We start from the raw sequence: 57,671 nt of genomic DNA, 5'->3' as shown, positions 1-57,671 counted from the left end.
AAGAATGATGAGGAAGACAATTTGTGTTTACGCTGAACACGATGCTGAGCTTTACAATGGAAGAATCCAACGCCTTGATGTGTCGCGGAAACCATCTTGGCCAGCGTTCATGTGCGAACGCAACAACAGGCCGGACATATGGACGCAAGCGATCAGATCAAATTATCTTGAAATATCTTGCGAGTCGGGGGCCGTCCACATATGGGATTCGAACCAACGGCCATCCTGTTTTGGATGGGCTAACGCCTTGAATATGCAGCAAGGCTTGATAATTGAATGCCGAGCCGCAAGACACTACTTCGCGAACTCACGATACAGCTCGACCTTCGGTGCGTGCGTATCGATCGTGTCGGTGACCTTGGCGGCCATCGGCAGGTTTTTCTTTTCCGCCTCCCATACCGCCCTAAAACGTTCAACCGTCTCGCGCGCGGTGTCGATCACCAGCTTCTCGGAAAGCTCCGCTTTCGCAGCCAGATGCGTCAGCTCATCCTTCGATAGCGCCGCCATCTTTTTTGTGCGGGAGAAATTGAGCGCCGCCGTATCTTCCCCCTCGATGTAAGGGATAGTCGACAACAAGTCATACGCTGGCGAGAGCGCAGGGGTGCGGCGATCAGGATAGATGAGCGACCAGTTCTTCAGGTGCATGTCGCCATTGCCGATTAGCGTGCTGAAGACTAGACGCCGGATGAATTCCGCCACGTCGGCCGTGCTGGTTTCGATCCCCAGCACGCGGCCGATTATCCGGTAATTGCCCTTATCGTATTTGTGGTCGGGAAAGACGCCGAAGACTTGCGCAAAGTCCTCGATATGCACCGCTCCCTCCGGCGTGCGGTCAAAACGCTTGATCGCCAGCGCCTGCCCATGCAGTTCGGCAACCCCTTGAGGCAGGCCGCTCACGGCGTCGAGATCAACCAGCTGGAGCTCAGGCACGTCCATACCCATCATGCGGGCGACGGTCATCATCGCGAACTCATTCTCGGGCACGCCACTATATTGTTGAGACGGCAGCTTCACGATCCACGAGCCGCCCGTGCCCTCGGCCGGAATGGTCAAGCCGCCGCCCTTTTTGTCGTTTTTAAAGGCCGAGAACTTCAGCTGCACACCCGCCAGCGAAAAGCGCAGCGCGTTCGGCCGCGCTTCGACGATAGCCTGCTCGTCATCCGGAGGCGCGTCATCCCCTTCGGAGGGATGCACCGTCACAGCCCCAGGCAGGTCGCGGCCGAGCATCCAGAGCAGGAAGAATTCCCGCGACGGCTTCACACCCGCACGATCAGCGAGGTATTTGCGCAGCGGTCCTTCCGGCAGTAGGTTCGAGAAGAAGGGCGGGACCACCATGTTGTACGGCCTGAACTTCGTGATGAGCGCCCCGAACGGGTCTTTCAGGGACAGGCTAAGCGTCGGCCGCTTTTCGTCTTCGATATATGCATCGTTGAACGCGAAGATGGTGCGCCCGTCCTGCAGATTCGTCAGGGTCGCAACCGGTTCCCCATACAGCCTGACATCGAGTACCGTGACCTTAGGCATTATCATCTTCCTCATCCAGCGCATAGGCCGAGCGAGGGACCGCGTCGTCACGGTCGCGGTGCACCGCGGCGTTGCGTAGGCGTCTTACGGCATGTGCGATCCTGCTCAGTTCCTGACGAGACGGCGGATCAGCCTGCCACCGGTCGAGGCGTGCAGTCGCCTCATTGAATGTGTCCATCTCCTCGGCCGACAGAGGAAGATGCCGTAAGAGCGCGAGGCTATCTTTGAATGTATCTGCCTCGGAAGCACTACCGAACCCGCCCCTGTGCTGGGCAAACCACCGCTCAAGGCGCCCCACCAGCTTGCGCTGGTCGGATGTTAGGACATCACTCGATGCCGATGCGCTATCGAGGATATTGCGGATTGCCGGCATCAGTTTTTTCGGGGCAAGGACGATCTCGAGGTCGAGCGCGCGCGCCACATCCACCAAGCTGCCAAGTCCGGGCTCCATGGTGCCCCGTTCTATCTGAGAAATATGGCTTTGCGTCAGGCCCGATCGTGCGCTCAGCTCGCGCTGGCTCATTTTCTGCGCTTCGCGCGCAGCGCGCAGCTGCTGCGTTATATGCTCCGTTTTATATGCCATATCATTATCCTGTATCGCTCGATGCGAAACATACAGGATAATATATAGAGGATTCTCAGGAGCGATGCAACGTCAATATACAAAACTGTATCAAAGCGCTGACTTATATAGAATAATGTATCGTCTTGCAGTCTTAGGGCTCACAGTTACCCATCAGCTCCTATTGGCCACCCATCAGCGCGCGCAGCAGATCAACCTGTGCAGGCCCAGCAGGTATAGTCGGGCTACGGTGGGTCGCATAAGTTCTCAATCCGTTCGCCCTTAGCGTACGATTTTGCACTCATCTTGTTCCCGCCCCTGTTAGCGATCGTAAATCTCTTCGCGGCTCTTCTGCCTGTTGGTTGGTAACACCAGATGCGACCGTTCTTCCCATCGCCTCAGGACGGCAAATTTTCTGCGAAAACAGGAGCGAGAACCGCAACAATCTGCTTGCAACGGGTTCGCATACGACTGGAAATAGTGCTCTGACCGGTGATGATTAAAAAATAAATATCACACACGCCCATAGCTCCGGCGGTCGCGAACGAACTGAGGTCAGCGATGCAGACGCTTCTACTTAACAAGAATCAAGTGAGGCGGCTCATCGCCATGAAAGATGTCATCCCCGCTGTCGAAGACGCCTATAAAGCCTATAGCAGTAATCAGGTCGAGCAGCCCGACTACATCGGGATTAGTCTTCCTGCCAGACCGGGAGAGGTAGATTTCAAGCTGGGCTATCACAAGCAGGCTGAAATCATTTCGATGAAAGCACACTCCGGAGGATTTACCCGAAACCCCGAAGAGCATGGCGTGCCGAACAGCATGGGTACCATCCTCCTTTTCGATGCCAGGAGCTGCGCGTTGATTTGCGTTATGGACGGAAGCCTGATCACGGGGCTCCGCACCGGGGCCGCCGGAGCTGTGTCCGTCAAAGCGCTTGCAAGACCGAACGGCGGTATACTCGCTTCAATCGGCACAGGCAGTCAGGCCAGAATGCAGATCCGGGCGATCAGCGAGGTCATACGGATTCAGGAAATCCACGCCTGGAGCCGTACCCCTTCGGCTTTGTCCGATTACAAGAATGACATCGAACGCGAATTCGCGATCCCCGTCATCATCGCCCCCTCAAAGCAGGAGGCTGTTGAGAAAGCCGATATCGTGATCACGACGACGCGGGGCAAGGGCGATGTCGTGCAGGCAGATTGGGTAAGGCCCGGCACGCACATTGTCGCGATCGGTACGGATCAGCGGGGCAAACAGGAGCTGGACCCCGAACTGTTCAGACATGCCAAGATCGTTGTTGATTCCGTCCAGCAATGCACACGAAAGGGTGAAACTTGGCATCCGCTGCAGAAAAACATCATCACACCGGACAATATCCACGGGGAAATCGGAGAAATCCTCCTCGGAGTGAAGTCCGGCCGGACAAACGATGACGAAATCACCATCTTCGATTCCACGGGCATGGCGATACAGGACAACACAACTGCCCGAACAATATACGAAAACGCCATTGCCGCCAACATCGGCACATTCTTTTCATTTTTTGAGTAACAGCTATGAATAGGTTTCCGACTATACAGGATATTCATGACGCTCGTGCCCGACTGGAACCCCATATCAGGCACACGCCACTGCTACGGGCGGACAAGATGGAGAAAGCCGTTGGCTGCAAGCTCTATCTCAAGCCTGAAACACTGCAGATTACCGGCGCCTTCAAAATCAGGGGAGCGCTGAACAAAGCCCTTTCGCTTCCCCGGGAAGAAATCGTAAACGGCATAATTGCGACATCGTCGGGCAATCACGCACAGGGACTTGCCTATGCTGCCAGGATGCTGGGTGTGAGGGCCATACTGGTGCTACCGGTTGGCACACCCAAAATCAAGATTGAGAACACAAAGGCCCTTGGCGCGGAAGTCATCCTGTTCGACGGCGACACCGCAGCCAGATGGAAGCGCGTCTACGAAATCGCTGCAGAAAGCCACTATGCCCCGGTTCACGCGTTTGAAGATCCGATCGTGATGGCCGGGCAAGGAACCATCGGCTGTGAGATCCTCGATGATCTTGGCGACGTGGATACTGTCATTGTGCCGGTCGGCGGCGGCGGACTGATTTCAGGGATCGCCACGGCCATAAAGGAGAGCAAACCGAACGTGCGCGTGATCGGCGCAGAACCCGCACTGACACCGAAGTACTTCCATAGCCGGATAAACAAGAGGCGCACCTCGCTCCCCTTGCAGAACACAATAGCAGATGGTTTGAGAATCAGCGTTCCCGGCCAGAACCCTTATCCCATCATCGAAAAGTATGTCGACGATATCGTCCTCGTTGAAGACGCATATATTGTCGAGGGCATGCGCGCCCTCGCAAAGGACGCAAAACTCATTGCCGAACCTGCAGCCGCTATCACCGTTGGTGCTTTACTGGCGCGTGCATTCAACGTCAGGCCTGACGAAAACGTTTGTGCAGTCCTGTCTGGCGGCAACTGGGATCTGGGCGACCTGGCCAGAATCTACGGCGACGGGTAACTCCGCGACACTTTTGGCCAATTCCCTTGTGGGCAGGACAACGAGCCATGTACGACCTCATTCTGGTCGCTAGTTGGCGTCCTAGCCAGTCGCGGGAGGTTCTATATCCAGCCTGCGGGATCATTCGTCGGCAATCTTGCAGGCTTTACGAAATCTGTGCCGGTGCGGACGCCTTGCTCCCGAAAAAGGGGGTGTGCATGCGCCTGCTACCCACCCGCTTGATATTTGCACCAGACCCGCCGCTTGACATGATCGAACTCTGCAGATATGTCAGAAATAGATCTGATATCTCAGTTATGGATTTGATATGTCTGAAACTCACGAGTTTCCATCGCTTCCCCTGTCTCAGCTCGTCACGCCTGAAGAGCTGCCGCAGGGCGGTAACATGACCAACCGGATCCATGCGCTGCTCCGCAAGCTAATCGTGGAGGTCAAGTTGCTTCCAGGGCGGGCCCTGTCCGAAAAAGAGATTGCCGCTCTCCTGAATGTAAGCAAAACGCCGGTACGCGAAGCGATCATTCGCCTGTCGGAAGAGGGCTTCGTCACCGTTGTCCCGCAGGGTGGTACCTACATCTCTCCGATCGACGTGCAGCGGTATATGGAAGCCTGCTTCATCCGGTTCAAGCTTGAAGAGGGGGCGGTCATAGAGGCTGCCAAACGTCATTCGCTCGAAGACATTGCGCGCCTCAAGACCTGCCTTTCAAATCAGCGCATTGCTGCAAAAGACGAAGAATTCACGAACTTCTTCCTGCTTGATGAGGAGTTCCACAAGAACATCTTTGCAGCCGCCCGTCTCCCGGGAGCTTGGAGTGTTGTCAACCAGGCCAAGGGGGAAATGGACCGTATGCGGCATCTGAAACGCGTGTTTGCAGTCAGACGTACAGAAAAGGTTATCGAAGAGCACGAGGCAATCGTGAATGGAATCGAGTCAGGCGATGTGGAGGCAGCCAGGGAGGCCGTCCAGCACCATCTCGGATCACTCGAGACCAAGATCGCAGAACTCTCCAGAAACCCGAAAATCTGGACCTTCATTGAGCAGGTCAACACGCGCGTCACGAGGAAGCGCGCTTCACGGGGGTCGAGGACGCCTGCCTGAACATTCAAGGCTTTTGAGGAGGGGCCTTTCATGTCTGCAGTTCAAATCAACGATGTCGTCAAGCGCTACGGCGCTCTCGAAGTCGTCCACAGTATCAATCTTTCCATACAGCCGCAGGAATTCGTTGTCCTCGTCGGTCCGTCAGGATGCGGAAAATCCACGACGCTGCGCATGCTTGCGGGGCTGGAAGACATTTCGGACGGCACGGTTTCGATGGACGGGCGGGTGGTCAACAAGGTCGCCCCAAAAGACCGCGACGTCGCCATGGTATTCCAGAACTACGCGCTTTACCCCCATCTGAGTGTGGCGGAAAATATCGCGTTTGGGCTGCGCGTCAGGGGCGAGAAGCGAGCCGTCGTCGACAAGGCGGTTACCGAAGCTGCGCAGATATTGGGACTTACCGAATATCTGGCCCGCAAACCGGCCGACCTTTCCGGGGGCCAGCGTCAGCGTGTGGCCATGGGCCGCGCCATTGTACGCAGGCCGAAAATCTTCCTGTTCGATGAGCCGCTCTCGAACCTCGATGCCAAGCTGCGCACCCATATGCGCGCCGAGATCAAGCTGCTGCATAAGCGGATGCAGGCTACCAGCATCTATGTCACCCACGACCAGGTGGAGGCAATGACGCTCGCAGACCGGATCGTCATCATGAATGGCGGTCATATCGAACAGGTTGGCTCTCCAATGGAAGTTTTCCTCGAGCCGGCTAACACCTTCGTTGCAGGCTTCATCGGCTCGCCACCAATGAACCTTCTCGACGGGACCATCGAAAAGCAGGATGGCGCCGTAAAAGTCAAACTCACGGGTGGTCTAGGGCAATATTTCAGCATTCCCGATACCTTTGCGAAGAACGCAACGCAGGGGCAGGCCGTCAAACTGGGCCTGCGCCCGGAAATCATGTCGGTGGAAAATGGCGAGGGCCGCGAGGTTCTCGATTGCAGCATCGACCTCGTGGAGCCTCTGGGCGCTGAGGCACTTCTGCATGGAAAGGCTGATGGTCAGCCATTTATCGCAAAAGCTGAAACGCTTTATGGCGACCATGCGCTCGGCGGCGTCAGCAAGCTTTGCATCGATACCGCCCACGTCCACGTCTTTGATGCCGCGACCGGAAGATCGCTCAAAATCTCGGGTGGAGCCCAGCCATGAAACAGAATTTTCGAGGGCGCCTGCACGACCTTCAGGAGGACATGCGCCGTGACTGGCAGCTCTACCTGCTGCTGGCGCCAATGCTCATCTGGTTTGCGGTCTTCCTCTACAAACCGATGTACGGGTTGGTGATCGCATTCCAGGATTTCTCGATCTTCCGCGGCATTGAAAAGAGCCCCTGGGTCGGTTTTGCCAATTTCGTGGAACTTTTCCACAACGACATGTTCGTGCGCTCCTTCTGGAACACCATCACCATCAGCGGCCTCGGCCTGATCTTCGCCTTTCCGGTGCCGATCATTCTGGCCCTGATGTTCAACGAGGTTCAGAACAGCGTTGCCCGCAGCTGGGCGCAGACCGTCGTTTACCTGCCCCATTTCATCTCTGTGGTGATCGTCGCCGGCATCGTCATCAATTTCCTCTCTCCCTCGATCGGCATCGTCAATCTCATGTTGAAAGGCCTCGGGTTTGAGCCGCTCTATTTCCTGACCCAGCCGGAATGGTTCCGTCCTATTTATATCGGCTCATCGGTCTGGAAAGAGGCCGGTTTCGAATCCATCGTCTATCTCGCCGCCATCGCCGGCGTGAGCCCGACACTTTACGAATCCGCCCGGGTGGATGGCGCGTCGCGCTGGCAGATGATGTGGCGTATCACCCTGCCCTGCATCCTGCCGACGATCGTGATCATGCTGATCATCCGCATCGGCAATCTGGTCGAAGTCGGGTTCGAATATATCATCCTGCTCTATCGCCCATCCACCTATGAGACGGCGGACGTCGTTTCCACCTTCATCTACCGCACCGGCCTGCAGGGCACCCAATACGATCTTGCGACCGCCGCCGGCCTGTTCAACGCGGTCATCGCCTTCGTCCTCGTCTATTCGGCAAATCGCATCAGCCGAAAAGTCTCGTCGACATCGCTGTGGTGAGGAGCTGAAACATGGCAAACTTCAATCTCTTTTCCCGTGGCGACAGGATTTTCGGCTGGGCAAACGCCATTCTTCTCGGCCTGTTCGTCCTGTCGACGCTCTATCCCTTCATCTATGTGCTGTCGGTCTCGCTCTCTTCGGGCGCCGCCGTCACCGCAGGCCGCGTCACGCTCTGGCCGGTCGATGTCACGCTTGCCGCCTACGATCGGGTCTTGTCCGACAGGATGTTCTGGGTCGCCTATGGCAACACCTTCATCTATACCTTCGGCGGCACGCTCATGAGCCTGCTGATCATGATCCCCGGCGCCTATGCCCTGTCGCGCAAACGCCTGCGTGGCCGCACCTTCTTCAACATCGCCATCGCGTTCACCCTCTGGTTCAACGCCGGCATGATCCCGTTCTTCCTGAACATGCGCGATCTCGGGCTTCTCGACAGCCGCTTCGGCATCATCCTCGGTTTCGCGGCCAATGCCTTCAACGTCATCCTGCTGCGCAATTTTTTCGAAGCGGTGCCGAAATCCTTCGAAGAGGCCGCCAAGATGGATGGCGCGAGCGAATTGCAGCTGCTTTGGAAGGTGTTCATTCCGCTGTCGAAGCCCGCAATCGTCACGGTCGCGCTATTCTGCATCGTATCGCGCTGGAACGGTTATTTCTGGGCCATGGTGCTGCTGCGCGGTGAGGAGAAAATCCCGCTTCAGGTCTATCTGAAGCGCGTCATCGTCGATCTCAATTCCAATGACGAATTCGCCTCGAGCCTGCTCACCGCCCACTATTCGTTCGAGACGGTGACATCAGCGATCATGATCGCTTCCATCATTCCCGTCCTCATCATTTACCCCTACGCGCAGAAGTATTTCACCAAAGGGATTCTGCTGGGCGGAGTTAAAGAGTAGCAGCACAAGGGAGGAGAACCTGTGAGAGCACTACGAAAAGGCGCGCCCCTACTGGCGTTGATGACAGCCGCAACCCTGGCCTTGCCGGTATCGGCGCAGGATTCAGGCAGGATCACCGAAGACCCGCTGGAACTGACCATCCATTTTCACTTCCGCGACAAATACGTCTATTCGGAAAAGTGGCCGGTGGAGCAGAAGGCTGCGGAAATCACCAATATCCATGTCCGCAACGTGGCATCCCTGGCAACCACCAGCAGCCGTGATGCCTTTAATCTTCTGATCGCCTCGGGCAACCTCCCAGACATCGTTGGCGGCGACGCAACCGGCGGCTTGAAGGAAGACTTCATCCGATACGGGCTGGAGGGCGCGTTCATTCCGCTCGATGAGCTGATTGAAGAAAACGCCCCCAACCTCAAGGCATTCTTCGACAGCCACAAGGAGATCCGCAATGCGATTTCCGGACCGGACGGCAAGCTTTATTTTATTCCCTATGTTCCTGACGGCAAGTTCTCGCGCGGCTGGTTCATCCGCCAGGACTGGCTCGACAAGCTTGGCCTGAAGCAGCCGGAGACACCCGAAGAGGTCTATGAGGTTCTGAAAGCCTTCCGCGACAGGGACCCGAACGGCAATGGCCTCAAGGATGAAGTGCCTTATTTTGCCCGTGAGGAAATTGATGCTGTGCGCCTGATTAACCTGTGGGACGCCCGTGTGTCGGGATCAGAACGTTATGGCGACTTTGCCGTTTATGATGGGCAGCTGCGTCACCCATGGGCAGAGGAAAACTACAAGACCGGCATCTCCAATGTCGCCAGGTGGTACAAGGAAGGCCTGATCGACAAGGAGATCTTCACCCGCGGCGCCCGTTCGCGCGAATATCTCCTTGGCAACAATCTCGGCGGCATGACGCATGACTGGTTCGCCAGCACATCAACCTACAATGACGCCCTGTCGCCCAAGATTGAAGGCTTTGCGCTGAAGCCGATGCTTCCGCCCAAGACCGTCTCGGGCCAACGCTTCGAGGATTCGCGGCGCCTGCGTGTCCAGCCTGTCGGCTGGGCGATCTCTGCGACCAATGAACACCCGGTCGAAACCATCAAATATTTCGACTTCTGGTTCTCGCAGCAGGGCCGCATCCTTTCGAATTTCGGTGTCGAAGGCCTCACGTATGAAATGGTCGATGGCAAGCCGCAGTTCAAAAAGGAAATCCTCGACAACAAGGATCCGGTCAACGCCCAGCTTTGGGCTGTCGGAGCTGCGATCCCGCGCGGATACTGGATGGATTACGAGTATGAGCGCCAGTGGACGAACAAGATCGCGCTTGAAGGCATCGACCTCTACGAAAAGTGCAACTGCCTCAAGGACGAGTTCATGGGCGTTTCCCTGAACGCCGAGGAAAAAGCGACCTTTGACCGCTACTGGCCAAGCATCCTCACCTACATGACCGAGATGCAGCAGACCTGGATTCTCGGCGCGCAGGACGTCGATTCCGGCTGGGATGCCTACAAGAAGCGCCTCACTGCTCTTGGTTACGACGAGGTCATCAAGATGATGCAGTCGGCCTATGACCGCCAGTACAAGGCGGCGCAATAAACCCTGCGACCATGATGGCGGTCTTGTCGCCGCCATCCTTTCCCTTCTGTTTTCATAGGAGTTAGAGCGCAATGCGTCCCTCTGCCCCGGCCATCTCCATACAGACACTTCTCGATGAACCCCGCCCGGGCTCATTGACCATTGGCTACGAGCCGAGCGAAGAAGCACAACCGACGGAGAACCCTCCGCGCTTTTCATGGCTACCCGATATCGACGATGGCGCGCGTTACGTGCTGCGCATTTCGACCGATCCCACCTTTGCAGACAAAAAAACGCTCGTCTTCGAAGATCTCGCCTGGAATTTCTTCACCCCGGACGAAGAACTGCCGGACGGCCATTATCACTGGTGTTATGCTCTGTGGGATCAAAAATCCGCAATTCCGAATTCCAACTGGAGCACCGTACGCAGTTTCCAGATCAGCGCCTCGTTGCCGAAGACGCCGCTGCCGGGCAGAAAGGCCCGCCACGCCGCCGCCCATGCCAGCCACCCGCGGCTCTGGCTCAATTCCGAGCAGCTGAATTCCTTCGCTGACGCTGTAGCAAAGGACCCGAATCATTGCGGCTGGTCCGAATTCTACGAAAAATCGGTCGAACCATGGCTGGAGCGACCGGTGATGCCGGAACCTCAGCCCTATCCCAACAACACGCGTGTCGCCACGCTCTGGCGGCAGATGTATATAGACTGCCAGGAAGTGATTTATGCGATCCGGCACCTGGCCATCGCCGGCGGCGTGCTTGGACGCGATGACCTCCTCGATGCGTCCCGTAAATGGCTGTTGGCCGTCGCCGCCTGGGACACGAAAGGTGCGACCTCGCGCGCCTATAATGACGAGGCGGGGTTCCGTGTCGTCGTCGCACTCGCCTGGGGTTATGACTGGCTGTACGATTATCTGAGCGAAGAGGACCGCAGGACCGTGCGGTCTGTTCTTCTCGATCGGACGCGTGAAGTTGCCGATCATGTCATCGCACACGCCCGCATCCACGTGTTTCCCTATGACAGCCACGCGGTGCGTTCGCTTTCGGCTGTATTGACACCGGCATGTATCGCCCTTCAGGGCGAAAGCGACGAGGCTGGCGAATGGCTCGACTATACCGTCGAATTCCTAGCGACGCTCTATTCTCCCTGGGCGGGAACCGATGGTGGTTGGGCGGAAGGTCCGCACTATTGGATGACCGGCATGGCCTATCTTATTGAGGCCGCCAATCTTATCCGTTCCTATATCGGTTTCGACCTTTATCAGCGGCCGTTTTTCCAGAACACCGGGCGCTTCCCGCTTTACACCAAGGCGCCTGGAACCCGTCGCGCCAACTTCGGCGACGACTCCACCCTTGGCGACCTTCCCGGCCTGAAGCTGGGTTACAATGTCCGGCAATTTGCCGGCGTGACCGGCAATGGCCATTACCAATGGTATTTCGATCACATCAAGGCTGATGCGACAGGGACCGAAATGGCCTTTTACAATTATGGCTGGTGGGACCTGAACTTCGACGATCTCGTCTATCGTCACGATTACCCGCAGGTGGAAGCCGTACCGCCCGCCGACCTGCCGTCACTCGCCGTTTTCGACGATATCGGTTGGACAACCATCCAGAAACATATGGAAGATCCGGAACGGCATCTGCAATTCGTCTTCAAATCCAGCCCTTACGGCTCGTTAAGCCATAGCCACGGAGACCAGAACGCTTTTGTACTCTATGCCTACGGCGAGGATTTGGCGATCCAGTCGGGTTACTATGTGGCGTTCAATTCGCAGATGCATCTGAACTGGCGGCGTCAGACACGGTCGAAAAACGCCGTTCTGATCGGCGGAAAAGGCCAATATGCGGAAAAGGACAAGGCCCTTGCGCGCCGCGCCGCAGGCCGCATCGTCACTGTCGAGGAAAAAACCGGACATGTTCGTATCGTCGGCGATGCGACCGCCGCCTATCAGGTTGCAAACCCGCTGGTTCAAAAAGTGCTGCGCGAGACCCACTTCGTCAATGAAAGCTATTTCGTGATTGTCGACGATGTGGAATGTTCCGAACCGCAGGAACTGCAATGGCTATGCCATACGCTCGGAGCCCCTAAGATTGGCAGGTCAAGCTTCCGTTACAATGGCCAGAAAGCCGGTTTCTACGGGCAATTCGTCTATTCTTCGGCCGGCACGCCGCAAATCAGCGCCGTGGAAGGTTTTCCCGATATCGACCCGAGAGAATTCGACGGGCTCGACATTCACCACCATGTCTGCGCCACGGTTCCGGCCGCCCCACGGCATCGCCTTGTCACGCTTCTTGTGCCTTACAGCCTGAAGGAACCGAAGCGAATTTTCAGCTTCATCGATGATCAGGGTTTTTCCACCGACATCTACTTCAGCGATGTCGAAGACGAGCGTTTCAAGCTCTCCCTTCCCAAGCAGTTCTAACACTACGAGGTTTTCCAATGCAGCGTTTTACCAACAGAACCATCGTTGTCGCCGGGGCCGGTCGGGATATCGGCCGGGCATGCGCCATCCGTTTCGCACAGGAAGGCGCTAATGTCGTTCTTACCTATAACGGTGCGGCAGAGGGTGCGGCCACAGCGGCTGCCGAAATCGAAAAACTTGGCCGCTCTGCTCTGGCGATAAAGGCGGATCTCACAAACGCCACCGAAGTCGAGGCTACCATATCTGCGGCTGCGGACAAGTTTGGGGAAATCCACGGCCTCGTCCATGTTGCTGGCGGCCTGATCGCCCGCAAGACAATTACAGAGATGGATGAAGCCTTCTGGCATCAGGTTCTCGACGTCAATCTGACATCGCTGTTCCTGACGACGAAGGCCGCATTGCCCAAAATGGCAAAGGGCGGAGCAATCGTCACCTTCTCGTCGCAGGCCGGCCGGGACGGCGGCGGTCCAGGAGCCCTCGCCTATGCCACCTCCAAAGGTGCCGTGATGACCTTTACCCGCGGACTTGCCAAGGAGGTCGGGCCTGATATCCGCGTCAACGCCGTTTGCCCCGGCATGATCTCGACCACCTTCCACGACACCTTCACCAAACCCGAAGTGCGTGAAAGGGTGGCAGGCGCCACATCGATGAAGCGGGAAGGCTCGAGCGAAGACGTCGCCGGTCTGGTTGCCTTCCTCGCATCTGACGATGCCGCCTATGTCACCGGCGCCTGCTACGACATCAATGGCGGCGTCCTGTTCTCCTGATGATCCGGATCGCCTCATGTCGATAACGCTCCCCCGGGCTGGCCGAATTGCCATTCTCGGCACCTCGCTCGTCCAGCAGAACCATATTGGTGACGCCCGCTCGCTTGCCACATCGGCACGCGGCTGGATGAGCTGGGCCGAGGTTCTGTCGCACGGCAGGCTTTGCTGCCCGGTCCATCGCGACCCTTCCGCGCCGCCCGGCTGGGAGCCGAGCAACCGGCCGGGCGTCAGCCGGTTCTTTTCCGGCCTTAATTTCGGAGTTTCCGGCCAAAAGGCGGTCGAGATCGAGCGCCGGCTGCCGCGGTTGCTGCAATCGGATTTCGATCTGATCATTGTCGATGCCGGCACCAACGACATGATGGTGGAAACGCGTCAAACGATTGCAGATACGCGGGCAAGGATCGCCTCAGTCCTGCTCGCCGCCGGCAAGACCGTCATTTTGCTTCCCATTCTGGCGCGAAGCATCGGAAAATGGCCCGCGGGCGGTGCAGAGCGGGCAAAGGCCCACTGGATCAACCGGCAGAGTATCGAATTTGCGGCCAACAACGCCAATTGCCATGTCTTCGACTGGAACTCGGCCTGGGTCGATCCCGAAAGTGAATTCGGCGAGCCCTACCCCGGCTATTCCAACGACGGCACCCATTTTGCGGTGACAGGCGCCTTTGCTGTAGGGAAATTGCTCGCCACCTATCTTGAGACGATCGCGCCACGCGCGCCGGCCCGTATCTGGGCGAAAGACGATCGTTTTGATCCGGTGGACAATCCAGCAGGCAATCTGGCATCGGATTTTTCAGCCCTGACAGTCACGAGAACTGGTGAGCAGAGCCACCGTCTCGGCGGAAGGCTTGTCCACCCGGGCACAGGCGTATGGGTTGAGGCCATATGCGATGTCGAGGTACCAGCGCATGACGAGGTGTTCGGAATCTCGCTCCGTCTTAAAGATATCGCAGCCGATGGACAGGAGGCAGTCTCGCTTGCCCCTTTCCTTTCGGATGACGGCATATTTTTTCCTTTCCCAGCGACCCAATGGTGCGGGGCGCTTAGAACTCCCCCCCTGAAACTCAGGCCAGGGGGAGCCCCTCCCGAACTTTTTTTCGATGTGATCCTGCAGCCCGGTTCTCGTCCGATCGAAATTGATGTCACCCGCATCGAGGTTCGCCCTGTTTCAAGTCCGGTACGCCCATGAGACAATCTCAGGGCAAACCACGGCTGTTGATTGCCATGCGTAACGAACTTCCCGCAGGTTTCTTTGGTTCGCGCGAATGGGCACGGCTGAATTCCATTGCCGACGTCATCCCGGGTTTCCCCTATACGGATTTCGATACGGCCGCGGGTGCAGAAGCTCTGGCCGATGCCGATATTCTGCTCTCCGCCTGGGGCACGCCTTCCCTGACGCGCGAGCGTCTTGCCCGTGCGCCAAAGCTCAGGATGGTTGCCTATGCCGCATCATCGGTTCGCACCCTTGCGCCTGCTGAATTCTGGGAAACATCCGATATCCTCGTCACCACGGCGGCATCCGCCATGGCCGTGCCGGTTGCCGAGTTTACATACGCTGCAATCATCATGTGCGGCAAGGATGTGTTTCGTCTTCGAGACGAACATCGGGCAGAACGCGGCACGGGCGGCTTTGGCAGCAGGCGTGGCATGAGTCTGCCATATCTTGGCAATTATTCGCGCAAAGTCGGCATTGTCGGTGCATCACGGATTGGTCGGCTGGTCATGGAGTTGCTGGCGCGCGGAAAATTCCAGATCGCCGTCTACGACCCTTTTATTTCAGCGGAAGACGCGGCCGCATTTGCTGCTACGAAAATGGAGCTCGACGAGCTTCTCGTCTGGTCCGATGTTGTCTCGCTGCACGCGCCAATCCTGCCCGAAACCCGCCACATGATTGGTGCCCGTGAACTGGCGCTGATGGCCGATCATGCGATCTTTATCAATACGGCACGCGGCTGGCTGGTTGATCACGATGCCTTGCTCGCCGAAGCAGTTTCAGGGCGTTTGCGTATTCTGATCGATACTCCGGAGCCGGAACCCCTGCCGCCGGATAGCCCATTTTACGATTTGCCCAACGTCGTGCTCACCCCGCATATTGCCGGGGCGTTGGGCAATGAATTGCGGGCGCTTTCCGACTTGGCCATCACCGAGATTGAACGTTTCGTTGCGGGACTTGCGCCGCTTCACCCGGTCCATAAGCGGGATATGGAGCGCATGGCATGAGAGCTTTCAATTATTGTTTTTCGACGCTCGGTTGCTCCGAACTCAGTCTGCATGAGACAGCCGATCTGGCAGAGCGCCACGGCATAACCTGCGTGGAATTGCGCGCACTATCCGGCACCATCGACCTTATAGCTGCACTCACTGCCGAATTTGGCACACCTGCCCGATTTGCCACCTTCCTGAGGGAGCGCAACCTCAGGGTTGCCGCTCTCAACACATCCATGCGGTTGTTCGGGAGCGATAGTCTCTCCGAGATCGAGCCCTTCATCGACTGGGCAGAGGCTGCCAACGTCGCCAATCTGCGGATATTCGACGGCGGCAAGAAAATTGGGGCGGAAGATTTGGACCGTTCGGCGACACTGCTGGATAATTGGCAAGCCCTTAGACAGATACGTGGACTGAACGTCGACCTGATGATCGAAACCCATGATGCGCTTTCGGATCTCGAAAAGCTTCTCGCCTTCATCGAGCGAGTGCCGGCCGCCCGGATATTGTGGGACACCCACCACACCTGGGCAAAAGGTGCCGATCTCGACACTATTTGGCGTCGGATCAAAAGAAACGTCGTCCATCTGCACGTCAAGGACAGTATCGCGGATGGCGACGGAGAACGCCGATACGTTTTACCAGGGCAAGGCGAATTTCCCATCGCGGCGTTGCTTTCCATTCTTCAGCCGAACGAACGGCAAATCCCTCTCAGTCTGGAATGGGAACGCCACTGGCACCCCCAGCTGCCACCGCTCGCAGATGCACTCAAGGCCGCGCGCAGCTGGTGGCGACAAGGAGTCTTTTAATGCGCATAGCCGAAATTCAACTCACACCCGTCGCCATCCCCGACAAACCCCTTTTGAACTGCAAAGGTGTCCACCAGCCCCATGCACTGCGCACGGTCATCGAGGTCACATGCGATGACGGCACGGTCGGCCTCGGGGAAAGTTATGGAAGTATCAAAGCACTGGAAGGTCTGCGGCGCGCCGCTCCCGCACTCATCGGACTGGATCCGTTTCATCTGCATGAATTGAAATCACGTGTTTTTGCCGCCTTGCCCGGTGCTGGTGGCATCAATGCCAAGTCGGCTGTCGCTGATCACAAGCTCACGGACGTGGTTGCTTCGGCCTTTGAAGTTCCCTGCCTCGACATTCAAGGCAAGATCCTTGGCCGCCCGGTGTGCGATCTCCTCGGTGGTGCTGTCCGCACGAGTGTTTCTTTCAGTGCCTATCTGTTTTTCAAGTTCGCCTCGCATATCGGCGAAGATCCGGACGAATGGGGGGAAATCCTGACACCTGACCAGATGGTTGGCGAAGCGCGCAGGATGGTTGCAAAATACGGTTTCCAGTCGCTGAAAATAAAAGGAGGCGTGCTCCACCCCGACCTTGAAATAGAAACAGTGCTGAAACTTCGGGAAGCTTTCCCGCGCCATCCTTTGCGCATTGACCCAAACGGCGCCTGGACGGTCGAGACTGCAATCTATGTGGCGCGCAAGCTCGAAAACGTTCTGGAATATCTGGAGGATCCTGTCCTGGGCATGGACCAGATGGCGCAGGTAGCCGCCGCAACCTCAATCCCCCTCGCAACAAACATGATCGTGCTCGAGTTCGATCACATTGCCACTGCCTTCAAGAAAAAGGCAGTGAATATTGTTCTTTCTGACCATCATTACTGGGGTGGACTTCGGGCCTCGTCTCATCTTGCAAAAATCTGCGAAGTGCTGGACCTGGGCCTTTCCATGCATTCGAACTCACATCTGGGGATCACCCTCGCCGCGATGGTCCACGCCGCTGCCGCGACACCAAACCTTACCTTCGAGTGCGATACGCACTACCCATGGACCGCTACTGACGTAACCGAGGGGACGCCCTTCACTTTCCGCAACGGGAAACTTGAGTTGCCGGCAACCCCCGGGCTTGGTGTATCGCTGGACAGAGAAAAACTCGCGTCTCTTGCTGCACTTTATGAGAAAAGCAGTTCGAAGGAACGCGACGACACGGCATACATGAAGCTTTTTGATCCGCTATACGAGAGACTTGTGCCACGCTGGTGAGGTTGCCTCTCGGGCTTGCCAGCCTCACACATCGCAACGCGTCGGGACGAGACATGTCTTTGATCGCGAACATACAACCATGCTTTTGTGAAACCTGTTGGTTGATTTGTCGCAGCAATTTTATTCTATGAGAGAGTTGCTCCCGCAGTCCATGGGCCTGCAAGTTGGTTACTTGATCTGGTCGAGAGCTTAGGCGACTGACAATGGTCGTCGCCTTCGCCTTGAAAGAAGTCGAACTTTCGACCCCGCGCCTGGGATTGGCTAGATATTTGCAACACAATTCATTCACACTCGCAAACGCCGCCCTGACTTACTTTGCTGACTAATCGGAAGAATGCGCACCGAAAGGGTAATCAAGCTAACGGCGGTATAGCTAAGTTCGCCAGAAAATTTAAGAAACACGGCAGACGCAGGCATGCAACGGGCGACCAAACCGGCTTATTCCAGTTCTTGTGACAAGAGCAGACGAAGCTGTGGCGTTTTCTTCCCGGCGCATGTCTACCACACCTGCAAGAGGCATTTTGCGGCTCAGAGTCCCGCACGTGCCAGACCATACTCGACGAGCCTGTCGATTACCTCGGGATAGCTGACGCCGCTTGCCGCCATCGCCTTCGCATACATGCTGATATCAGTGAATCCGGGAATGGTGTTCACTTCGTTGATCAAGAAACTCATGTCCTCGGTAAGGAAGAAATCGACGCGCGCCATGCCGTCGCAGCCGAGCGCCCGAAAGGCCAGTGCTGCCGTTTCGCGGATCTTGGCTTCGACCTCGGCCGGAAGCTCGGCCGGAACTTTGAGCGCCGCCCCATCCTCATCGATATATTTCGCATCGTAGCTGTAGAAGCCATGACTTTCGGCCGGGACGATCTCACCCGGGCGGGAGACGAAAAGGCCGCCGTTGGTGTCCTCAAGCACGCTGCACTCAATCTCGCGGCCGCGGATGAACTCTTCGGCAAGCAGCTTGCGATCATGCTTGAAGCCCTCCGCCAGCGCTGGCGGAAATTCTTGGCTGCCGGAAACCTTTCGCACGCCGACTGACGAGCCCTGCCGCGCCGGCTTAATAAACAAGGGCAATCCCAACTCGCTTTCAAGCTCGTCGAAGGACGGCGCCCGATCCGCATGCACAATCACTGCCCGCGCCACTGGCAGCCCCGCCGCCCGCAGCAACTGCTTGGCAGTATCCTTGTCGAGCGCGATCGCCGAACCCAGGATGCCGCAGCCGACCAGTGGGACGCGAGCTACCTCCGCCAGTCCCTGCACGGATCCATCCTCACCGAAAACGCCGTGCAGCACTGGGAAGAGGATATCGATCTTCCCGGCATCGCTCATCTTACCTCTATCTATGGCGATCATCCGTCCGAACCCACCGGGCACCAGTGCGATTTCGGCGCCGTTTGCCGGCCTGGCGAGCACGCCATTTTCGAAATGGCTGAGCAGCCACTCGCCTTCCCGCGTCACGAAGATCGGCACTGCCTCGTATTTCGAGGGCTCCAGTGCCCCTACGACATTCGTCGCCGACATGACGGAGACGTCGTGTTCGGCCGAGCGGCCGCCGAAGAGAACGGCGATGCGTAGCCTGCCCCGGGAAGATGTCATGAAAATCTCCAAACTGATCTGGTGTCGAAATGGATGTCAGAAGCCGATCGCGATGCCGCGATTGGCGAAGAAGCGGTCGAATACGACAAGTGGCAGCGCGACATCCGCCCGGCTCGCGGCATCATGGCCGGATGGATTATGGAAACGGACCGTCTCACCGGAGGCTGCCGTCACCAGAACGAGATGCCCGCCTTTTGAAGGCGGCATGCGTTCCGGGCAGCGAATGTTGCTATTGACGGAGGCAATAAAGAATCGTCGTTCCGCGAGCATGCCGGGGATGTTCTCCGTCGCGACTCCCGTTATTACTTCTGCCGTGAGTCCGAAGCGTTCGCGCACGTAGATCACGAAAGGCGCATAGATCAGCCCCTTGATCGAGGCATCTAATTCGTTGACGACGTAGCCACCATAGGCGGCGCAGCCGCGGGCGAGAGCCAGCGTTGGATGCAGGTCACCGCGCGCCGCCAGGATCATCTTTAGGCAGGCCATGCCGCAGACATTGACCGCCCAGCGCGCGTATTCTTCGATCGTCTCGGCGCCAGACTGCCGCCACAGCGGATCACGTAGCAGCGCCCCAGATCCCTCGGCAAGCACAGCCGATGTCATTTCCGGCGTTTCCCACTGACTGAAATAAGGAACGACGCCCGATGATGATGGCATGGCAACAATCTCCTGCACGTGTATACTCGTATACGAGATTCGCTGACGTAATCAAGATGATTGCTGTTTAAGAAAAGGTCGGGCATGGACGATGTCGTGGCAGTAAATATTGAAGCTATCCGGCCGGAGACCGTGGCGGATCGTATCGCAAGGGTTTTGCGCGAAGCTATTTCCGGTGGTGAGCTTCGCGGTGGCGTCGCGCTGCGGCAAGACGAACTGGCCGCACGATTTGGTTTCAGCCGCATGCCTGTGCGTGATGCGTTGAGGCTTCTGGAAAGCGAGGGCCTCGTAACCATCCATCCGACGAAGGGCGCGTTTGTGGCAAGATTTGATGCCAAGGAGATTGCGGAGATTTATACTATTCGCTCACTACTGGAGACGGAGGCCCTACGCCTGTCATATGCTGGGTTAACGACGGCCGATCTCGACAGGGCTGCAACGCTTCTCGCACAGATCGACGCTGAGACGGATGTGGGGCGTTGGGGGAGGCTGAATAAGCAGTTCCACATGACACTTTACGGTGCCTGCAAAAATGAGCGGCTTATCGGCCTCATTGCTACTCACCATGATGCGGCCGACCGCTATGTGAGGGTGTTACTTTCAAGCCTGGACTATGAGCAGCAATCTCAGGATGAGCACCGTGCTCTGCTAAAAGCTTGCAGAGATCGGAATATCGATGCTGCAATTGCAATCCTGCAGGGTCATCTGCTTGAGGGAGGTCGTAAACTCACGGCATCGGAGATAGCAACATTCTCCGAGCCTGAGTGATCCGACCCGTCACCCGGCAGTTTCGAGGACCAAAGGCGCTACGGGAACAGGGCGTTCTACCCCGCTGTCTCAAAGTCGTTTTGCTCGTGAAGGGATATGAACCTGAGACCCGCTCGTCTAACAATTGTGCCAACATTTACCAATGCAGATTTGATTGGAGGGGAGTGCCGTCGTTCGAGCAATGCTTGCGGCAGTCGGCAGCAATCGCATGTTACACTTCGACTACCCTCCAACCTCTTGTCGTTTTCAACTCGGTAGCTGAACTCCTGCGAGCTTTAGGCAGATCTCGAGAAGTTCTTCCTGTAGCACGACATCATTTGCGAGCGGATTGGGGCTAAGCGGTGCCATATGATAGAAATACTGGCCGCTCACCTTCGCAGCGCGGTCATCGCTTGTCGCAAGCCAAGCTTGGGTGCGATGGGCCTGGTTGAGATCGTCCGGGGCGCCTGCGCCGCCCATGCGGGTCGCGACCCAGCCTGGTTCGAGGGCATTTGACAGCAAGTCGGGATATTTGCGGGCAACGGCAAAGGCGAGAAGGACGTCGTGGAGCTTGCTTTCCGAATAGGCCTCCATGCCGCCCCAACGGCGCTTTCTCCAGAGCACGTCGTCGAGATGGGGCTCGACATGGTGATGCAGGCCGGAACTTAGATAGACGAGGCGTTTCGGGCGCTTGATTAAAGCGGTCAAGATGTAGGGGGCGATGACATTGATCGCGAACACATGCGGTAAGCCGTCTTCGGTCTCGATGCGCCGCGGCTCGCGATAGCCAACTCCTACATTGTGGATCACGGCATCGAAGGTACCAAGTGCATTGGCCTGTTCGGCGACGCTTCGTGCACCAGCGATGGTCGAGACATCGCCCTCGATGACCGCCTCGGCGCCTGGAAGCCCCTTGAGTGCCGTCTTGGCACGTTCAGCGTTGCGGGCGTGTAATGTGACGGTGTGGCCTTCTTCTGCGAGAAGCTGCCCGGCCATCAGGCCAAGGCCCTCGGAGGAGCCGGTGATGAGGATGCGGGACATGATTTTCTCCTTTTGAGATACTGGAGCCGGCGGCTCACCGCCGGCCATCGATTTCATGCGGGGCGGCTGGAGCGCGCGACGAGGATACCGATGACGGCGGCTATAGCGCCGAGCAGGTAGACGCTGGCGTAGCCGAAATGAGCGGCGACGAGGCCTGCGAGCGGGCCGGAGATGCCGTAAGCGATATCAAGAAAGGCGACGAATGCGCCCATGGCGCTGCCACGGTTGGCAGGCGAAACCCGCTTCAGGGCCTCGACGCCAAAGCCTGGAAACACTAGCGCGCAGCCAAGACCAGTGACGAAGGCACCGAAGAATGCGACATAGGGGTTCGGCGCGAGCCAAAGCATGGCCTGGCCGGCGGCCTCGACGGCAAGCGACCAGATCGCGACGCGGTAGCCGCCGATCCTGTCGGGCAGACTGCCAAAGGTAAGGCGGACGAAGATGAAGCCGACGCCGAAGGCGGTCATTACCCAGCCGGCATTGGCCCAACCCTCCGCTGCAAAATAGAGCGAGGCAAATGCCGTCAATCCGGCAAGACCGACGCCCTGCAGCATCAGGCCCAGGCCTTCGCGCCAGATCTGGCCAATGACACGATAGAAGGGCTCACGCACGCCGCCGAGCGAAAACCAGGCGCGCTCGCGAAAGGCGATTGCTGCGGCGACAAGGGGGGCGGCGACGCAAGCTATCATCGCCGCTTCGAGGCCAGTGACCTGATATAGCGCCATGCCGACCGGAGCGCCGATTGCAAGGGCTGCGAACATGGCTATCCCGGTCCAGGACATCGACATGCCGGAGCGTTCAGGCCCAACCGAGGCGATCGACCACGACACGCAGCCGGTGACGAACTGGCTTTCGCCGAAACCCGCTGCAAGCCGGCCAGCGACGACGATGGCGATGCTGACAACCGGCGAAAAGCCGGGCAAAGCGGCAATCAGATACAGCAGGCCGGCAATCGCCAACACGGCGCCGCCGATCAGCGCTGAGCGCTTGCCGCCTTGTTCATCGGTTATCCGACCAGCATAGCCGCGGGTTAGCACGGTAGCGACAAACTGGACGCCGATGACGAGGCCGACCGTAAGGCTGTCGAAACCGAGATGGTCGTGAAGGAAAAGTGGAATAACCGGGAGAGGCATTCCGACACTGAGGTAGCCTATGAACAGCGCGGCTATTACGCCGGGCGCTGGTCTTGAGAGTGTGTCTTGCGCTGGTTCTCGCATGGTGCTGGCTGCTGACAAGACAGCCTCCTTTTTGACGATGACGGAGGGAGAGCGCCGCCATTGGACAGCGCTCGGACGTTTCAAGAAAAGAACGGCGGGCTGTAATTGCCGGCTTCGAAGAGCTGATCGCGCGAGGCGGTGACATCGGCCTTCAGCTTTTCAACATCGACGCCGAGAAGCTTGCCACCCAGCTTGCGCACCTGACCCGCGACCATGACGGTATCGACATCGGCGCGCTCGACGGCTTGAACGACTGTGCCGATCGCGTTGGTGACCGGGAACACGGCGATGCCATCGGTTCGGAGCATGATCAGGTCCGCCTGCTTGCCGGGAGCCAACGTGCCGATTTGGCTATCGAGGCCGGCGGCGCGGGCGCCGTTAATGGTGGCAGCCTCCAATACCGCTTTTGCCGTAATTGCTGCCGGCACATCCGCCTCACCACGGAAGCGACGATTACGCATTGCGAAGCGCTGGCCGGAGAACAGCGCGTGCATTTCGCCAAACATGTCACTGCCGAAGGCGGTGTCGAGGTCAATGCCGATCGCCGGTGTCAGACCGTGATCGACCGCCTGCTGATAGGCAAAGCCGTCGTCATCGAATCCGAACAGGGCGTCGGAGCGCGGGTTGACGGTGACATTCACGCCGGCGTCGGCAAGTCTTTTCCAGGTTTCTTCGGGGAGCCGAGTGCAATGATTGAAGATGTTATCCGCTCCGAGCAGGCCGTCGATTTCCGGTCCGAGTTTGGCGAGATCGCCGATGAACTCGGTAAGGATGCGCATGTCGAGCCGTCGAGCGACCTGCCACCAATCGCGCTGGAGCTGGCCGAACAGGCCGACGCGCACCAGCCCTCCATTATGATTCCAACGCGCGGCGAGCCGTTCGAGATCGTCAGGCAGATGGGCGCTCGACGCTTGCTTGTCCATTGCCGTTCCCACCATATGCAGCGCACGGATGCCGCTGTCATCGAGTGCGTCGAGAGCGGCGTCTGTGTGTTCGGGGCTGCGCGAGGAATGGCAGGCGTCTATGATCGTCGTGATGCCGGCATCAAGAGAGGCAATCGCCGTGAGCTTGGTGCTGATGTGCATATCCTCGGGACGATAGTGTTTACCCATCGTCTCCGCGACGACGTCGATGTAGGCGAACAGGTCATCCACGTCCGGCATCATCCTGCGCATTGCGCCAAGCCACATATGATGATGGGCATCGACGAGACCCGGCATGATGATCTTGCCTGAGGCATCGATGACCTCAGCGTCTTCAACAGAGAGCGAAGAGGCGATATCGGCGATCCGCGTCCCCTCGACCAGCACGTCGCCGCGTTCGAAGTTCGGCACAGCCGAATCCATGGTGATGACGGTCGCGCCTTTGAAAAGCGTGCGTTTGTTTTCTGTGCTCATGTTCAAACTCCTCTTTCAGGCGGTTGATCCGCTGAAGGGAATATGATCCAGCGCGGGACTTGAATTAAGTGCGCTATTGTCAGATCATTGCTGACTAAAAGTCAGGAGTATCTTCATCATGGCATTCGACAGCCGGATGCTCTCCGGCATCAGCGTGCTGGCGGCGGTGGTCGAGGGTGGCAGTTTCGTCAAGGCGGCGGAACTGACCGGGATCACCGATTCCGGTGTCTCGCGCGCGGTGAGCCGGCTGGAGGCGCGGCTCGGCATCAGGCTCCTCGACCGCACCACCCGTTCCGTGTCGCTGACCGATGAGGGCCGTCAGTTCTATGAGACGGTTAAACCGCATTTTGAGGCCATTGAGGATGCCGCCGTCATGGCGGGCGGGGCGTCATCTGCGGTGCGGGGCCGGCTGCGGGTCGATATTGATCCATTCTTCCTGCCGCTGGTCCTGGCGGGCAGGCTCGGGACGTTCTGCGAACTCTATCCCGAACTTTCGATCGAATTCGTCTCCACCCAGCACATCGGGGATCTGGTGTCGGAAGGGGTCGATCTAGCCATCCGCTTCGGCCGCCCTCGGTTTTCCTCGCTGATCGCTCGCAAGCTCATCGAGGCGCCGATCCTTACAGTTGCTGCGCCTGCCTACATCCAACGTCGTGGTCGTCCACGCCACCCCTCCGATCTCGTCAACCATCGTTGCCTGCAGTTCCTGGACCCGCACACCAGCAGGCCATTCGACTGGGAATTTGTGCGCGACGGACAGGTGATCGGGGTTGAGACCAGTGGACCGCTCACCTTCACAGACCCGAAGACCATGCTGGCCGAATGTGTGGCCGGCAGTGGCGTCGGTCAGATCATCGGTTGGGGCGTCGGCGACCTACTGGCGTCCGGTCAACTCGTTGACCTGTTCCCCGACTGGCACGGTGAAAGCTTTCCGCTGTTTGCCTATCACCCCTCGCGCAAGCATCCCCCAGCCAAAGTGCGCGCCTTCATCGATTTTTGCGTAGATGTGGCCGAGCGGCTCTAGCCGCCCTCGCGATACTGCTTGCGCAGCCAGTCCAGGAATACGCGCAGGCGTGGCGACAGCTGCTGAGTGTGCAGATAGAGCGCGTGGACTGGCAAGCGCGGCGGAGGCACCTCCTTGAGGACCTCCACCAGCGTGCCGCGCCGAAGCTCGTCGTCGATACGGTAGCGTGGGGCCTGGAACAGTCCGAGATCGTTGCAGGCAGCGGCGACAGGCGGACGCATCCCGAAACCTCTTGGCAACGGACATCCCAATGTCGTCCCTTATCGCACCTTCGCAGCAGCGGACGGTCACCTAATCGTCGCCATTGGAAATGACGGTCAGTTCCGCGCCTTCTGCCGCCTGCTTGGGCGCGGCGACCTTGCCGAACATCCAGATTACAGCTCGAACGCCGGACGAGTTGCGAACCGCGTTACGCTTGAGGAAGCGCTGGCACTGGAGATCGTGGGCTATCGCAGCGCCGATCTACTGGAAAGGATGAATGCTGCCGGTATTCCGGGCGGACCGATTAACCGGCTGGATCAGGTCTTTTCTGATCCGCAGGTCGAAGCGCGCTGGGTGGTTGAGCATTTCGGGACGGAAACAGGAGACGAGATACGCCTGACGCGGTTTCCGGCTCGCCTTTCGGCCAGCCCGACGTCCATCCGCAGCATGCCGCAACCGCTTGGTGCAGCCAGCGGCGAAATTCTGGCGAGCCTCGGTTTCAATCCGAAGGCTATAGACGATCTGAAGCAGCGAGGCATCGTTGGGATGCCCGAGCGCGTGCCTGCACGGGAGGAGACGTAAGATGGCAATCTATCCCGAGGCAAGACTAATTCTTGGAGGCGAGGAAAGGACTGTAGGATCAAGAGGTACTGCGTCTGTTCGACCCCGCGACCGAAGAAGTGCTGGCTGTGCTGCCGCAGGCAGGAGAGGTTGAGGCACTGGAGGCGGCGCGACTTTCTACACAAGGCTTTGCAGAATGGTCTGCGGTACCGCCCATCGAACGCGCTCAAATCATGCGCCGGGCGGCGGCATTGATGCGCGAAAACGAACAGCTTGCTGGAACGATACTCTCCTTGGAGCAAGGCAAGCCTCTGGCACAGGCGCTGGCGGAATGGCGCGGTTCTGCCGATCTTCTCGACTGGTATGCGGACGAAGGCCGGCGCGCCTATGGGCGTATCGTCCCGGGGCGTGCTCCATGGATGACCCTGTCGGTCCACAAACGTCCAGTCGGTCCGGTCGCCGCCTTCGCGCCATGGAATTTTCCGGCCTGGACGGTGACGCAGAAGGTACCCCCGGCGCTCGCGGCTGGATGCTCGGTGGTGGTGAAACCATCAGAAGAAACCCCGGCAACGGCGTGGTTGATTGCTCGTGCACTTCTCGACGCAGGCCTGCCGCCGAAAGCGATCAGTGTTTTATGGGGCGCTCCCGCGCCGATTGCCTCGGCGCTTGTGACCGCGCCCGAGATCCGCAAGATCACGTTGACCGGTTCGGTGCGTGTCGGCCGAATTCTCGCAGCGGAAGCAGGACATCACCTATCGGTATTCTACCCCGCGCGGGTCATGGCCGTCTTTGCGTTCGCAAGTTTTACTTTTTAGGTTGGCAATCTTTGAAAGGTTAAAACTGAGGCCAGGCTGTGTCAGGTTTGATCGCCAACGACAGTTGGTGACCCATCCAAACGCAAGCCCAACTCGTCCTCTTCCCGTGTTGACAACCGCAATTCCGACTTATATTTTAAGTTTAAAATAAATGTGCTCGCCACGAGGAGAAGGGAACGTACATGCGTATCGTTTGTATCGGTGGAGGCCCCGCAGGGCTCTATTTCAGCCTGCTGATGAAGAAACTTCACCCTGAGCATCACATTCGCGTCGTCGAGCGCAACCGCCCCTATGACACATTCGGCTGGGGCGTCGTCTTCTCCGACCAAACCATGACGTCGATGCAGAAGTGGGACAAGGAAAGCGCTGACGAAATCCAGCAGGCCTTCAACCACTGGGACGATATCGAAGTGCTCTTCAAGGGTACGCGCCAGCGTACCACCGGTCACGGCTTCGTCGGTATCGGTCGCAAAAAGCTTCTCAATATTCTACAGAGCCGATGCGAGGCGCTCGGCGTGGAACTCATTTTCAAAACCGATGCCGGCGGCGACCAGGATTTCCCCGATGCCGATCTGATCATCGCGTCCGATGGCTTCAACTCGAACGTCCGCAACCGTTATCCCGACGTTTTCGAGCCGGACCTCATCAAGCGTCCCAACTGCTACATCTGGCTTGGAACCAACAAGCTGTTCGATGCCTTCACCTTCGACTTCCGCAAGACCGATCACGGCTGGTTCCAGGCGCATATCTACAAGTTCGACGAGAATACCTCGACCTTCATCGTTGAAACCACCGAGAAGGCCTATGAGGCGCACGGTATCGGCCAGATGAGCCAGCAGGAATCAATCGAGTTCTGTCAGAGCCTCTTCGCTGAAACGCTTGAGGGTGCGGAGCTCATGACCAATGCTCGACACTTGGTCGGCTCAGCCTGGCTGAACTTCAACCGGCTGATCTGCGGCAAGTGGAGCCACTTCAACGGTGATTCCCATGTGGTGCTGATGGGCGACGCCGCTCACACCGCTCACTTCGCCATCGGCTCGGGCACGAAGCTTGCCATCGACGATGCGATTGAGCTTGCCAACCAGTTCAACAAGGCTGGCCACGGCAAAGACAGCATCGCGGACGTTCTAAAAATCTATGAAGACATCCGTCGCGTCGACGTGGCACGCATCCAGAACGCCGCCCGCAATGCGATGGAATGGTTCGAAGTTGTTGGCGATCGCTATGCCGACACGCTGCCGCCGGAGCAGTTCATGTACTCGATGCTAACTCGCTCGCAGCGCATCAGCCACGAGAATCTGCGTCTGCGCGACAAGGAATGGCTCGAGGGTTACGAACACTGGTTCGCCCGTCAATCCGGCCTCGACGTCAAGGAAAACGAGCGTTGCCTGCCGCCGATGTTCACGCCCTATACGTCGCGCGGCACGACGCTGCCAAACCGCATTGTTGTCTCTCCCATGGCGATGTATTCGGCGACAGACGGTCTGCTCGGTGATTTCCACGTGGTGCATCTCGGGGCCCGTGCGCTCGGCGGTGCCGGTCTGGTCTTTGCTGAAATGACCTGCGTCTCTCCCGATGCGCGCATCACCCCCGGTTGCCTCGGTCTGTGGAACGACGAGCAGACGAAGGGCTGGAAGCGCTTTGTCGATTTCGTCCACACCAATAGCGCCGCCAAGGTCGGCATCCAGCTCGGTCATGCCGGACGCAAGGGCGCGACCAAACGGGCTTGGGATGGTATCGATCAGCCGCTGGAGGAAGGCGGATGGCCGCTTCTCTCCGCTTCGGCGATCCCCTATCTGAAACACAGCGTCGTTCCCAAAGCGATGGATCGAGCCGATATGGACCGGGTGAAGGCCGATTTCGTGGCAGCTACGAGGCGTGCGGCGGAAGCCGGTGCCGACTGGCTGGAATTCCACGCAGCCCACGGTTATCTGATCTCGTCCTTCCTGTCGCCGCTGACCAATCGGCGCGAAGACGAGTATGGCGGATCTTACGAAAACCGTGCTCGCTATCCGCGTGAAGTCTTCGCCGCCGTGCGCGAGGCATGGCCGGAAGACAAGCCGATCTCGGTTCGCCTTTCCTGCCACGACTGGACGGAAGGCGGCAACACGCCGGAAGATGCCGCGATCTTCGCCAAGATGTTCAAGGATGCAGGCGCAGACCTGATCGACTGCTCATCGGGTCAGGTCTGGAAGGAGGAAAAGCCGGTCTACGGACGCCTGTTCCAGACGCCGTTCTCCGACAAGATCCGCAACGAAATCGGCATTCCAACCATAGCGGTCGGCGCCATTTCCGAGGCAGACCACGCCAATTCGATCATCTCCGCAGGCCGTGCTGACCTCTGTGCCGTGGCGCGGCCTCACCTGGCCGATCCCGCCTGGGTTCTGCACGAAGCAGCGAAGATCGGTCTGAAGAACGTTCCGTGGCCGAAGCAGTACATGTCCGGCAAGTTCCAGTACGGGGCGAACCTCGAACGCGCCGCTGCGGCGAAGTGAAAGAGCCATGCTGAACGCTCTTCCCCTTGAAGGACGGCACGCGCTCGTGACCGGAGCCGGAAGCGGCATCGGTGCTGCTATCGCCCGCACACTGGCGAAGGCTGGAGCGAATGTGACGCTGGCCGGACGCCGCCGCGAGCCCCTGACTGCTGTCGCAGCCGAAATTGGCACACGAGCTTTGGTGCTGGATAGCTTTGACGTGACGAATACGGGCGCAATTGCTGAGGGTTTGGAGAAAGCCCGCAGAACCTTCGGCAGCGTCTCCATTCTCGTCAACAATGCCGGTGAAGCACCAAGCGCGCCTTTTGAAAAGACATCCTCCGAGATGTGGAGCCATGTTCTCTCGGTCGACCTGACGGGTGTCTTCAATGTGACGCAAGCCGTGCTGCCGGATCTTAAGGCCCATGGCGAGCGAGCGCGCATCATCAACGTCGCGTCAACTGCAGGGCTGACGGGTTATGCCTACGTTTCCGCCTACTGTGCCGCCAAGCATGGCGTGGTCGGCCTGACGAGAGCCTTGGCACTGGAGCTGGCGAAGAAGGGTGTAACCGTCAATGCGATATGTCCCGGCTTTACCGATACACCGATCATTCGGCAGTCGCTTGACACCATCATGCAGAAGACCGGGCGCAGCCTTGAGGAAGCGCTGGCGGAATTCACCAAATCCAACCCGCAAGGGCGGCTGATCCAGCCGCAGGAAGTGGCGGACGCCACGCTGTGGCTTGCCTCGCCTTCGGCGGGTTCCGTGACCGGCCAGGCAATCGCGATTGCGGGCGGCGAGGTCATGGCAGGCTAAACGGAGTTAAAAAGAAAATGCCCTTCACCCATTCCAAACCGATGCGCTTCGGCGACTGCGACCTGACGGGGATTGCCTATCATCCGGCCTATCTCTCCATGCTTGTCGATGTCAACGAAGCGATGTTCGCCTCCTTCGGCGTTACCTGGAAAGAACTCATGTTCGAACGCAAGCTCGGCCTGCCAACGGTGACCATGAACCTCGAATTCAAGAAGCCCGCTGTCTATGGCGACACGCTCGATTTCGCCGTGCATGTGCGCTCGATCGGTCGGACCTCGCTCGATCTCGAAACCATCGTCACCGTCCGTGGCGACATCATCTGGTCGGTGAAGCAGAGGATCGTGATGACCTCGCTTGAAGACCACAAATCCCATCCATGGCCTGACGACGTGCGCGCAGGTCTCTCTCGTTATCTGGAGCCAAGACATGATGCATGAAATCATCCAGCCGCACGGCTGGGCAAAGCCTATTGGTTACTCGAACGGTATCAGTGCACGCGGTCGCATCGTACAGGTCGGCGGTCAGATCGGCTGGGACGAGCATTGCCAGTTCCATTCCGACGATTTCGTCGAGCAGGTGCGCCAGACGCTTCTCAACATCGTCAGCGTGCTGAAGGCGGCGGATGCGAAGCCCGAACATCTTATCCAGATGACCTGGTACTTCACCGATCGCGTCTCCTACAAATCGCGTATGAAGGAAATCGGCGCGATCTACCGCGAGATCATCGGCCGTCACTTCCCGCCGATGGCGGCAGTCCAGGTCGTCTCCTTGATGGAAGACCGCGCCAAGATCGAGATCCAGGCGCTGGCCGTCGTTCCCGATTGAAAGAGGCCTGCAGAGGAGGAGAAATTCCATGAGCAATACCGTTAGACCATTCATCACCCGCAAAGGTCAGGAAGACACCGGCACCGGCCAGTCCGGCGGCTGCGTGCGCATTTCGGGCGTCAGCCCGCAGCATACGCCTGCCACCAAGATCTGGTTTGGCAAGGTTTCCAACGAACCTGGCTACCGGTCCTATCCGCATCACCATGGCGAAGCCGAGACCGGCGGCTATGTGCTGAAAGGCAAGGCGCGCATCTACTTCGGCGAGAACTGGAAAGAGTATCTCGACATGGAGGAAGGCGACTTCATCTTCGTGCCGCCGAACTGGCCGCATATCGAAGTCAATATGTCGACAACCGAAGAACTGGTCTGGTTGACCACCCGTACGCCGGACAACATCGTCGTCAACCTGCCGGATGTGGAAGATTCCGTCCTCGAAGGTTTCAGGAGAGCTTGATGAAACTGTTGCGATACGGCCCGGCAGGCGCTGAAAAGCCCGCCATCGTCGCCCAGGATGGAACTGTACGTGACCTTTCCGGCGTCATCGCCGACTTCACCCGCGATGTCTTGTCCGACGACGGGCTTGCGCGGCTTGCGGCCATCGAACCGATGACGCTGCCGCAGGTGTCGGTCGAACGTATAGGCGCATGCGTACCGCGTCCGGGCAAATTCATCTGCGTCGGTCTCAACTATGCAGACCATGCTAAGGAAACCGGCAAGGCCTCACCGGAGGAGCCGATCCTGTTCATGAAGGCGGCCTCTGCCGTCGTCGGTCCGAATGACGATGTAGAAATCCCGCGTGGATCGAAGAAGGCTGACTGGGAGGTCGAGCTTGGCGTCATCATCGGCACGCGGGCGAAATATGTCAGCGAGGCGGATGCTCTAAACCACGTTGCAGGCTATTGCGTGGTCAATGATGTGTCCGAGCGCGCCTTCCAGTCAGAGCGCGGCGGCCAGTGGACCAAGGGCAAGAGCCACGACACGTTCGGCCCCACGGGCCCTTGGCTCGTCACACGCGACGAGGTGCCGGACCCTCAGAAGCTTGCGTTGTGGCTGGATGTCGACGGCGTGCGCCGGCAGACGGGCAATACGAATACGATGATCTTCGGCGTCGCACATCTGGTCAGCTATATCAGCCAGTTCATGACTCTGGAGCCCGGAGACCTGATCGCCACCGGCACGCCGCCCGGCGTCGGCATGGGTATCAAGCCGGAACCTATCTTCCTGAAGCCGGGGCAAATCATGGCGCTCGGTATCGAGGGTCTGGGTGAGCAGCGGCAGCAAACGATAGAAGCGAGGGACTGAGGCATGGCCGATCTTACAGGACGTCTTGCCATCATCACCGGCGGCGCGCGCGGCCAGGGCGAGGCTGAAGCCCGTCTTTTTGCATCCAAGGGTGCCGCCGTCATCATCGCCGACGTGCTGGCCGAAGAAGGTCGTGCGCTCGCGGAAGCCCTGCAAAAGGAAGGGCGCGAGGCCCGCTTCATCTATCTGGATGTCACCGACCCAACAAGTTGGGCAGGCGTCGTGGCGCTTGCCACCGAGTGGAAAGGCCGCATCGATATTCTCGTCAATAATGCCGGCATCATCAACCGCACGATCGTTGAATCCACCAGCCTCGAGGCTTGGGAGCGCGTGCTGAAGGTCAATCTCACGGGTGCCTTTCTTGGCATTCAGGCGGTGATGGAGTTGATGGGCAAGGCCGGCGGCGGCTCGATCGTCAACATCTCCTCCAATAGCGGCTATTCCGGCCACTACGACCCGGCCTACACGGCCAGCAAGTGGGGCCTGCGCGGACTCACGCGCAGCGCTGCCATGGAGCTGACGACAAAAGGGATCCGCGTCAACGCCGTCTGCCCCGGCCTTGTCGTGACCGGTCTGAACGCCAACAGCCCTCACCTGAAGCCGATGATCGACATGACGCCGATGAAGCGCAGCGGCAAGCCGGAAGAGATCGCCGAACTGGTGCTGTTCCTGGCGTCTGACGCATCCAGCTTCATCACCGGTGAAGACTTCGTCATCGACGGCGGCTTCACTGCCGGTGCGGCATACAGACGTGTCGCAACGCAGACAAATATCTTCCCCAATACCTAGGCCAATTTCTCTTCTCTCTTTCGGACGCGGCAGGTCGCGTTGCGTCCGAATAAAAAATATAAATTCCTCACGAGAGGAAGTTTGCTTTCCCGGCAGATAGCAAGGATTGCAATGCGCTGGCATGCCAGATGTTCCTTGAATGTTCAAACATGTTGAGGTAAGTCAGTGTTTGACATTCAACTGCGTGCAAGGGGCGGGACTTTGTCGGCGGTCGATCTCGAAATCATTATCAGCGATACGCAAGAGGGTAAGAAGCAGGAGCTTCGCCTCTGGCTGCGACTCCTGTCCACCACCAAGCTGATCTCGCAGGAAATACGCCGCCGCCTGCGGCGCGAATTCGGAGCCACCCTGCCGCAATTCGATCTACTTTCCCAGCTGTACCGGGAGCCGGAAGGACTGCGTCTCGGCGAATTGTCGAAGCGCACTATGGTGACGAATGGTAACATCACCGGCCTCGTGGAACGGCTGGAACTGGACGGCCTCGTGTTGCGCGAACGGCCAGCCGATGACCGCCGCGTCATCGTCGCACGCCTGACAGACAAGGGCCAGACGATATTCGAGGCTATGGCGGAAGCGCACGGCGGCTGGCTGGAGGATATGATGGCGGATGTGGACCCCATCGTGCTCTCTGGCCTTCTCACCCACGTTGGACAGGTCAAACGCTCGGCGCACAACCATCTTTCTGCCGATGAAGGCGACGACCTTTAGGGCAACGACCCCTGCCACGCCTTGATAACTTTCGGTCCTGAACGCAGTCTTGGCAGGCCTCAGAGAGCGTGCGAGAGACACAAGACCATGTTCAAATCTCAACGCTCTCACCTGGCGTTTGACCACCACCTTTAAAATCAAAAGAACGTGCTTTTAAGCTGCAACGCATATTTCCGTCGGCTGGATATCCAAGGCTCGACTGAGCCGCTTGCTGCGGACCGCCAAAGGTCAATCCTCGTATAAAAAATCTACTAGAAACCGTGCATTTTCAGTGCGCAACAAAAATCTAATTGCCCAGTAAATCGGCGTTTCGGCGATCAAATTTGAATATATTTAAAGCGCCCAAAACCCAACTTCAGGCCTCAGAAAAAAATATTACAAACTTAAACTTTCTCTCTTGCCAGAGCCAATTTCCGGTGTAATTCTGGACAAAAGGCAAAAAGCCACATCGATAAAAATAACTGGGAACATAACTATGCTGGGACCGTCAGGCCATCAGGATACCTTTGCCCGCGACAATCTTCCGCCCTTCGAAGAATGGCCGGAAATCAAGCTCGATGGGCACGACTACCCCGAATGGATGAATGCAGGTGTCGAGCTGACGGACCGAATGGTCAAGCGTGGTTTCGGCGATCATACCGCCCTTATCGGCAATGGCCGCCGTCGCACCTATAAGGAACTTGCTGACTGGACGAATCGCATCGCCCGGGCTCTGATCGAGGATTATGGTGTCAAGCCGGGCAACCGTATTCTGATCCGCTCCGCCAACAACCCTGCCATGGTCGCGTGCTGGCTGGCCGCAATGAAGGCGGGCGCCGTGGTCGTCAACACCATGCCCATGCTTCGTGCTGGCGAGATGACCAAGATCATCGACAAGGCAGAAATCACCATCGCGCTCTGCGACACCCGCCTGATGGATGAACTGGTGATGGCGGCAAAGGAAAACGCCTACCTCACCCAGGTTATCGGTTTCGATGGCACCGCCAATCATGATGCCGAACTGGACCGGGCAGCGCTCAACAAACCGGTTCGGTTCGAAGCAGTCAAAACCGGTCGCGACGACGTCGCTTTGCTTGGCTTCACCTCGGGTTCAACCGGCGTCCCCAAAGCGACGATGCACTTCCATCGCGATATTCTCATAATTGCCGATGCCTACGCAAAGGAAGTGCTGAATGTTCAGCCAGAGGATATCTTCGTCGGCTCGCCACCCTTGGCATTCACCTTCGGCCTTGGCGGTCTTGCGGTTTTCCCTCTCCGCTTTGGCGCAAGTGCAGCCCTTCTGGAAACGGCCACGCCGGCCAAGATGATCGAAATCATCGAGACCTATAAGGCGACCATCTGCTTCACGGCTCCCACCGCTTATCGCGCCATGATGGCCGCGATGGATGCAGGTGCTGATCTATCCTCGCTTAGAATTGCCGTTTCCGCTGGAGAAACGCTGCCCGCGCCTGTCTTCGACGAATGGGTGAAAAAGACCGGAAAGCCGATCCTCGATGGCATCGGCGGTACCGAAATGCTACATATTTTCATCACCAACCGTCAGGACGATTTCAAACCGGGATGCACTGGCAAGCCGCTGACCGGCTATGAAGCGATGGTGGTGGATGCCGACATGAACGAGGTGCCGCGTGGTACGCCCGGCCATCTAGTCGTCAAAGGCCCCATCGGTTGCCGTTACCTTGCCGACGACCGGCAGAGCAAATTCGTTCGCAACGGCTGGAATCTGCCGGGTGATATTTTCGTGCAGGATGAGGACGGTTACTTCCATTTCGCCGCCCGCTCTGACGACATGATCGTTTCCGCCGGTTACAATATTGCCGGTCCGGAAGTCGAGGCGGCGCTTCTCAAACACGCCGCCGTTTCGGAATGTGCGGTCATCGGCGCTGCCGACGACGAGCGCGGCATGATCGTTGAAGCCCATATCGTGCTCGGGCAGGGATACGAACCTAGCGATGCGATGGCCAAGGAGTTGCAGGAGCATGTGAAGGCCGTTATCGCGCCGTATAAATATCCGCGCTCGGTCGCCTTTACCGATGCCTTACCGAAAACCGAGTCGGGCAAGATCCAGCGCTTCCGGCTGAAGCCGGCTCGGACGATGTAATCGGCTTATATCCAGCATTCGTCATGATGTGACATTGCAAGTCTTTCCGTGTTTGTGGAAGGTAACGTTTCCGCCCGACAATCAGCCGGGCACGGCACAAAAACCAAAAAGGGGAATATCTTGATGAGGAAAATGCTCGTAACTGCCACGATGGCGCTCAGCCTTGGCGTTTCCAGCCTGGCCGTAGCCGAACCACTGAAAATCGGCATGATTACAACGCTTTCAGGCGGTGGTGCGGGCCTTGGCGTCGACACACGTGACGGGTTCATGCTGGCCATCAAGCAGTCCGGCAACAAGGACGTGACCGTTGTGACGGAAGACGACGCGCAGAAGCCGGAACTCGCCGTGCAGATCGCCGACAAGATGATCCAGAGCGACAATGTCGACGTGCTGACCGGCATCGTCTGGTCGAACCTGTTGATGGCTGTCGTGCCGGGTGCGGTTGCCCAGGGCAAGTTCTATGTCTCGACCAATGCGGCACCGGCGGCACTGGCTGGCAAGGGCTGCAACAAGCTTTACTTCAACGCCGCCTACCAGAATGACAATCTTCACGAAGCCATGGGCCAATATGCCAACAAGGACTTCAAGAAGATGTTCATCTTGGCGCCGAACTATCCCGCCGGCAAGGATTCGCTCGCTGGCTTCAAGCGGTATTATAAGGGAGAGGTGGTCTCCGAAGTCTATACCAAGGTCGGCCAGACGGATTATGCCGCTGAAATTGCGCAGATGCGCGCATCCGGAGCTGACGGCATCTTCTCATTCCTCCCCGGCGGCATGGGCATTGCCTTCATGAAGCAGTTTGCCCAGTCAGGCGTCAAAATTCCGGTCATGGGTCCCGGCTTCTCCTTCAGCCAGGATGTTTTGCCTGCTATCGGTGATGCGGCCATCGGCGCAAAGGCTTCTGGCCAGTGGGTGCCGGATTTCGATACCGAGGTCAGCAAGAAATTCCTTGCCGATTTCCAGAAAGAATATAACCGTCTGCCGTCCATCTACGCCGTCCAGGCCTATGACGCGGCACAGTTGATCCTGTCCGCTGCCGCAAAAGTCAGCGTCAAGGATACCGATGCCTTCCACGCCGAGCTGTTGAAGGCCGATATCAAATCTCCGCGCGGCAACTTCAAGTTCAACACCAACCAGCACCCCATCCAGGATCTCTACATCACCGAAGTGGTGAAGAAAGACGGCGTGCTGACCAACAAGACGGTCGAGAAAATCTTCTCGGATCACGGTGACGCCTACGCCCAAGACTGCAAGATCTAAGGACGTAGCGTGACTATGGCACTTGCTATCGAACAGTTGCTGAACGGCATCCAGCTCGGCGTCATGTTGTTTCTCATGGCTGCCGGGTTGACGTTGATATTCGGCGTCATGGGGCTGATCAACCTGGCTCATGGCTCGCTCTATATGGTTGGCGCGTTTGCTTGCGCCACCGTTGCCGCGTGGACCGGCTCGTTCTGGCTTGGCCTCGTCGCAAGCCTCATCTGTGCGGCAGCGGCTGGCGCGATTATCGAACTGGCCGTCATCCGTCGGCTCTATGACCGGGACCATCTGGATCAGGTTCTGGCTACCTTTGCGCTCATACTGATTTTTTCGGAAGGCACCCGCTGGATGTTCGGATCCTTCCCGCTCTACCTCGATATACCGCCGCTTCTGGAGGGCGCCGTCACGCTGCCGGGCGATGCCAGCTATCCGGTCTATCGTCTGGCGATCATCGCCGTCGGTGCTCTTGTCGCACTCGGTCTTTACCTGCTCATCGGCAAGACGCGTCTCGGAATGCGCATTCGCGCTGGTGAGAGCGACCGCGAGATGATCGGGGCACTCGGCGTCGATATCCGCACGCTCTACACACTGGTCTTTGCACTCGGTTCAGCTCTGGCTGGTCTTGCCGGGGCATTGGTGGGTGCGTTGCAATCGGTGCAGGTTGGCATGGGTGAACCGGTGCTCATCCTCGCCTTCGTCGTGATCGTTATCGGTGGTATTGGCTCAATCAAGGGTGCGCTTTTGGGTGCGCTTCTGGTCGGCATCACGGATACGCTTGGGCGCCTTTTGCTGCCGCAACTGCTCAGCCTCTTTGTCGATCCGTCGCAAGCAGGCATGATCGGTGGTGCTGCGGCATCCATGCTGATCTATGTCGTCATGGCCGTCATTCTGGCTGTCAAACCGCGCGGGCTCTTTCCGCCAGCTCATGCGTGAGGCCCCATGCTGACCCGTGAAAATACAGTCAATCTGCTACTTGCTGCTTTACTGCTGGCAGCCCCGCTCGTCGCAAACTCTCTCGGCCAACCCTTTTACGTGACACTTGCCACGCGCATTGCCATTCTTGCGCTGGCAGCGCTCGGCCTCAACCTGGCGCTGGGCCTCGGAGGCCTCGTGTCTTTCGGCCATGCGGCTTTCTTCGGCATTGGTGGATATGCCGCTGGCATTCTCGCCAGCCATGGCTTTTCCGGCGAATCGATGATCTTCGGCCTGTCAGGCACGGTTCAGATGCAGGTGATCTGGATCGTTGCGGCCTGCGCATCCGGTCTGGTCGCTATTCTGATCGGCCTCATCAGCCTGCGCACGACCGGCGTCTACTTCATCATGATCACGCTCGCCTTCGCGCAGATGATCTATTATTTCGCGATTTCCTGGCCTGCCTATGGCGGTGAGGATGGCCTCTCCATTCTGGTGCGCAACCAGTTTCCGGGCATCAACACCATGAAGCCTCTGAGCTTCTTCCTCGTCAGTTACGTGGTGCTGATCGCGGCCATTGGCCTCTTTGCGCTGATCCGTGCTTCCCGCTTCGGAGCGGCTTTGCAGGCGGCACGGCAGAACGAGACACGTGTTGCGACGGTTGGCATCCATCCTTACCGCATCCGCCTCGTCGGCTTCGTCATCTCGGCGATGATTACCGCTCTGGCTGGCGCGCTCTATGCCGATCTCAACCGCTTTGTTAGTCCCTCCATGCTGTCCTGGCATATGTCAGGTGAACTGATCGTCCTCATCATTCTCGGCGGAACGGGAAGGCTGTTTGGCCCGCTTGCCGGAGCTGCACTCTTCGTCGCCTTCGAATTCGCATTGGGCGGCCTGACTGAACGCTGGCAATTCTTTCTTGGCCTCATCCTTCTCGGTGTCGTGCTTTTTGCCCGGGGTGGCTTGGTCGGCCTTTTGGCCGGAAAGGCAAAACATGGCTGACGCTGTCCTCCAGATAGACAATCTCGTCAAGAATTTCGGAGCGCTGCGCGCAACGGATGGCGTGACGCTCGATCTTCGCGCGGGCGAAATTCACGCCTTGATTGGCCCGAATGGTGCTGGGAAATCCACGCTCATTCACCAGATTTGTGGCACGCTGAGACAGAATTCCGGCACGATCCGTTTTGCTGGTGAAGACATAGGTGCGCTCAACACCGCCGAGCGCGCACAACGCGGTCTGGGCAGAACGTTTCAGGTGTCGTCGCTCGCACCGGAATTCTCCGCACTGCGCAACGTCATGTTGGCGGCACAGGCGAAACAGGGAACGAGCTTTCGTTTCTTCAAACCGGTCATGCAGGACAAATCGCTTGTCGATCCATCCATGGCGATCCTGGAAAGGGTCGGATTGGCTGACCGCGCGCGCCTGCCGACCGCTGAACTTTCGCATGGCGAACGGCGCCAGTTGGAAATCGCAATGGCGCTGGCGCTTCAGTCGAAAGCCTTCCTGCTCGATGAGCCGATGGCTGGCATGGGGCCGGAGGGCTCGAAAAAACTGACCGGCTTCCTCGATACGTTGCGTCAAGAAGCGCCGATCCTGCTGGTCGAACACGATATGGACGCGGTCTTCGCGCTAGCAGACAGGATTTCCGTTCTCGTCTACGGCAAGCTTATCGCAACCGGTACCGTGGATGAAATCCGCAACAATCCGACCGTTCGCACCGCCTATCTGGGAGATCACGCCTGATGTTGTTGAATGTGGAGGACATCACCACCTATTATGGTGCCAGCCAGGCGCTTTTCGGTGTCGATTTCAACCTGGCCGAGGGCGAGGTCGTTGCGCTGATGGGGCGCAACGGGATGGGCAAATCGACGACCATCAAGTCGATCTGCAACCTCATGCCGCCCAAGACGGGTCGCATCTCATTCAATGGCAAAGGAACAGGCCGCCTCGCGCCCTACAAGGTCGCGCGTCTGGGTGTTGGTCTTGTGCCCGAGGGGCGACGTTGTTTCCCAAACCTCTCAGTCCATGAAAATCTGGTAGCGGCGGCAAGACCCGGCCCTTGGACACTAGAAAAGGTCAATGCGCTTTTTCCACGCCTGAAGGAGCGGTATGCCCAGATGGCCAAATCGCTCTCCGGTGGCGAACAGCAAATGCTGGCCATCGGCCGCGCCTTAATGACCAATCCGCTGCTTCTCATCCTCGATGAAGCAACAGAGGGTCTGGCCCCCGTCATTCGCCAGGATATCTGGCGAGCGATACGCCAACTCAAGGCCGAGGGCCTGTCCATTCTCGTCGTGGATAAGACGCTGAGCGAATTACTCCCGGTCGCCGATAAGTGTATAATCCTTGAGAATGGTAAAAACGTGTGGTGTGGCCCACCACAAGGGCTGACCTCTGTCGTTCAAGATCGTTACCTGGGTATTTAAAAGCCTTTGGCCGAAGACTTTGAGACCAACTGTCTCTTCAGTTTCCGAGTTTCATGAGCACTGCCGTCTTGCCTTAATCGCAATGGAGGCTTGGGGCAAAGCCATCGTTGGGTGGCGTGTGTTAAGGTCCGGCCATGGCGTTCGCCTTCTCCCATCGGTCTAAATATTTGCCAGCCTGAGCGTTCGTTTGCTGTCGGTTCATCGTTTGTAGTCAAAAACTATTGTGTACATGAAGGAGAATGTTTTGCACTATCGGATAACAGATTGGGACAGCGCTTATGCCAATGGTGCCAATATAGCCAAAGGCGAGCGTTGGCCGGACGCGTGGGTAGGACCCGCGCGTGCTTATCGCGAGGAACTCGGGTCATCGGGGCGGGCAAAGTTCGACGTCGTATATGGTCAGAAGCCTAGAAATACCCTGGATATTTTCCACCCGTCCAAACCTGCGCTTGGTTTGGTTGTATTCGTTCACGGTGGGTTTTGGGTAAATCTCGACAAGAGCTACTGGTCGCATTTTGCAAGAGGGGCGATCGAGCGGGGTTATGCAGTGGCGATGCCTTCTTATACTCTTGCTCCAGAAGCTCGAATTGGTCAGATAACAATAGAAGTTGCCCAATCGATCGAGCTGGCGGCGCGAGAGGTGGATGGCTCCATTTATCTCATCGGTCACTCGGCTGGCGGGCATCTGGTAACACGAATGATCACTACTACATCACCTCTGTCAGAGGGTGTGCAAAAGCGGATTGTGAATACCGTCAGCCTTTCGGGTCTTCACGACCTTCGTCCGTTGATGAACCTTTCATCGAACGCGAAAATGAGAATTGATAGAACCGAAGCCTATACAGAAAGCCCGGCGCTACTCGAGCCTTTCGCCAACACCAGACTGGTTTGCTGGGCCGGTGCGGCCGAACGTGCGGAATTCGTGCGTCAAAACGCGCTTCTTGCCAATATATGGAAGGGATTGGGTGCGCAGACGCTTGTCGTGGAAGAACCGGACAAGCACCATTTCTCGATTTTAGACGGGCTTGAAGACCCGTCGCATCCACTAATGGATGCATTGGTGCTCTGAACCCGTTTTTCGAGCCAACTCGGATTGTTTGCGAGCCCTCACGCCCCATTGCCCACAGTCTGGGTGCAAGCAATAATGCGCGATGTGAAGCGGACTACCACGAGGCTGGCGAGGGCCATTTCTTCCAGGCCGGGTAAAGACACTATCTCCAAAACTAGGTGAGCTGTGTTGTTACAAGACCCAGTCGCGACCCGTCTGTGCGATGAAAGTCAGTATTTTTGGCTCTGTTGCAAATATTCCAGATGACTGGCGAGGCCTTATTTAATCCGCTGTCACGCGGGCTGCCCCGCAAGGTTCTGGGTGAGCAAAGCGACAGCTTCCGTTAAGGCGCTCGGTCCGATGCCAAAAGCCCGTTCAACGATGCGAGCTTCGCCATGTACGTCGCCGGTCAGGTTGAAAATCGCAGCCTGTCCCTTGCGCAGAGCCCGCATCACCTCGAATCCCTTGATCGTCGCGTATGCCGTTTTCAGCGTCTTGAATCCTCTCACAGGCCTGATCAGTTGCTTGAGCTTGCCGTGATCGGCCTCGACGACATTATTCAGATACTTGACCTGCCGGTGCACAAGCTCTCCTGGGCACTTACCTTCGGCCTTCAGTTCCGAAATCGCGATCCCGTAGGTCGATGCCTTATCGGTGTTGATGGCCGTTGGCTTTTCCCAATCCTTCAAGCCATTCTAAGCCTTGCCGAGAAATCGCTTTGCTGCTTTGGCATTACGCGTCGGCGACAGATAGAAATCGATCGTTGCCGAACTTGTCGACGGCCCGGTACAGATATGTCCATTTACCGCGAACTTTTACATAGGTTTCATCCACACGCCAACTCGTCGATTGCGGCCGGCGCCAATGCCAGCGTAGTCGTTTTTCAACCTCTGGCGCATATTTCTGAACCCAGCGATAGATCGTGGAATGATCAACAGGCACGCCCCGTTCACCCATCATCTGTTCAAGATCCCGGTAGCTGATCCCATAGCGGCAGTACCAGCGGACCGCCCAAAGGATGAGTTCACCCTGAAAATGACGCCATTTAAAATCGCTCATTAAAAGTCTCGCTGAAATCTTCACCGCTCTTTCGGCGATCAGCCGATTTTTTGCAACAGAGCCCCTGGCGGCACCCGGCCATTTCTCGATACTTTGGCCATCGGCGCGGTTCGTTGCGCCGAGGCTACGCGTCTTCATCGATTTCCTGACTGAGAAGCTGTTTCCGGAAGCTGATTCATGAGGCAGTCGCTATGGTTCCTGTCAGCGGTGTCCTGCCGAGGCTGCTTACGGTTGGCGGCAGGCTTTACTTCCATCTCAGCAGCAGGCTTTAGGTGCGGCCGACGAGGCACGCCAAATTCACAGCTCGTCCAGCGTTTCGTTGAGGGCTTCTATATTGCGCAGGCGGGCGCGGCCGGTTGTCCCCGCCTTTTCAAGGCAACGAGTTATCAGAAGATGGCAGAGAGCCATAACCGCCGTATGATTAAAGAGCGGCCCTGGCGCGAGCGTCTGGCACTGTAAGTGCCACGTCGCATTCGTCTCAAAGGGAGCGCCTTCGTCGGTTACGTAAAGAAGCTGTGCCTTCGAGCGTCTCACCTGATCAACGATCGCATCGGACTGGCTGGTTCTTCGACGTAGTCCAAAGAAAATCACGACGTCATTTTCATCAACGCTGACCAGATGTTCGCCCATCGTCTGCCCGGCACCCGGGATGACGGCAATGTTTTCGATGACCTGTGTAAGCTGCCATTGCAGATAGGCTGCAAAGGGGTGGCTGCTGCGGAAGCCTATCACCCAAACCTTGCGTGCATGAAGTAGTGCCGTGACGGCGCTGTCGATCTGGGTTTCCGAAATCCCCAGAAATGTGGCTTCGAGATTGACGACAGCCTGTGCGACATGCGCCTGGATCGATTGTCTGGCTCCGGCGTCGGCAGCCCGCGCCAGAAAGAATCTCGAACCTGTCTGCTTTTCCGCCCGGGCGTGTCGTCTGGCTTCTTCGTAATTTTCGTAGCCTAGCCGGCGGATGAAACGTGTCACGGTCGCCTTGGAGACATGTGCCAGTGCGGCAAGCTCCTGAGCTGAATAGCTCGCGAGTTCGCCGGGAAAATCACAAACGAATTCTCCAATCCGCTTTTCTGCGGGATGAAGATCCGGCAGGGATTGCCTGACTCGGAACAGGAATGATCTTTCCTTGGGCACACGATGCTCCGGTGAAATCTCAACGACACAATTTTCAGCCGCTCTGGTGCGGCTTGCAATAGAAAAAGCGACAGTTTGTTCGGCTGGCAAGCCGATATCCTTTACTATTGCGAGGTCTATCTCCGGTCTTCAAACTCCAACACGCGGATGACCAACTCTACAGCCGATCGGATTGGTGCAATAATTGGCGCGCACAGTATACGCTGCAGGTTATTGGCCGCTTGTCCCAGTGGGCCACCCCCTATGATAACGACATCGGCGCCGTCCCGCTCAAAACATTCCCGGGCAGCGACTTCCAGCGCTGTCTGCAATGCCACCGGGTCCGAAGCCAGGTGCTGCGGATCTCCTTGGGTTAACCGTGTACCGGTAAAAAGCGACGCCACGCCGAGTGTTTGCGCCTTAGCAGCAAAACTGCCTACCAAATCGGGGGTCACGGTGGCGATGCCGAAACGGCGATCACCGGCCGCGGCTTCCATCATGCTGGCCTGACAGATGCCGACGGTGGGGACGCCGGATGCAACTGCGAGGCGTTCCAGCCCTGGATCGCCGAAGGCGCAGACAATCAAGGCGTCGTTCCGACGGGCCAGCTCGCACCCTGTCTGCACGACGCTATCGGCGGCAGTGGCCAGTTCGACCTCGTTGAGGATCATGGGCACACCGTGTGCCGCGGTGTGGCCTTCGATTACAAACCCCTCCGGAAGGTACCTGCGGGCGATATTTGTCATCATCGCCGTGGTCGCTTGCGAGGTGTTCGGGTTGATCAATCCTATGCGTTTCATCGTTCCTGCATGACCACGAGGGTTCGTCCGTCCTGTCCGCCTGTTGTGGCTGGCGCTATACTCACGAGTGATCAATCGGGAAAAAGGCAGGCAACACCCGCTCCGCCGGAGAGCGGAATGAGTGGCGGGACTTGCTTTTGGCAGAGATCGTTGACCTGCACACATCGCGGCGCGAAAGCGCAACCGGGTGGCATTGCCGCGAGATCGGGTGGGGCACCTGGAATGGTGACCAATCGGTCGCGTCCTTCGGCCAGCTCGACGCGCGCGCCAAGCAATCCTTTCGTATAGGGATGGTGCGGATTGCGGATGATTTCGCCAACCAGCCCCTCCTCGACAATACGCCCGGCATACATGACCGCGATACGGTCAGCCACTTCGGCTGCCACGCCGATATCATGAGTGACAAAGATAACTGACAGACCATACTCCCGTTGCAGCTCACGAATGAGCAGCAGTATCTGGATCTGGACTGTGGCATCCAGTGCTGTCGTCGGCTCGTCGGCCAACAAGACCTTGGGATTGCACGCAAGCGCCATCGCGATCATGGCGCGCTGAAGCATACCGCCCGACATTTCGTGAGGATAATTGGAAAGGCGCCGCTTTGGCGAGGGAATACGGACTTTGTCGAACAATGCAAGCGCCCGTTCGGCAGCGACCCTGCGCGACACCTTTTCATGCCGCATGATGGTTTCCTCGATTTGCCGACCGACGGTATAGACGGGATCAAGCGCCAGACGCGGCTCCTGAAAAACCATGGAGACGACAGCCCCGCGCAGATCGGAAAGCGCACGGTTGGAGAGCGACATGACATCATGCCCATCAACTGTCATGCCGCCTTCGATCAGGGTTCCCTTGGGGTGAAGCCGCAACAATGAGCGCATCGTCACGCTCTTGCCTGAACCGGATTCACCGAGCAGGGCGACCACTTCTCCAGGTTTCACGGACAGGCTGACACCGTTGACGGCCTTTACCGCCTTTCCGCCCCGCCGAAACGTCACCGAAAGGTTGCTGATATTGATCATTGCATCGTTCCGCATGGTCATGCCTCCATCATTACAGGGGCGCGGCTATGGCCGGAGCCAGAGACCGCCATGAGACAAGCTGCGGCCTGATCACTGGAAATGCCCGTCAACGGCGGCATTGTCCGGTGGCAGACATCCTCTGCAAAACTGCAACGGGTGTGGAAGCGACAACCGGAGGGCGGATCGATCGGGTTTGGTGGATCACCCGTCAACGGCGGCGCTTCGGTTCGCTCGGCCGGGTCTATCTTCGGCATAGAGGCCAAAAGTGCCGCCGAATAGGGGTGAACCGTATTGCCGTAAATCGCATCGCGACTGCCTACTTCCGCTACCTTGCCAAGATACATGACCATGACCCTGTCGCACATAAAGCGCACGACATTGAGATCGTGTGAGATGAACAGATAGGTCAGGCCGAAATCGCGTTTGAGGTCGAGAAGCAGGTTGAGCACCTGCGCCTCCACAGACTTGTCGAGGGCCGAGACCGCCTCGTCCAGAATGACCAGCCTTGGCTCAAGCGCGAGCGCCCGGGCAATATTGACGCGCTGCCTCTGGCCGCCGGACAGTTCATGAGGATAACGGCCTGCGAAACGCGACGGCTCCAGACCTACGCGGTGAAGAAGATCATGTGCCCTCGCAATGACCTTTGCGGCTGGCGTTCCATGAACCTGCGGAGCAAACGCTATGGATTCCTCAATCGTCAGTCTCGGATTGAGGGAAGCATAACTGTCCTGAAAAACCATCTGCACCTGACGGCGATAGGCCGAAAGCGGCAGTGCACCTCCAACCGTTTCACCGTCAAAGAGAATCTCGCCCTGGTCCGGTTCGATCAGTTGCATCAGAAGTCGCGCCGTCGTCGACTTGCCGCAGCCGCTTTCACCGACCACACCCAACGTCTCTCCTTTCAGAATATCGAAATCGACCCCGTCGACCGCACGCACCACTTTCTTCGGCTTGAGAAAGCCGCTGCCCTTCACCGGGAAATGCTTGAGCAGCCCGCGAGCGGAGATCAACGGCTGGGCAGGGCCGCCCCGCTCACCAACAGGCAGTTCGAAAGCCGGTTTTCCAACCATGTTGATCATGACTTCACATCCATGGCTGTGCGCAGCCCGTCTGAGAAAAGGTTGAAGCAGATCGAGGTGATGAAGATCATCGCGCCGGGAAGCGCCGCGACAAAGGGATTGGTATAAATCGCCGTGCGCAGTGTATTGAGCATCAGTCCCCATTCTGCGTCGGGCGGGCGTACACCCAGTCCCAGGAACGACAGGCCCGACGCAAGGATCATCGACACCGAAATCAGGCTTGTGGCGAAGACAAAAATCGGGCCGAGCACGTTTCCAAGGATATGAACGCGAATGATGGTGAAGGCCGGGGCACCCGATGCGCGAGCCGCATCAACGTAATCCAGCTTGCGCACCTGCGTTGTCACGCTTTCGGCGATACGGGCGATCTGCGGAATGAACACCACCGTCAAAGACACCAGCGCATTGGTGAGGCCGGACCCGAGTGCTCCCGACAGCGCGACGGCAAGCAGGACCGACGGAAAAGCGTAGAACACATCGACGGTACGCATAATGAGGGTGTTGATTAAACCGCCGGTATAACCGGCAACGATGCCGATTGCTGAGCCGATCACAAACGCGATCGGCACCGGCACGACCCCCATGATCAGCGACAGCCGTGCCCCATAGATCAAACGTGAGAGCATATCGCGACCGAGTTCGTCGGTTCCGAGAATATATCCCTCCGTTCCAATCGGTTTCAGGCGGCGGATCACGCTGCCCTTGGCCGGATCATATGGCGCGAGATAAGGGGCGAAAATGGCGATAAGGACGAGAAGAACGAGGAGTGCCAGCGCCACCATCGCGACCGGATCGTGACTGAGACGTCTCAAAACACCGCTCCAGAACCCGGGCGACTTGGCAATTTTCTCAACGGGGATTTCAGCTGCTGTGGTGATGGCAACCATGGTCAGCTCCTCTGGATGCGGGGATCGATGGCACTCTGCAACACGTCGACCAGAAGATTGAGGATAACGAAGAACATCGCGAGCACCAGGATTGTGCCCTGCAGGATCGGCAGATCACGGGTGAAGATTGCACCGTTTAAAAGAAAGCCGGTACCGGGCCAGGAAAATACCGTCTCGATCAAAATTGACCCGCCGAGAAGATATCCCAGTTGCAGGCCCATGACGGACAGTGCAGTGGGCGCGGCGTTGCGCACGACGTGGCGCAGAATATGACCGCGCATCAGCCCCTTGGCCGCAAGCGCCTGGGTGAAATCCTGGGCAAGAATGTCCGCCACCAGAGAACGGATCGTGCGGGCGATAATCCCCATCGGAATGACCGACATCGTGACTGCCGGCAGGACAAGGTACTGGAGATATTCCCAGCCGAAGCTTCGACCGGAAGACCCTCCGGGACCGCCACCCATCGCCGGCAACCAGCCCAACGTGACCGAAAAGGTAATGACCAGCACCATGCCGAGCCAGTAATGCGGCACGCTGACGCCAAGCATCGATATTCCCGATGACAGACGATCGACCCATCCACCACGAAAGACACCGGCAAGAAACCCGAGTGTTGCCCCGCTAACGAAGCCGATCACTGCCGCAGACAGGGCAAGAATGATCGAATTGATCGACGCATCAATGATGTCGGCGAGAACGGGACGTCCTGTTGCAATCGACGTTCCAAGATCGCCCTGCACGGCATGCCACACCCAAAGGGCGTATTGCACCGGCAGGGGACGGTCGAGGCCGTAAAACGCGCGCATCTGGGCCTGCATTTCCGCAGAAGCATCCGAGGGTAAGATCGCGGCTAGCGGATCACCCGGGGCGATATGGATCAGCATGAAGCACACAATGCTCACGCCGATCGCGACGGGAATGACATGCAACAGTCGTTTTATGGCGTAGAGCAGCATGATGTCCTCGTGAGAGTCAGATCTGGCATCGGCAACGACAGGGCGGGTTTCATTCCCGCCCTGCCGCTGAACAAAAATCAGGGATCCATGGAGATCGTCGAAAAGTCCTGGAACCAGTTCTGCGCCTGAACAAAGCCCTTGACTTTGGTGGACATGGCGCGTGGGTTGACGTCATGCGTCACCATCAGGAAGAGGGCGTCATTGACATATTTCTCATGAATCTTCTGCAGCACCTTGTCCTGCTCAGCCGCATCGAAGGTGTTGCGCACCTGACTGAACAGCGCATCCATTTCCTGGTCACAGTAAAAACCCCAATTGGTGCCGTTTGGCGGTGCTAGATTGCACTGCGACTGACGAATCAATGCCGTAAAAGGGTCTTGGATGAAGTAGCTGTAGTTGACGGCGGTGGCACCCTTTGCGCTCGGGTCCTTGGCACCGGCGCGCCAGATGTTGATAACCGTGTTCCAGTCGGCAACCTCATATTCGACATTGATGCCGATTTCCGAAAGGGTTTGCTGGATGTATTCGTTCATGGCCAGCGGCAGCATCTGGCCAGAACCGGATGAAGAGATCACAACCTTTGTGGTGATCGGCTTGTCCGGGCCGTACCCAGCTTCGGCCATCAGCTTTTTGGCTTCCTCGACATTATACTCAAGTTTGAAAGTCGGTTTGCCGAACCATTGATGCCCAGGTGGCAGATAACCCTGGGCCGGGACGGAGAGGCCGCCGAGCAGTTCATTGAGGCCTTCGCGGTCAACTGCAAGGTTGGCAGCCTTGCGAACGCGGATATCGTTCCATGGCGACCCTTCGACGCGCGACAGATGCCACGTCCAGTTATGCGGATAGGAATTGGTGACGATACTAAAACCGGCATCCTTCAGTGACTTAACCGAATCCGGCGCAGGCGCCTCGATCCAGTCGACCTGGCCGGACCGCAGAGCGGCAACGCGTGTATTGGGTTCGGGAAGCGGCACAAGAACCAGCTTGTCGAGCTTCGGCACCCGCGCCTTGTCCCAATAGTCCTTGTTGGCGGTCAGCTCAGCCCGTTCCCTCGGCGTGAAGCCACCCTCCATTTTCCATGGACCTGTGCCGGAAGGCTTCTGGGCAACAGCATCCCAGTTCTTGCCTTGCGCTTCCCAATTCGCCGGGGAGGACATGAGAACCCAGCTCAACTGGTAGGGAAGTGTAGCATCGGGGGTCTTCGTGACGATTTCAACCGTCAGCGGGTCGATGGCCTTGTAGGAGGCAACCGCCGGAATGCGGGACTTGCCCTGTGCCGACTGACGCTTGTCGAACTGCGGCGCATCGCTCACCAGCAACTTGTCGAGGTTCCAGACCACTGCGTTGGCATCGAATGTGCTGCCGTCATGGAATTTGACGCCGTCGCGCAATTTGAACGTCCACTTTGTCTTGTCAGTGGAATCGACATTCCAGGAGGTCGCAAGTGCCGGGATCAGCGCCGAGGGTTTGTCTGCGCTCGAAAGGTCCCATTCGATCAATGCATTGTAAAGCGTATAACCCATGAAACGCTGGCCCTCGCCACCCTGATCCGTTTGACCTGTGGTCAGCGGTATATCGGAGGCGGTCATGCCGATACGAAGCGTCCCGGCCGCCAGGGCTTCTGACACATGCGCCGCCGTCAGCGAGACTAGGGCGGCGCTTGCCAGCGTTGCTATCCGCAGGCCTTTTAGCATCGGAGGCTTCTTCCCGGATATCTGCATCATGCTGTTCCCTCTTGTTGTTTGCCGCCAGGTCCCTGCCCGGCTAAAAAAAGAAGAAGCAGATTTCATGCCAGTTTCTATGAAACTGGAATTTCACTGTTTTTTCAGTGGCTTGAAAGAGTGTGTGGCCGCGAGCCGCCAGAGACTGAACAGATGCGATGCAAAATTTCCGGGCGACGTATCGGCAATCATGCATCCTGGCCAAGTGACCGGGGGCACATTTATCGACGATCTGCAAAAGCTGCCCGCAGTGACCGTTGAACCGGCGTCCGGACTAAAGGATGGATCGTGCACCCGTCGCCGACCTTCGGCGCCTTGCAGGTGACCAAAACGATACTGGGAGCCCACGTGCGATCATTACCCGGTGCGATGCATCGGGCAAGACAAATCTTATCCGCCTCGGGCGTGGGACACCAGCAGGGGTACGACTTCGCGCTCAAGCCGCTCGACAGACCAGCTGTGCACAGGAGCGGATACGACGATGGCTCCCGCCGGACGACCGTCTTGTCCCGGTACCGTAGCGGCAACATTTACCTCGTCGCGGATCGACTGGCGATCCGTGAAAGCTACGCCTCGAACGCTTGCTTCCAGAATCTCCCTGCGGATTTCCTCCTTGTTCGTAACGGTAAAGGGCGTACCGGGCTGGACGGGGCTTTCCGAAAGAATTCTGTCGATCTCTTCAGGTGGCAGCCACGACAGGATCGCCCGACCACCGGAGGATGAAACGGCCGGAAGGCGTCTACCGGGATAGGCGGTTCTGAAAGCCGGTTGCGGTCGGCTTTGAACATGCAGCAGGTGGATGATTTCCGTGCCGTCCAGGATGCAGAAGGAACAACGCAGCCCGCATTCCTCCCGTAGCCTGATAAGCCGAGGCCATACCGACCGGAGCAACGCGTTTCCCATCTGGAAACGATAAAGAAGATCAAGCGCTCGTTCCGATACATGGAAAGCGCGTTTGGGCTGGTCTTTCTTCAGATAGCCCAGTCCCGCCAGCGTACCTGTAATGCGCTGGATAGTCGGCACCGGAAAGCCGGTTTGCTGTGAAAGTTGCGTCAGGGTGAGCAGCGGCGTTTGCGGATGGAAAAACTGCAATAAATGCAGGCTTTTGGAAACAGCGGTCACCGCGAGCGGATCATTCTCGTCGTCGACCAGCGGCCACAGCGTGCGTGGATTTGGCTCAAGGTTGGCCGGGCGTACCGCCCGTGTCACCATCAACTCCCCCATGCGTGAGACGGTCTCGCAAAGTTGCCCGGTCACCGTGCCTGCTGCCTCCGTGTCTACAAGACCGGAAAGCGAGATCGCAGCGAGCGGCTGGCCGGCTGCATCGCGAAAAGCGGTCGCAATGACATGGCGGGATCCGCCTTCGCCAGTACTGTCAAAGGAAAATCCCACGCTGCGCTCAGAGGCTATCCGCTCGCGCAGCGAACCCGCGTCGCCTGTCCATGTTGCCAGGAATTTATCGAGTGTTGCCGCATCCATAAGAGACAACAGCGCCCGGCCCGGCGCGGTCTCGGCAAGTGCGACGCGGCTGCCAACCGGGGCAAGTGCCAGGGATGCGGCGGGTGACGGGACCCGGGCCAGCGTAACAGCGGTCTTCCCGTCGAGGAGCCAGAGATCGGTGCTGAGACCGGTGCGTGCATTCAATTCTACGACCAGCGGCATCACGAGATCGATCAACTGGTTGCTGTAAAGATAGACATGTGCGGGATAACACGCCCGGTGCCCGAGAGAAAGGACACCGCTTAGTGCGTCGCGTTCAAGCCAACGGGATTTGACAAGTGTATGGACCAGACGCTGGGCGCTGGATCTGTTCATCGTGCCTCGCCTCGCAACATCAGCAATTCTAAGTTCAGGCGTTTCCGGCCCGAACATCTCAAGCACGGCAAATGCCTTTTCCAGCGCGGCAATGCGGGCTCTGTGATCGGCCGCTTCTGAAGGTTCGGTAAAATTCATTTTGCGACGCAGCAAGATCGTTGACAAGGTTTTCAACGACCCTATAATCGATAGTCGAGAATAGCAATCGCATCGCGGTAAAATAATCCTAAGGGGAACGCCTTGCACACCATGCTTCAATCGGAATGACGTTATAGTCAGCTATGCCCACGTGCTCGCCATGTGAGGGCACCGCTGTACCTTGCAGGCCTGTCGCGTTGCGGTTTCACAGCCGCAGTTGCGGAAGGTATTGCGGTCGTATGTTTCGCCGTACCTTTGCGGCGGCACAAGTGTACCTCGTTGCGCGAACTTCCAGGTGATCGCGGCGACATTGTCAAAAACGGTCCGGACCAGACGGGTGCCGTGCGCTTGCGTGCGGGCCAATGCCCGCGCCTTCCGGTTGCCACCTGCCAAACAAAAAAAGGGAACAGCGAAATCATGCACGCTCAGTTGACCAGAAAAGCAAGCCGGGGAAAAAGCCGGCTCGTTGCGGCGATCATTGCCCTTTCAGCCTGTGTTGCGGGCTTTGGGACGGAAGCCTCAGCCACAACGATGATGGCCGTACCGCATTCGGGCTTGCGTATTCTCGATCCGATCATCACGACCGCTCACATCGTGCGCAATCACGGCTACATGATCTATGACACGCTGCTTGCGCTTGATGCCGATTTCAAGCCGCAGCCCCAGATGGCTGAGTACACCGTTTCGGATGACAAGCTGACCTATACATTCACGCTGCGCGACGGTCTGAAATGGCACGACGGCACACCTGTGACAGCAGAAGACTGCATTGCCTCGCTTCAGCGCTGGGGCAAGCGGGATACTTCCGGTCAGATCCTCTTCGACAAGACAGAAAGCCTGACGGCTACGGACGACAGGACCTTTGTTTTCAAACTGAAGGAACCCTTCGGCTTCTTGCCCGACGTTCTGGCCAAGCCGTCTTCGGTCGTGCCGTTCATGATGCCGAAACGTATTGCCGCAACCCCGGCCGATACCGCCATTACCGAATTTATCGGTTCCGGCCCCTTCAGGTTCGTCACGGCCGAGTACCAGCCGGGCGTCAAGTCGGTCTATGAAAAATTTGCCGATTACGTGCCGCGCAGTGAGCCTGCCAGCTGGCTGGCCGGCGGAAAGGTGGTCAAGGTTGACCGTGTGGAATGGTTGAGCATGCCCGATGCCCAGACGGCAATCAATGCTATCCAGTCCGGGGAAATCGACTATATCGAAGCTCCGCCAATTGATCTTTTGCCACTTGTCGAGAGCAATGACGAACTGACCGTCAAGACGCTAAACACGCTTGGCTCGCAGACCATGGGCCGCATGAATTTCCTGTACCCGCCCTTCGATAACAAGAAGATCCGCCAGGCCGCTCTCAAAGCGATGAACCAGAAGGATGTTCTCGACGCCCTGATCGGCAATCCGGACTACTACACCATCTGCGGCTCCGTCTTCGGCTGCGGTACGCCCCTGGAAGCGCTGGCCGGTTCGGAAAGCCTGACCGGCGCGGGCGACATGGACAATGCAAAGGCACTCCTCAAGGAGGCCGGGTACGACGGAACTCCCATTGTCATCCTTCAGCCTACCGACGTCGTGACCGTCAAGGCCCAGCCGGTCGTGGCTGCGGCTGCGCTGCGGGCTGCGGGCTTCAACGTCGAACTTCAGCCCATGGACTGGCAGACGCTCGTCATTCGCCGTGCCTCGCAGAAGCCGGTGGCTGAGGGTGGATGGAACATGTTCTTCACCAACTGGATTGTGCCGGAAATCATGACGCCTCTTAACAATCCGATGTTGAACGGTCGCGGCGCCAAGGGATTTTTTGGCTGGCAGACAGACGAGAAGCTGGAAGCGTTGCGCGCCAAATACATCGCCGCGGCGACAGCTGAAGAGCAGAAGGCTGCGGCCGCCGAGCTTCAGGCCCATGCCATGGACGAGGTCAGCTACGTTCCGCTTGGCCAGTACAAGAACCCCTCCGTGTGGCGCAACCAGCTTTCCGGCTTCCTGGAATCACCGGTTCCGGTGTTCTGGAACATCGAGAAAACAGAAGACTGAGCCCCGTGGAAGAACATGGCGGCATCCCTCGGATGCCGCTGCCTTGCCTGCCCAACCGACGTGAGGATGCTTATGCTCGCCTATACGTTCCGCCGAATTCTGGCCTCCGTTCCGGTAATGATCACGGTCGCCGTCTTCGTTTTTCTCCTGCTGCGCATAACGCCTGGCGATCCGGCCGCCATCATCGCCGGCGACATGGCCACGCCCGAGCAGCTTGAGAAAATCCGCGCTGCCCTCGGCCTCGACAAACCGATCGTCGTGCAGTTCGTCTCGTGGTTCTGGCTGCTTCTCCAGGGCGACCTTGGCGTGTCGCTGATTTCCAATACGCCAGTCACTGCGATGATCGGCAAGCACATCGAACCGACCGTGAGCCTCGCGCTCGTCACGATCGTCCTGTCGGTGCTGATTGCCGTTCCACTTGGGGTCATCGCGGCGTGGCGCCACGGCACGTGGATCGACTATGCCGTTATGACGGTGTCGGTCGTCGGCTTCTCCGTGCCGGTTTTCGTGATCGGCTATATCCTCATCCAGGTCTTCGCCATCGACCTCAAATGGTTTTCGGTGCAGGGCTTCCGGAGCATCACCAAGGGCGTCGGTCCTTTCGCGGAACGCGCCATTTTGCCCGCCCTCACACTTGCTTCGATTTATATCGCGCTGATCGCCCGCATGACACGCGCCTCCGTACTCGAGGTGCTGGGCGAGGATTATGTGCGAACCGCCCGTGCCAAAGGGCTGAAGGAAAATACCGTCCTGTTCCGCCACGCGCTGCGCAATGCCGCGGTTCCTGTGCTGACCATTATCGGCACCGGCTTTGCACTGCTTATTTCCGGCGTGGTAGTAACGGAGAGCGTATTTAACATTCCTGGCATTGGCCGGCTCACGGTCGATGCCATTCTTGCCCGCGATTACCCTGTCATTCAGGGCATGATCCTGCTGACAAGCGGGATATATGTGCTGGTCAATCTCCTCATCGACCTCTCCTACTCCTTCTTCGATCCGAGGATACGGTACTGATGGCCAATTCCACGCTTTTTGGTGCCGCCATGCGGCTGCCCGTCTTCGCCGGCAGAAAAAAACGCGGACAAGCTGTCCTCGTCCCGGCCATCGCGCTCGCAATCCTTGTCCTGATCATTCTCATGGCTGTTCTCGCGCCATGGCTTGCTCCGCATGATCCCGTGGCCATGACGCCCTCTGCACGCCTCAAGCCCGCCAGCGACATCTACCCGCTCGGTTCCGATGCCTACGGACGGGACCTGCTGTCGCGTGTCCTGTACGGGGCTCGCATCTCCCTTTTTATTGGGATCGGAGCGACTGTCATCTCGGTGGCTGTTGGACTGGGGATCGGCCTGGTCTCCGGCTTCTTCCGGCTCCTCGACGCCGTGGTCATGCGGATCATGGACGCGCTGATGGCAATTCCAAGCCTGCTGCTCGCCATTGCCGTGGTCTCGCTGACCGGGGCAAATATCTGGACCGTCATGTTCGCCATTACCGTCCCGGAAATTCCTCGCGTGGTGCGTCTTGTTCGCTCGGTGGTGCTGACTGCGCGCGAAGAGCCCTATGTCGAGGCCGCGATCTCCGCCGGTTCCGGCCTTCCGAAAATCCTCTGGCGGCATCTGATGCCGAATACCCTGGCACCGCTCATCGTGCAGGCCACCTATGTCTGCGCCTCGGCGATCCTTACAGAAGCGATACTGTCTTTCCTCGGGGCGGGTGTCTCCACCGAAATCCCGACCTGGGGAAATATCATGGCCGAGGGACGCGCCTACTTCCAGATCAATCCGCAACTGATCTTCTGGCCAGGTCTGGTGCTCTCGCTCTGCATTCTCTCCATCAACCTTCTCGGTGATACGGCGCGCGATCTGCTCGATCCGCGCATGAAGAAAAGGGAGGCCGCGAAATGACGGCTGTTGCATTCGATCCCGCCACCGCGTCCGAAGTATTGCGCGTCGAGGACCTCATCATCCGCCTGACCGGAGACGACGACAGCGTCCCGGTCCTCAACGGCATTTCGGTCGCCATTCGAGCCGGTGAAACGGTGTGCCTGGTGGGCGAGAGCGGTTCAGGCAAATCGGTGACCTCGCTCGCTACGATGGGCCTCCTGCCGCGAAATTCACTTGAGCCTGCGGGCGGTACAATCCTGTTCGAAGGTGAGGACCTCCTCAAGGCTGACGCCCGCCGCATGCGGGCACTGCGCTCGAAAAGTATTGCCATGATTTTCCAGGAACCGATGACAGCACTCAATCCAGTGCTGACGGTCGGCCGGCAGATTTGCGAGGTGCTTCAGGAGCACACGGGGCTTTCAGCCAGAGAGCAGAAGATCGCCGTTCTCGAGATGATGCGGGAAGTGCATCTGCCCGATGTCGAGCGGATATTCGCAGCCTATCCCCATCAGCTCTCGGGTGGTCAGCGCCAGCGTATCATGATCGCCATGGCATTGATCCTCAAACCCAGACTGCTGATCGCCGACGAACCGACCACAGCCCTTGATGTGACGACCCAGAAGCAGATTCTCAAGCTCATCAATGAACTTCGGGAAAAGCAGGGTACCGCCGTTCTGTTTATCACCCACGACATGGGCGTAGTGGCCGAGATCGCAGACACCGTCTACGTCATGAACCGTGGCAATCTCGTCGAGAGTGGTCCGGTCGACAGGATTTTAAGCGCACCGGAAATGGACTATACCCGCACGCTTCTTTCCTCCGTGCCAAGCCTTCAACCACGCGAGCCGCGCCCCGCTCTCTCGGATGAGGTCGTGCTCTCGGCCTCGGAACTTGAGAAGGTGTATGGTAAAAAAAGCTTTTTCGGCAAAACAGTGGCCGGAACAAAGGCAGCGACGGATGTGTCCTTCACACTGAAGAAGGGTCGTACCCTCGGTATTGTCGGTGAAAGCGGCTCTGGCAAGTCAACCGTCGCTCGCTGTATCATGCGGCTGATCGATCCCACCTCCGGCTCGATCCGCATTTCCGGACAGGAAATCGCCGATTTCTCCCGCCGGACCCTGCAGCCATATCGCCAGCATATCCAGATGGTGTTTCAGGATCCCTATCGCTCGCTCAACCCGCGCATCACGGTGGGGGAAAGTATCATCGAAGGGCCAATAAATTACGGTACGCCGAGGCCGGAGGCCCTGAAGCGAGCGCGCGAACTTCTCGCAATCGTCGGTCTGCCCCCGGATGCAGTGAGCCGCTATCCTCATCAGTTCTCAGGCGGCCAGCGCCAGCGTATCGCGATCGCCCGTGCCGTTGCCATGAACCCGAAGGTTCTCGTGGCCGACGAGGCAGTGTCGGCGCTCGACGTATCGGTTCAGGCACAGGTACTCGACCTTCTTGCGGACTTGCAGGAAAAGCTCGGTATTTCCATCCTGTTCATCACGCATGATCTTCGCGTTGCCGCCCAGATATGTGACGACATAATCGTTATGCAGAAAGGTCGCATTGTG

General features: G+C 58.0%; 52 protein-coding genes and 2 pseudogenes (1 of these 54 only partly in view). 37 read left to right on the top strand and 17 right to left on the bottom strand.

Annotation, left to right across the window (positions count from 1 at the left end; all coding sequences use genetic code 11):
* Positions 1-294: 294 nt before the first annotated feature.
* Together AGR1_RS24665 and AGR1_RS24660 are read right to left on the bottom strand one after the other, a co-directional pair.
* A complete protein-coding gene (locus AGR1_RS24665) occupies positions 295-1,524 on the bottom strand; it encodes a HipA domain-containing protein (RefSeq protein WP_149148633.1) in 1,230 nt (409 codons plus the stop codon).
* A complete protein-coding gene (locus AGR1_RS24660; RefSeq protein ID WP_149148632.1) occupies positions 1,517-2,107 on the bottom strand; it encodes a helix-turn-helix transcriptional regulator in 591 nt (196 codons plus the stop codon). Before AGR1_RS24660 ends, AGR1_RS24665 begins: the two co-directional genes overlap by 8 nt.
* Before the next feature lie 540 nt (positions 2,108-2,647).
* Here AGR1_RS24660 and AGR1_RS24655 point away from each other — a divergent pair.
* The 13 genes from AGR1_RS24655 (at position 2,648) to AGR1_RS24595 (ending at position 17,692) form a co-directional block, all read left to right on the top strand.
* Positions 2,648-3,640 (top strand): ornithine cyclodeaminase family protein, encoded by a 993-nt coding sequence (locus AGR1_RS24655; RefSeq protein WP_149148631.1) that lies wholly within the window; start codon positions 2,648-2,650, stop codon positions 3,638-3,640.
* 5 nt (positions 3,641-3,645) lie between these two features.
* Positions 3,646-4,614 carry a threonine/serine dehydratase gene (locus AGR1_RS24650; RefSeq protein ID WP_149148630.1) on the top strand — a complete coding sequence of 323 codons (969 nt, stop codon included), beginning with the start codon at positions 3,646-3,648 and terminating at the stop codon, positions 4,612-4,614.
* 307 nt (positions 4,615-4,921) lie between these two features.
* Positions 4,922-5,710, top strand: a complete 789-nt coding sequence (locus tag AGR1_RS24645; RefSeq protein ID WP_246669732.1) for a GntR family transcriptional regulator — start codon at positions 4,922-4,924, stop codon at positions 5,708-5,710.
* 30 nt (positions 5,711-5,740) lie between these two features.
* Entirely contained in the window at positions 5,741-6,856 is a 1,116-nt protein-coding gene (gene ugpC / locus AGR1_RS24640; protein ID WP_149148628.1) for a sn-glycerol-3-phosphate ABC transporter ATP-binding protein UgpC, read from the top strand.
* Positions 6,853-7,782, top strand: a complete 930-nt coding sequence (locus tag AGR1_RS24635; protein ID WP_149148627.1) for a sugar ABC transporter permease — start codon at positions 6,853-6,855, stop codon at positions 7,780-7,782. The genes ugpC and AGR1_RS24635 overlap by 4 nt, the downstream gene beginning before the upstream one ends.
* 11 nt (positions 7,783-7,793) lie before the next feature.
* Entirely contained in the window at positions 7,794-8,675 is an 882-nt protein-coding gene (locus tag AGR1_RS24630; RefSeq protein ID WP_149148626.1) for a carbohydrate ABC transporter permease, read from the top strand.
* A gap of 60 nt (positions 8,676-8,735) precedes the next feature.
* The gene (locus tag AGR1_RS24625) at positions 8,736-10,265 is read left to right on the top strand and encodes an extracellular solute-binding protein (protein WP_149148944.1); all 1,530 of its coding nucleotides are present in this window, start codon (positions 8,736-8,738) and stop codon (positions 10,263-10,265) included.
* A 71-nt stretch (positions 10,266-10,336) separates the two neighbouring features.
* Positions 10,337-12,667: an alginate lyase gene (locus AGR1_RS24620; protein ID WP_149148625.1), complete on the top strand. Its 2,331-nt coding sequence runs from the start codon at positions 10,337-10,339 to the stop codon at positions 12,665-12,667.
* Positions 12,668-12,684: 17 nt separating this feature from the next.
* Positions 12,685-13,434 carry an SDR family NAD(P)-dependent oxidoreductase gene (locus AGR1_RS24615; protein WP_149148624.1) on the top strand — a complete coding sequence of 250 codons (750 nt, stop codon included), beginning with the start codon at positions 12,685-12,687 and terminating at the stop codon, positions 13,432-13,434.
* 16 nt (positions 13,435-13,450) lie between these two features.
* Positions 13,451-14,620, top strand: a complete 1,170-nt coding sequence (locus tag AGR1_RS24610) for an SGNH/GDSL hydrolase family protein (RefSeq protein ID WP_149148623.1) — start codon at positions 13,451-13,453, stop codon at positions 14,618-14,620.
* Positions 14,617-15,651, top strand: coding sequence for a hydroxyacid dehydrogenase (locus AGR1_RS24605; RefSeq protein WP_187772280.1), 1,035 nt, complete (start codon positions 14,617-14,619; stop codon positions 15,649-15,651). Before AGR1_RS24610 ends, AGR1_RS24605 begins: the two co-directional genes overlap by 4 nt.
* On the top strand, positions 15,648-16,445 hold the full coding sequence (locus AGR1_RS24600) for a TIM barrel protein (protein ID WP_149148622.1): 798 nt from the start codon (positions 15,648-15,650) through the stop codon (positions 16,443-16,445). The genes AGR1_RS24605 and AGR1_RS24600 overlap by 4 nt, the downstream gene beginning before the upstream one ends.
* On the top strand, positions 16,445-17,692 hold the full coding sequence (locus AGR1_RS24595; RefSeq protein WP_149148621.1) for a glucarate dehydratase family protein: 1,248 nt from the start codon (positions 16,445-16,447) through the stop codon (positions 17,690-17,692). The genes AGR1_RS24600 and AGR1_RS24595 overlap by 1 nt, the downstream gene beginning before the upstream one ends.
* Before the next feature lie 528 nt (positions 17,693-18,220).
* On the opposite strand, the gene AGR1_RS24590 is transcribed toward AGR1_RS24595, so the two are convergent.
* Together AGR1_RS24590 and AGR1_RS24585 are read right to left on the bottom strand one after the other, a co-directional pair.
* Complete coding sequence (locus AGR1_RS24590) at positions 18,221-19,288, bottom strand: D-alanine--D-alanine ligase family protein (protein WP_149148620.1); 1,068 nt, start codon at positions 19,286-19,288, stop codon at positions 18,221-18,223.
* A gap of 36 nt (positions 19,289-19,324) precedes the next feature.
* Positions 19,325-19,945, bottom strand: coding sequence for a C39 family peptidase (locus AGR1_RS24585; protein ID WP_149148619.1), 621 nt, complete (start codon positions 19,943-19,945; stop codon positions 19,325-19,327).
* 84 nt (positions 19,946-20,029) lie between these two features.
* Between AGR1_RS24585 and AGR1_RS24580 the strand changes: the two genes are divergently transcribed.
* Positions 20,030-20,713: a GntR family transcriptional regulator gene (locus tag AGR1_RS24580; protein WP_149148618.1), complete on the top strand. Its 684-nt coding sequence runs from the start codon at positions 20,030-20,032 to the stop codon at positions 20,711-20,713.
* A gap of 246 nt (positions 20,714-20,959) precedes the next feature.
* On the opposite strand, the gene AGR1_RS24575 is transcribed toward AGR1_RS24580, so the two are convergent.
* The 3 genes from AGR1_RS24575 to AGR1_RS24565 form a co-directional block, all read right to left on the bottom strand.
* Positions 20,960-21,733, bottom strand: coding sequence for an SDR family NAD(P)-dependent oxidoreductase (locus AGR1_RS24575; RefSeq protein ID WP_149148617.1), 774 nt, complete (start codon positions 21,731-21,733; stop codon positions 20,960-20,962).
* Between the two features lie 53 nt (positions 21,734-21,786).
* Positions 21,787-22,968 (bottom strand): arabinose transporter, encoded by a 1,182-nt coding sequence (locus tag AGR1_RS24570; protein ID WP_210248752.1) that lies wholly within the window; start codon positions 22,966-22,968, stop codon positions 21,787-21,789.
* Between the two features lie 62 nt (positions 22,969-23,030).
* A complete protein-coding gene (locus AGR1_RS24565) occupies positions 23,031-24,347 on the bottom strand; it encodes an amidohydrolase family protein (protein WP_149148616.1) in 1,317 nt (438 codons plus the stop codon).
* Positions 24,348-24,465: 118 nt separating this feature from the next.
* On the opposite strand from AGR1_RS24565, the gene AGR1_RS24560 reads away from it, so the two are divergent.
* A complete protein-coding gene (locus AGR1_RS24560) occupies positions 24,466-25,371 on the top strand; it encodes a LysR family transcriptional regulator (protein ID WP_149148615.1) in 906 nt (301 codons plus the stop codon).
* On the opposite strand, the gene AGR1_RS24555 is transcribed toward AGR1_RS24560, so the two are convergent.
* Positions 25,368-25,592 (bottom strand): LysR substrate-binding domain-containing protein, encoded by a 225-nt coding sequence (locus AGR1_RS24555; RefSeq protein WP_149148614.1) that lies wholly within the window; start codon positions 25,590-25,592, stop codon positions 25,368-25,370. The two genes, AGR1_RS24560 and AGR1_RS24555, sit on opposite strands and share 4 nt — an antisense overlap.
* Here AGR1_RS24555 and AGR1_RS24550 point away from each other — a divergent pair.
* The 17 genes and pseudogenes from AGR1_RS24550 (at position 25,564) to AGR1_RS24470 (ending at position 41,632) form a co-directional block, all read left to right on the top strand.
* Positions 25,564-26,154, top strand: a complete 591-nt coding sequence (locus AGR1_RS24550) for a CoA transferase (RefSeq protein ID WP_149148613.1) — start codon at positions 25,564-25,566, stop codon at positions 26,152-26,154. The two genes, AGR1_RS24555 and AGR1_RS24550, sit on opposite strands and share 29 nt — an antisense overlap.
* A 7-nt stretch (positions 26,155-26,161) precedes the next feature.
* Positions 26,162-26,888: pseudogene (locus AGR1_RS24545) on the top strand (aldehyde dehydrogenase family protein); the annotation flags it as partial.
* A gap of 242 nt (positions 26,889-27,130) precedes the next feature.
* Positions 27,131-29,443 (top strand): bifunctional salicylyl-CoA 5-hydroxylase/oxidoreductase, encoded by a 2,313-nt coding sequence (locus AGR1_RS24540; protein ID WP_149148612.1) that lies wholly within the window; start codon positions 27,131-27,133, stop codon positions 29,441-29,443.
* A 7-nt stretch (positions 29,444-29,450) separates the two neighbouring features.
* Positions 29,451-30,239: an SDR family NAD(P)-dependent oxidoreductase gene (locus tag AGR1_RS24535; RefSeq protein ID WP_149148611.1), complete on the top strand. Its 789-nt coding sequence runs from the start codon at positions 29,451-29,453 to the stop codon at positions 30,237-30,239.
* A 17-nt stretch (positions 30,240-30,256) separates the two neighbouring features.
* Positions 30,257-30,676: a thioesterase family protein gene (locus AGR1_RS24530; protein ID WP_149148610.1), complete on the top strand. Its 420-nt coding sequence runs from the start codon at positions 30,257-30,259 to the stop codon at positions 30,674-30,676.
* Positions 30,669-31,064, top strand: coding sequence for a RidA family protein (locus tag AGR1_RS24525; RefSeq protein WP_187772307.1), 396 nt, complete (start codon positions 30,669-30,671; stop codon positions 31,062-31,064). Before AGR1_RS24530 ends, AGR1_RS24525 begins: the two co-directional genes overlap by 8 nt.
* 28 nt (positions 31,065-31,092) lie before the next feature.
* Complete coding sequence (locus AGR1_RS24520; RefSeq protein WP_149148608.1) at positions 31,093-31,518, top strand: cupin domain-containing protein; 426 nt, start codon at positions 31,093-31,095, stop codon at positions 31,516-31,518.
* Positions 31,518-32,366: a fumarylacetoacetate hydrolase family protein gene (locus AGR1_RS24515; protein ID WP_149148607.1), complete on the top strand. Its 849-nt coding sequence runs from the start codon at positions 31,518-31,520 to the stop codon at positions 32,364-32,366. Before AGR1_RS24520 ends, AGR1_RS24515 begins: the two co-directional genes overlap by 1 nt.
* Before the next feature lie 3 nt (positions 32,367-32,369).
* A complete protein-coding gene (locus tag AGR1_RS24510; protein WP_149148606.1) occupies positions 32,370-33,155 on the top strand; it encodes a glucose 1-dehydrogenase in 786 nt (261 codons plus the stop codon).
* A gap of 165 nt (positions 33,156-33,320) precedes the next feature.
* Positions 33,321-33,863 carry a MarR family transcriptional regulator gene (locus AGR1_RS24505; RefSeq protein WP_246669731.1) on the top strand — a complete coding sequence of 181 codons (543 nt, stop codon included), beginning with the start codon at positions 33,321-33,323 and terminating at the stop codon, positions 33,861-33,863.
* 475 nt (positions 33,864-34,338) lie between these two features.
* Positions 34,339-35,964, top strand: coding sequence for an AMP-binding protein (locus AGR1_RS24500; protein ID WP_149148605.1), 1,626 nt, complete (start codon positions 34,339-34,341; stop codon positions 35,962-35,964).
* 123 nt (positions 35,965-36,087) lie between these two features.
* Positions 36,088-37,224, top strand: coding sequence for an ABC transporter substrate-binding protein (locus AGR1_RS24495; RefSeq protein ID WP_149148604.1), 1,137 nt, complete (start codon positions 36,088-36,090; stop codon positions 37,222-37,224).
* 9 nt (positions 37,225-37,233) lie between these two features.
* A complete protein-coding gene (locus AGR1_RS24490; protein ID WP_149148603.1) occupies positions 37,234-38,157 on the top strand; it encodes a branched-chain amino acid ABC transporter permease in 924 nt (307 codons plus the stop codon).
* Between the two features lie 6 nt (positions 38,158-38,163).
* Entirely contained in the window at positions 38,164-39,138 is a 975-nt protein-coding gene (locus AGR1_RS24485) for a branched-chain amino acid ABC transporter permease (protein ID WP_149148602.1), read from the top strand.
* Positions 39,131-39,880, top strand: a complete 750-nt coding sequence (locus tag AGR1_RS24480; protein WP_149148601.1) for an ABC transporter ATP-binding protein — start codon at positions 39,131-39,133, stop codon at positions 39,878-39,880. Before AGR1_RS24485 ends, AGR1_RS24480 begins: the two co-directional genes overlap by 8 nt.
* Positions 39,877-40,563 (top strand): ABC transporter ATP-binding protein, encoded by a 687-nt coding sequence (locus AGR1_RS24475; RefSeq protein WP_210248765.1) that lies wholly within the window; start codon positions 39,877-39,879, stop codon positions 40,561-40,563. The genes AGR1_RS24480 and AGR1_RS24475 overlap by 4 nt, the downstream gene beginning before the upstream one ends.
* 229 nt (positions 40,564-40,792) lie before the next feature.
* A complete protein-coding gene (locus tag AGR1_RS24470) occupies positions 40,793-41,632 on the top strand; it encodes an alpha/beta hydrolase (protein ID WP_149148599.1) in 840 nt (279 codons plus the stop codon).
* Between the two features lie 272 nt (positions 41,633-41,904).
* Here AGR1_RS24470 and AGR1_RS24465 read toward each other — a convergent pair.
* The 8 genes and pseudogenes from AGR1_RS24465 to AGR1_RS24425 form a co-directional block, all read right to left on the bottom strand.
* Positions 41,905-42,670, bottom strand: a pseudogene (locus AGR1_RS24465) (IS6 family transposase).
* Between the two features lie 297 nt (positions 42,671-42,967).
* The gene (locus AGR1_RS24455) at positions 42,968-43,807 is read right to left on the bottom strand and encodes a MurR/RpiR family transcriptional regulator (RefSeq protein WP_149148598.1); all 840 of its coding nucleotides are present in this window, start codon (positions 43,805-43,807) and stop codon (positions 42,968-42,970) included.
* Between the two features lie 116 nt (positions 43,808-43,923).
* The gene (locus tag AGR1_RS24450) at positions 43,924-44,586 is read right to left on the bottom strand and encodes an aspartate/glutamate racemase family protein (protein WP_149148597.1); all 663 of its coding nucleotides are present in this window, start codon (positions 44,584-44,586) and stop codon (positions 43,924-43,926) included.
* Between the two features lie 71 nt (positions 44,587-44,657).
* Positions 44,658-45,623, bottom strand: a complete 966-nt coding sequence (locus tag AGR1_RS24445) for an ABC transporter ATP-binding protein (RefSeq protein WP_246669730.1) — start codon at positions 45,621-45,623, stop codon at positions 44,658-44,660.
* Positions 45,624-45,625: 2 nt separating this feature from the next.
* On the bottom strand, positions 45,626-46,687 hold the full coding sequence (locus tag AGR1_RS24440) for an ABC transporter ATP-binding protein (RefSeq protein ID WP_187772279.1): 1,062 nt from the start codon (positions 46,685-46,687) through the stop codon (positions 45,626-45,628).
* Positions 46,684-47,574 carry an ABC transporter permease gene (locus AGR1_RS24435; protein ID WP_149148595.1) on the bottom strand — a complete coding sequence of 297 codons (891 nt, stop codon included), beginning with the start codon at positions 47,572-47,574 and terminating at the stop codon, positions 46,684-46,686. Before AGR1_RS24435 ends, AGR1_RS24440 begins: the two co-directional genes overlap by 4 nt.
* 2 nt (positions 47,575-47,576) lie before the next feature.
* Positions 47,577-48,530, bottom strand: a complete 954-nt coding sequence (locus AGR1_RS24430) for an ABC transporter permease (protein WP_149148594.1) — start codon at positions 48,528-48,530, stop codon at positions 47,577-47,579.
* 77 nt (positions 48,531-48,607) lie between these two features.
* Positions 48,608-50,119 carry an ABC transporter substrate-binding protein gene (locus AGR1_RS24425; protein ID WP_246669755.1) on the bottom strand — a complete coding sequence of 504 codons (1,512 nt, stop codon included), beginning with the start codon at positions 50,117-50,119 and terminating at the stop codon, positions 48,608-48,610.
* Positions 50,120-50,252: 133 nt separating this feature from the next.
* Between AGR1_RS24425 and AGR1_RS24420 the strand changes: the two genes are divergently transcribed.
* The gene (locus AGR1_RS24420) at positions 50,253-50,576 is read left to right on the top strand and encodes a hypothetical protein (RefSeq protein ID WP_149148593.1); all 324 of its coding nucleotides are present in this window, start codon (positions 50,253-50,255) and stop codon (positions 50,574-50,576) included.
* 65 nt (positions 50,577-50,641) lie between these two features.
* Here the strand turns inward: AGR1_RS24420 and AGR1_RS24415 are convergent, their stop codons facing one another.
* Complete coding sequence (locus AGR1_RS24415; protein ID WP_149148592.1) at positions 50,642-52,204, bottom strand: helix-turn-helix domain-containing protein; 1,563 nt, start codon at positions 52,202-52,204, stop codon at positions 50,642-50,644.
* A gap of 417 nt (positions 52,205-52,621) precedes the next feature.
* Between AGR1_RS24415 and AGR1_RS24410 the strand changes: the two genes are divergently transcribed.
* The 4 genes from AGR1_RS24410 to AGR1_RS24395 all read left to right on the top strand — a co-directional run.
* Positions 52,622-54,232, top strand: coding sequence for an ABC transporter substrate-binding protein (locus tag AGR1_RS24410; protein ID WP_149148591.1), 1,611 nt, complete (start codon positions 52,622-52,624; stop codon positions 54,230-54,232).
* A gap of 72 nt (positions 54,233-54,304) precedes the next feature.
* On the top strand, positions 54,305-55,246 hold the full coding sequence (locus AGR1_RS24405; RefSeq protein ID WP_149148590.1) for an ABC transporter permease: 942 nt from the start codon (positions 54,305-54,307) through the stop codon (positions 55,244-55,246).
* A 29-nt stretch (positions 55,247-55,275) separates the two neighbouring features.
* A complete protein-coding gene (locus tag AGR1_RS24400; RefSeq protein WP_246669753.1) occupies positions 55,276-56,133 on the top strand; it encodes an ABC transporter permease in 858 nt (285 codons plus the stop codon).
* Positions 56,130-57,671, top strand: the 5' portion of a protein-coding gene (locus AGR1_RS24395) for an ABC transporter ATP-binding protein (protein ID WP_149148588.1). 129 nt of this gene lie beyond the right edge of the window; the window shows 1,542 of its 1,671 coding nt (coding positions 1-1,542); the start codon lies at positions 56,130-56,132; its stop codon lies beyond the right edge, outside the window. The genes AGR1_RS24400 and AGR1_RS24395 overlap by 4 nt, the downstream gene beginning before the upstream one ends.

This window comes from Agrobacterium sp. B1(2019), assembly GCF_008274755.1.
GTDB classification, from domain to species: Bacteria; Pseudomonadota; Alphaproteobacteria; order Rhizobiales; family Rhizobiaceae; genus Agrobacterium; species Agrobacterium salinitolerans.
Note: the sequence above shows the minus strand (reverse complement) of the source record. Positions and strands in the feature narration are given on the sequence as shown.

Excerpts from the sequence above, each read along its gene's own strand:
- ugpC (WP_149148628.1), top strand. The coding sequence starts at position 5,741 with ATGTCTGCAGTTCAAATCAACGATGTCGTCAAGCGCTACGGCGCTCTC.
- AGR1_RS24555 (WP_149148614.1), bottom strand. The coding sequence starts at position 25,592 with ATGCGTCCGCCTGTCGCCGCTGCCTGCAACGATCTCGGACTGTTCCAG.
- AGR1_RS24415 (WP_149148592.1), bottom strand. The coding sequence starts at position 52,204 with ATGAATTTTACCGAACCTTCAGAAGCGGCCGATCACAGAGCCCGCATT.
- AGR1_RS24575 (WP_149148617.1), bottom strand. The coding sequence starts at position 21,733 with ATGTCCCGCATCCTCATCACCGGCTCCTCCGAGGGCCTTGGCCTGATG.
- AGR1_RS24580 (WP_149148618.1), top strand. The coding sequence starts at position 20,030 with ATGGACGATGTCGTGGCAGTAAATATTGAAGCTATCCGGCCGGAGACC.
- AGR1_RS24565 (WP_149148616.1), bottom strand. The coding sequence starts at position 24,347 with ATGAGCACAGAAAACAAACGCACGCTTTTCAAAGGCGCGACCGTCATC.
- AGR1_RS24405 (WP_149148590.1), top strand. The coding sequence starts at position 54,305 with ATGCTCGCCTATACGTTCCGCCGAATTCTGGCCTCCGTTCCGGTAATG.
- AGR1_RS24520 (WP_149148608.1), top strand. The coding sequence starts at position 31,093 with ATGAGCAATACCGTTAGACCATTCATCACCCGCAAAGGTCAGGAAGAC.
- AGR1_RS24510 (WP_149148606.1), top strand. The coding sequence starts at position 32,370 with ATGGCCGATCTTACAGGACGTCTTGCCATCATCACCGGCGGCGCGCGC.
- AGR1_RS24595 (WP_149148621.1), top strand. The coding sequence starts at position 16,445 with ATGCGCATAGCCGAAATTCAACTCACACCCGTCGCCATCCCCGACAAA.
- AGR1_RS24630 (WP_149148626.1), top strand. The coding sequence starts at position 7,794 with ATGGCAAACTTCAATCTCTTTTCCCGTGGCGACAGGATTTTCGGCTGG.
- AGR1_RS24605 (WP_187772280.1), top strand. The coding sequence starts at position 14,617 with ATGAGACAATCTCAGGGCAAACCACGGCTGTTGATTGCCATGCGTAAC.
- AGR1_RS24600 (WP_149148622.1), top strand. The coding sequence starts at position 15,648 with ATGAGAGCTTTCAATTATTGTTTTTCGACGCTCGGTTGCTCCGAACTC.
- AGR1_RS24660 (WP_149148632.1), bottom strand. The coding sequence starts at position 2,107 with ATGGCATATAAAACGGAGCATATAACGCAGCAGCTGCGCGCTGCGCGC.
- AGR1_RS24625 (WP_149148944.1), top strand. The coding sequence starts at position 8,736 with ATGACAGCCGCAACCCTGGCCTTGCCGGTATCGGCGCAGGATTCAGGC.
- AGR1_RS24540 (WP_149148612.1), top strand. The coding sequence starts at position 27,131 with ATGCGTATCGTTTGTATCGGTGGAGGCCCCGCAGGGCTCTATTTCAGC.
- AGR1_RS24635 (WP_149148627.1), top strand. The coding sequence starts at position 6,853 with ATGAAACAGAATTTTCGAGGGCGCCTGCACGACCTTCAGGAGGACATG.
- AGR1_RS24420 (WP_149148593.1), top strand. The coding sequence starts at position 50,253 with ATGCTGTTCCCTCTTGTTGTTTGCCGCCAGGTCCCTGCCCGGCTAAAA.
- AGR1_RS24485 (WP_149148602.1), top strand. The coding sequence starts at position 38,164 with ATGCTGACCCGTGAAAATACAGTCAATCTGCTACTTGCTGCTTTACTG.
- AGR1_RS24665 (WP_149148633.1), bottom strand. The coding sequence starts at position 1,524 with ATGCCTAAGGTCACGGTACTCGATGTCAGGCTGTATGGGGAACCGGTT.
- AGR1_RS24535 (WP_149148611.1), top strand. The coding sequence starts at position 29,451 with ATGCTGAACGCTCTTCCCCTTGAAGGACGGCACGCGCTCGTGACCGGA.
- AGR1_RS24425 (WP_246669755.1), bottom strand. The coding sequence starts at position 50,119 with ATGACCGCCTCCGATATACCGCTGACCACAGGTCAAACGGATCAGGGT.
- AGR1_RS24470 (WP_149148599.1), top strand. The coding sequence starts at position 40,793 with ATGAAGGAGAATGTTTTGCACTATCGGATAACAGATTGGGACAGCGCT.
- AGR1_RS24480 (WP_149148601.1), top strand. The coding sequence starts at position 39,131 with ATGGCTGACGCTGTCCTCCAGATAGACAATCTCGTCAAGAATTTCGGA.
- AGR1_RS24495 (WP_149148604.1), top strand. The coding sequence starts at position 36,088 with ATGAGGAAAATGCTCGTAACTGCCACGATGGCGCTCAGCCTTGGCGTT.
- AGR1_RS24410 (WP_149148591.1), top strand. The coding sequence starts at position 52,622 with ATGCACGCTCAGTTGACCAGAAAAGCAAGCCGGGGAAAAAGCCGGCTC.
- AGR1_RS24445 (WP_246669730.1), bottom strand. The coding sequence starts at position 45,623 with ATGCGGAACGATGCAATGATCAATATCAGCAACCTTTCGGTGACGTTT.
- AGR1_RS24610 (WP_149148623.1), top strand. The coding sequence starts at position 13,451 with ATGTCGATAACGCTCCCCCGGGCTGGCCGAATTGCCATTCTCGGCACC.
- AGR1_RS24585 (WP_149148619.1), bottom strand. The coding sequence starts at position 19,945 with ATGCCATCATCATCGGGCGTCGTTCCTTATTTCAGTCAGTGGGAAACG.
- AGR1_RS24430 (WP_149148594.1), bottom strand. The coding sequence starts at position 48,530 with ATGCTGCTCTACGCCATAAAACGACTGTTGCATGTCATTCCCGTCGCG.
- AGR1_RS24500 (WP_149148605.1), top strand. The coding sequence starts at position 34,339 with ATGCTGGGACCGTCAGGCCATCAGGATACCTTTGCCCGCGACAATCTT.
- AGR1_RS24530 (WP_149148610.1), top strand. The coding sequence starts at position 30,257 with ATGCCCTTCACCCATTCCAAACCGATGCGCTTCGGCGACTGCGACCTG.
- AGR1_RS24615 (WP_149148624.1), top strand. The coding sequence starts at position 12,685 with ATGCAGCGTTTTACCAACAGAACCATCGTTGTCGCCGGGGCCGGTCGG.
- AGR1_RS24400 (WP_246669753.1), top strand. The coding sequence starts at position 55,276 with ATGCGGCTGCCCGTCTTCGCCGGCAGAAAAAAACGCGGACAAGCTGTC.
- AGR1_RS24435 (WP_149148595.1), bottom strand. The coding sequence starts at position 47,574 with ATGGTTGCCATCACCACAGCAGCTGAAATCCCCGTTGAGAAAATTGCC.
- AGR1_RS24440 (WP_187772279.1), bottom strand. The coding sequence starts at position 46,687 with ATGATCAACATGGTTGGAAAACCGGCTTTCGAACTGCCTGTTGGTGAG.
- AGR1_RS24515 (WP_149148607.1), top strand. The coding sequence starts at position 31,518 with ATGAAACTGTTGCGATACGGCCCGGCAGGCGCTGAAAAGCCCGCCATC.
- AGR1_RS24650 (WP_149148630.1), top strand. The coding sequence starts at position 3,646 with ATGAATAGGTTTCCGACTATACAGGATATTCATGACGCTCGTGCCCGA.
- AGR1_RS24655 (WP_149148631.1), top strand. The coding sequence starts at position 2,648 with ATGCAGACGCTTCTACTTAACAAGAATCAAGTGAGGCGGCTCATCGCC.
- AGR1_RS24645 (WP_246669732.1), top strand. The coding sequence starts at position 4,922 with ATGTCTGAAACTCACGAGTTTCCATCGCTTCCCCTGTCTCAGCTCGTC.
- AGR1_RS24525 (WP_187772307.1), top strand. The coding sequence starts at position 30,669 with ATGCATGAAATCATCCAGCCGCACGGCTGGGCAAAGCCTATTGGTTAC.
- AGR1_RS24560 (WP_149148615.1), top strand. The coding sequence starts at position 24,466 with ATGGCATTCGACAGCCGGATGCTCTCCGGCATCAGCGTGCTGGCGGCG.
- AGR1_RS24620 (WP_149148625.1), top strand. The coding sequence starts at position 10,337 with ATGCGTCCCTCTGCCCCGGCCATCTCCATACAGACACTTCTCGATGAA.
- AGR1_RS24450 (WP_149148597.1), bottom strand. The coding sequence starts at position 44,586 with ATGAAACGCATAGGATTGATCAACCCGAACACCTCGCAAGCGACCACG.
- AGR1_RS24590 (WP_149148620.1), bottom strand. The coding sequence starts at position 19,288 with ATGACATCTTCCCGGGGCAGGCTACGCATCGCCGTTCTCTTCGGCGGC.